The organism is Streptomyces sp. NPDC002680, assembly GCF_042889145.1.
GTDB classification, from domain to species: Bacteria; Actinomycetota; Actinomycetes; order Streptomycetales; family Streptomycetaceae; genus Streptomyces; species Streptomyces adonidis.
The window spans coordinates 1-55,355 of record NZ_JBIAQP010000035.1 but is presented as its reverse complement, the minus strand read 5'-3'; the positions used below and the strand labels follow the sequence as shown (position 1 = coordinate 55,355).

The following is a 55,355-nucleotide window of genomic DNA, read 5'->3' as shown; positions in this document are numbered from 1 at the left end:
GGACGGCGTCGAGGACCTCTGGGGAGCCGACTACGCGGACCTGGTGGCCCTCGCCTGACGGGCACGGTCATGTGATCGAATCGCTGATCCACTCCATCTGGATCATTCGGCCGATCCGTGATCCATCATCTGTGTGAGATCTCCTCATACCGAGGTGTGTCCTACATCCATTTCACGGCCGGGCCCTTCATCGACAAGGGCCCGGCCGTCGCACGTTCCTGACCAGGCAATTCGCGAAACAACTCGTTCGGCCGTACGGACAACCCACTCCGGAATTACTAATTCCGCTTGTGGGGATGCGCTCCTGTCGTCAAAACCATGTCTCACGGACCTTGCCGAATGGGTGGCCATGAGGCGCTTGAGGGGTGATCATGAGAGGACCAGAGCGCACTTCCCATGAGGAGGCACGGGTGGCCGAGACTCTGAAGAAGGGCAGCCGGGTAACCGGCGCCGCGCGCGACAAGCTCGCGGCAGACCTGAAGAAGAAGTACGACTCCGGTGCGAGCATTCGAGCGCTGGCCGAAGAAACCGGTCGCTCGTATGGCTTCGTCCACCGGATGCTCAGCGAGTCGGGCGTCACGCTCCGTGGGCGGGGCGGGGCGACCAGGGGCAAGAAGGCCGCTTCGGCCTGACCCCGACGACTCGTCGGCTTCGATGGTGGCCACCCGGTCGGTCGGCTGACCGGCCGGGTGGTTACTGTGCAGTCACTTGGCTCTACTCGGCTCTGCTGACCGCACACATCGGAGGCGCCCCCATGGCTTCGCCCGAAAAGGACCCCCTCGGTCCCGTACTCGACAAGGACGGCGTCCGGCTCACCGTCGACGACTCGATCGCCACGGTGACGCTGACCAACCCGGCCAAGCGCAACGCCCAAAGTCCTGCTCTGTGGCGGGCGTTGGCGGAGGCCGGGCGGTCACTGCCGGGCACCGTGCGCGTCGTCGTGCTGCGTGCCGAGGGCAAGTCGTTCTCGGCCGGACTGGACCGACAGGCGTTCACGCCCGAGGGGTTCGACGGCGAGCCGTCGTTCATCGACCTCGCGCGCAGTGACGACGCCACGCTCGACGGCACCATCGCCGAGTACCAGGAGGGCTTCACCTGGTGGCGACGGAGCGACCTCGTGTCCATCGCCGTCGTCCAGGGGCATGCCGTCGGCGCGGGCTTCCAGCTCGCGCTCGCCTGTGACCTGCGCGTTGTCGCCGACGACGTGCAGTTCGCCATGCGCGAGACCAGCCTGGGCCTGGTCCCCGACCTGACGGGCACCCATCCGCTCGTCGGCCTGGTCGGCTACGCCCGCGCGCTGGAGATCTGCGCGACCGGCCGCTTCGTCGCGGCCGAGGAGGCCGTGAACACGGGCCTCGCCAACATCGCCGTACCGGCCGAGCGGCTCGACGACGCCGTACGCGATCTGTCGACCGCGCTGCTCGCCGCGCCCCGCGACGCCCTCATCGAGACGAAGGCGCTGCTGCGCGGCGTCCAGGGCCGGACGTACGACGAACAGCGCACCGCCGAGCGCGCCGCACAGGCCCGCCGGCTGCGGGACCTGGCGGGCGTCGGCGACTGATCCTCCGGCACGCGCGGGTGAGGGCTGGTCCTGGACGTGCAGGCGGGCACGGACACCGGGGGCCTCCGGCACGCGCGCGGGTGAGGTTGGGACATGCCGGCGGTGCCGAGGACGGCGACGAACCTCCGGCCCGCGCGCGGGTGAGGGTTGGGACATGCCGGCGGTGCCGAGGACGGTGACCGAACCCCCGGCACGCGCGCGGGAGAGGGGTTCGACCGGCGTCTGCCCGGGACACCGGCCGGTGTCCTCCCCTCACCCGCGCGCGGGTGAGGGGAGGCTCGGCGTATAGGCCCCCAGAATCAGGGTCGGCTGTCCACCCGCGCGCGGGTGAGGCGAGGGGTTCTGCCCGTCGGTAGTGGCCCTTCACCCGCGTGTCCGCGGCAGCGGGGTGTCGTCCGCGCTCACCGTGCTCCGGCCGGGGAAGCGGCCCGCGAGGTGGGTGTGCCGCACTACCGTCGGCACGGTGACCGTCGCCCAGAACCCCGCCCTGCGCTCCCTCGTCTGCCTCCGCTGCGGTGCCCGCCACCCCGTGGCGGACCTCCCGCGTGGCTGCCCGACCTGCCTTGCCAACGGGACTCCCGCCAACGTGGCCTGCGTGTACGAACCTGCCAAGGGCGCGTCCGGCGTACAACTGCCGTACACCGTGCCCTTCACCCTCGGTGAGGGTCGGACCCCGCTGTTGCGCGCCGACAACGACCTGGACGTCGATCTGCGGCTCAAGTGGGAGGGCGCCAACCCGACCGGCTCGCACAAGGACCGTTTCAGCGCGCTCGCCGTCGCCCGCGCCCTGCACGCCGGCTACCGGGCCGTCGCGGCGGCCTCCTCCGGCAACGCGGGCGTGTCCCTCGCCGCCTACTGCGGACGCGCCGGTCTCGGCTGCGAGATCGCCGTCACGGACGACATCCCCGTACGCGTCTCCACCCTGATGCGCGACCTCGGCGCCCATGTCGTCTCCTTCCCCCGGGCGGCGGCGCGGTGGCGGCATCTCGCCGCGCATGTGGGCTCGCCGACCGTGCTGCCGGTCACCAACTTCCAGCTGCCGCCGGTCGGCAGCAGCGCGTTCGGCATCGAGGGCTACAAGACGCTCGCCGTCGAGATCCTCACCGATCTGGCGGGCGCCTGGCCGGACTGGGTGGTCGTCCCGACCTCGCGCGGTGATCTGGCCTGGGGCATGTATCTGGGCTTCCGCGAGGTGTGCGGGGAGCGCCCGGTGCCCCGGCTGTGCCTGGTCGAGCCGTATCCGAGGGTGTCGGCCGTCCTCGACGGCGCCGATCCGCACGGCGACTTCCCGGGCGCGACCGCCGTGATGCCGTCCCTCGGGGGCAACTCCGTGGCGCTCCAGGCGGTGGAGGCCGTACGGCGTTCCGGCGGGCGGGCGCAGGTGGTGGACGACGACACGGTGACCGCCGAGACCCACCGGCTGTGGCGCACAGGACTGCCACTCGAACCGAGCAGCGCTGCGGCCCTGGTGGCGGTCGCCGACGCGCGTGTCTCCGGGGCGATCGAGCCCGGCTCACTGGTGGTGGCGGTGGCGACGGCCCACGGCCTGAAGGGAATGTGACCGACACCGGGCCACTGTCCGGACGCGCCCCCGCGCTTCGCCTGCCTGCCACATCCCCGGCGCGCGTCCGTCGGACCCCGCCTACTGTGGATTGTGGAGGACGACCGAAAGGGATGTACGGCGATGACCGACACGACCCCACGGAAACGGCCGGAGCAGCCCGAGAGCGAGGGCGGAGGCCCGACGCCCACCCAGCTCCGGAAGACGAACGTCACCAAGCGCGGCGGCGGCGACCCGGCAGAACGGGGACGCACCACGATCGCCGACGGAGTCGTCGAGAAGATCGCCGGGCTCGCCGCCCGCGATGTCCTCGGCGTGCACGCCATGGGCAGCGGCTTCTCCCGGACCTTCGGCGCGGTCCGCGACCGGGTGCCCGGCGGCGCCTCGAAGTCCGCCACCCGCGGCGTGAAGGCCGAGGTCGGCGAGGTGCAGACCGCCCTCGACCTGGAGATCGTCGTCGAGTACGGCGTCTCGATCGCCGATGTCGCCCGGGCCGTACGCGAGAACGTCATCGCGGCCGTCGAGCGCATGACCGGCCTCGAAGTCGTCGAGGTCAACATCGCGGTGACGGACGTGAAGCTGCCCGAAGAAGAGGAAGAAGAACTCGAACCCCGTCTGCAATGACGGATTCGGGGCATCGGCAAAGGGACTGGGAAGGAACCGGGAAGGCAGGCAGCATGAGCTTCGCCGTCATCGGCATGATCGCCGGAATGGCGCTGGGATTCGCCGGATACTTCGGCGGCTTCGGCGCGTTTCTGCTGGTGGCCGCCCTGGGCGCCCTCGGCTTCGTCGTCGGCCGGTTCCTGGAGGGCGACCTCGACCTGGGCGACTTCTTCCGCACCCGCGACGACAAACGGCGGTGAGGTCCTGTGACCGAGGAGCAGCCCGGGCAGACACGTACGCCCGGTACGGCCACGATGGCGGTGCCGCCGGGCGAACGCGGCGCCACCCGGATCGCCGACCGCGTCGTCGCGAAGATCGCCACGCAGGCGGCCCGCGAGGCGCTGGCCGGACTGCCCCCGGACGCGGTACCCCCGCACGCCACGGTCGTCGTCCACCACGACAGGGCCCGCGTCCGCGTGAGCCTCGAACTCCCGTACCCCTCCGACATCGGTGACCAGTGCGCGACGGTGCGTCGTCGGGTCGCTTCGCGGGTAGAGGCATTGGCGGGAATGGAGGTGCCGGAGGTCGCCGTCGAGATCGAGCGGCTGCACCTGGCACAGACGCACGGCGTGACACCGGGGAAGGCACGGGGGAGGACGCGATGAGCGAGCCCCAGGGCTCCGACGGCTCGGACAGCACCCAGCGACTGCCGGTACTGGAGAAGACGAGCGACACGGCGGCCGACACCACCGGACTGGGACAGTCCTCGTCAGCCGCCGCCTACGACCCCCTGCCCACCCTCGCCGCCGGGGAGGACAGGAACGGCCGCTTCTGGTCGGCGCGCAGAGTCCCCGCGACAGTCCTCGCACTGCTCCTGCTCGTCGGCGCGGGCGCGTTCCTCTACGACATCACCGCGGTACGGGCCGACCGCCCGGCCATGAGCTGGCGGAAATCGCTGGCCAGGCAGCTCGCGGAACGCCCGCTCGACGACACCTGGGTCCTGGTCGGCGCCGGGATCGCCGTCGCCCTCGGCGCCTGGCTGCTGATCCTCGCGGCCACGCCGGGCCTGCGCGGTGTCCTGCCGATGCGGCGCACCCACGTGGACGTCCGGGCGGGCCTGCACCGGGCCGCCGCCGCGATGGTGCTGCGCGACCGGGCCGTGGAGGTGTCCGGCGTGCAGTCGGTCCAGGTCAGGATGACCCGCACCAGGGCCGACGTCCGCGCGGTCTCCCACTTCCGCGAACTCGACGACGTACGGGCCGACCTGGACGACGTGCTCGCCGACGCGATCAGGGGCCTCGGCCTGTCCCGTCCGCCAGCCCTGTCGGTGCATGTCGGCCGCCCCGGCCGGAAGAAGGGGTGAGGACGGATGCAGCGCATCGTCAACCGCGTACTGCTGGGACTGGCAGGCCTGGCCCTGATGGTGACCGGCGGTTCGGTCCTCGCGATCGGCCTGGGCGGCAGCTGGCCGACCTGGTGGATCCACGACGACAAGAAGGACGTCCTGCTGAGCAACGCGGAACGCACCCACTACCGGGACGCCGGCTGGTGGTGGCCGACGGTACTCGCGATCCTGGCCGTCCTGGTCCTGCTGTCCCTGTGGTGGCTGGCCGCGGTCCTGCGCCGACGCCGCCTGACCGAGGTCCTGGTCGACACGGGCGACGGCGAGGGCGCCCTCCTGCGAGGCCGGGCCATGGAGAGCGCGGTCGCGGGAGAAGCGGCCCGCCTGGAGGGCGTGGCGCGGGCCCAGGTAACCCTGACGGGCCGCCGCACGGCCCCCGAGGCCCGAGTCCAACTCCTCCTCCAGCCCCACGCGGCCCCGGGCGACGCGGTGGTCCGCCTCACAGCAGAGGCCCTGACAAACGCCCGCGACTCGGCAGGCCTCAAGTCACTCCCGACAGAGGTAGACCTGAGGGCGGTAAAACACCGCGCGGAGAGGGTCAACTAGCAATCAGGGGCGAGGGAATTTGCCTAGGGGCGCGGGGAACTGCGCGACCAGCCCCCACGCACCCGCAGTCAAAAACGGCGCTCAAAACCCGTGCCGCATCCCCCCGTCAACAGGCACCATGACCCCGGTCAAATAGCTCGCCGCAGGCGAAAGCAAAAACGCGGCGGTACGCCCGAACTCCTCCGGCCTCCCATACCGCCGCAACGGAATCCGCGACTCATTGGCGACCCGAGTCGCCTCAGGGTCAGCCGACAACCCGTCCAGCTCGCGCACGCGATCCGTATCGATCCGCGCAGGCAACAACCCCACCACCCGAATCCCCCGAGGCCCCACCTCGTCCGCGAGCGACTTCGCAAACCCCGCAAGCCCGGGCCGCAGCCCATTGGAGATGGTCAGCCCAGGAATCGGCTCGTGCACCGACCCCGACAGCACGAACCCGACGACCCCACCCGCCTCCAACTCCGCCACCGCCGCGCGAGCGAGCCGCACCGCCCCCAGGAACACGGACTCGAACGCGGCCGTCCACTGCTCGTCCGTGCTGTCGGCGACGAACCCGGGCGGAGGCCCGCCCACGCTGACGAGGATGCCGTCGAAGCGCCCGAAGTGCTCACGGGCCGTCGCGACGAGCCGCTCCGCGGCCTCCGGGTCGGAGTTGTCCGCGGCGACACCCACCACCCCCGGGCCCAGGGCGGCGGCGGCCTCCGCGACCGTCTTCCCGTCCCGCCCGGTGATGACCACCTTCGCGCCGTCGGCGACGAGTTCGCGCGCGGCGGCGTTGCCCAGCCCACGGGTGGCTCCGGTGACGACGTACACCCGGTCCTTCAGTCCAAGATCCATGGTCCCTATCCTGCCTGGCCCCCGCCGTACAGGGCGAGGGCCGTGTTGACGAGCCCGATGTGGCTGAACGCCTGCGGGAAGTTGCCGAGCTGCCGGCCGGCGACCGGGTCGTACTCCTCGGCCAGCAGCCCCACGTCATTGGTGACACCGACCAGCCGTTCGAACAACTCGCGCGCCTCCTCCGTACGGCCGATCATGTGCAGCGCGTCCGCCAGCCAGAACGAGCAGGCCAGGAAGACACCCTCGTCACCGGGCAGCCCGTCGACCACGGGACCGTCCGTGCTGTAGCGGCGGACGAATCCGCTGTGCCCCAGCTCGTCGCGGACGGCGTCGACGGTCCCGACGATCCTCGGGTCGTCCGGCGGCAGGAAGCCGACGCGGGGCAGGAGGAGTACGGCGGCGTCGAGTTCGCGGGAGCCGTAGAACTGGGTGAACGTGTTGCGCTCCGGGTCGAACCCGCGTTCGCACACCTCCTGGTGCACCTCGTCGCGCATGGCCCGCCAGCCGTCGATGTCGCCGTCGCTGAGCTTCGGGTTGAGTTCGAGCTGACGCACCGCGCGGTCGGCGGCCACCCAGGCCATCACCTTCGAGTGCACGAAGTGCCGGCGTGGTCCGCGCACCTCCCACAGCCCCTCGTCGGGCTGCCGCCAGGTCTTCCGCAGGAACTCCATGAGCGCGACCTGCACCCGCCACATGTGCGGCTTGGACGGCAGTCCCGAACGCCGGGCCAGCGCCAGCGAGTCGATGACCTCGCCGTACACGTCGAGCTGGAGCTGCCGTACGGCCGCGTTGCCGATCCGTACCGGGGCCGAGCCGCCGAACCCGGGCAGCCAGTCCAGCTCGAACTCCGGCAGTCGGCGCTCACCGCCGAGCCCGTACATGATCTGGAGGTCCGCCGGGTCGCCCGCGACCGCGCGCAGCAGCCAGTCACGCCAGCACTCGGCCTCCTCGTGATAGCCCACCGACAGCAGCGCGTTCAGGGTGAGCGTGGAGTCGCGCAGCCAGCAGTAGCGGTAGTCCCAGTTGCGTACGCCGCCCAGCTCCTCGGGGAGCGAGGTGGTGGGGGCGGCCACGATGCCGCCGGTCGGCGCGTACGTCAGCGCCTTCAGGGTGATCAGCGAGCGCACCACGGCGTCCCGGTGCGGCCCGTCGTACGTACACCGTGCCGACCAGGCCTCCCAGTCGGCGACGGCAGTGTCCAGCGCCTCGTACGGGTCGACGAACGGCGGATGCTCCTCGTGCGAGGGATGCCAGGTCAGCACGAACGCGACCCGCTCGCCCTCCGCGACCGTGAATTCCGAGTACGTGGTGAAGTCCCGCCCCCAGGTGCGCACTCCTTCCTCGGTGCGCAGCCACACCGCGTCCGGCCCGGCGACGGCCACCCGGTGTCCGTCCTTCCGGCGCATCCACGGCACGATCGACCCGTAGTCGAAGCGCAGCCGCAGTGTGGAGCGGACGGTCACCTCGCCGCGTACGCCCTCGACGATCCGTACGAGATCGGGGGCCCGGTGGCGCTGCGGCATCAGGTCGGTGACGCGTACCGCGCCCTCGTCGGTCTCCCACTCGGTGTCGAGGACGAGGGTGCCGGGCCGGTAGGCGCGCCGGACGCATCGGTCGGCGCCCTCGGGGGCGATCCGCCAGTGCCCGTTGCGTTCGTCGCCGAGCAGCGCGGCGAAACAGGCGGCCGAGTCGAAGCGGGGCAGACAGAGCCAGTCGACGCTGCCGTCCATGCCGACGAGCGCGGCGGTCTGGTGGTCGCCGACGAGGGCGTAGTCCTCGATACGAGGGATGTGGGGATCGCGGTGGTTCCGGTGAGGGTGCACGTCGGGCGGGTTCCCTGCACACGGCATGCGCATTCGGGCGCGAACGTCCCGTCCCTCGCCGAGAGGTCTCGATTACGTCACACGGCGGCGGGCTCGCCGTCCGGCGACTCCTGTGACTCACGCTCCGCCGACTCGGCCGCGGCCTCCGCCAGGTCCCGGCGTTCCCGGCGCACCAGGATCACCCAGCCCAGGGGGACGGCGGCGGAGAACAGCCACCATTGGATGGCGTAGGCGTAGTTCAGTGCGGCGTTCTCGTTGCCGGGCCTGCCGAGCAGTTCGGGCGTGTCGCCCTTCGGCTCGGGTGTCGTCAGCACGATGTAGCCGCCGAGCACCTCGGCGCCCAGCCGCCGGGCCTCCTGCTCGCTGTTGATCAGCATGATCTGGCGGTCAGGCAGGCCCTTGAGGTCCTTGATGCCGCTCGCCGCGGTCGTCTCGGCGGGCATCAGCCGCCCGGTGACGGTGATCTCGCCCTTGGGGGGCGCCGGGATGCTGGGGAACGCGGTCTGGCTCGGGCCGTCCGCGGGGATCCAGCCCCGGTTGACCAGCAGGACCTTGCCGTCGTCGAGGACGAAGGGGGTCAGGACGTGGTAGCCGACCTCGTCGTCGGAGTTGGTGCGGCGCCGGACGACGACCTCGTCGTCGGTGTCGAACCGACCTTTCGCGCTCACCGTGTGGTATCGCTCGCCGGTGGTGACGGTGTGTCCGGGGGAGGTCAGCTTCTCCACGGGCACCGGCTCGGCGGACAGCGCGTCGGCGACCAGCTGGTTGCGGGCGGTGCGCTCTTCGTAGCGGTGCATCTGCCAGATGCCCAGCCTGATCATCGTGGGGATGAGGAGGAGGGCGACCAGCGTGAGGATCACCCACTGCCGGGACAAGAGGAAGCGGTACACCCCACTGACGGTACAACTCGCCCGTGGGGTGCATTCAGGGGGGTACGGACTCGGCTCAGACCTTGTCGATGATCCCGACCCTCCCCTCCGCGCGGGCGCAGTGCGCCCCGCAGTACCAGTGGCCGTCCGCCTCCACGCCCTGGCCGATGATCTGGACACGGCAGTGCTCGCAGATGGGTGCCATGCGGTGGATCGCGCAGGAGAAGCAGTCGAAGACATGCACCGCGCCCTGCGCGTGCACCTCGAACGTCATGCCGTAACTGTTGCCGCAGACTTCACAGGTCGCCATGCGCCACAGGGTGGGCCGTCGGTGGCGCCCGAGCGAGACCGTGCCGGGCGAGTCGGGCGGCAATCACCCGTCCGTACGGTCATCCCTCCGCCGCCGGTTCCACGTCCCGCAGCAGCTGACCGAAGGCCGCCTCGTCGACCACCGGTGTGCCGTACTGCCGGGCCTTGACCACCTTCGAGGTCATCGAGTCGGGGTCGTTGGTGACGAGCAGGCTGGTCAGCCGGGACAGGCTCGTCGCGACATGCAGCCCCGCCTCGACGGCCCGGTCCTCCAGCAGGTCGCGCTCGACCGAGGTGTCCCCGGAGAACGCCACCCGCATGCCCTGCTTCAGCGGCCTGCCGTCCTCGTACCGCCCCGGATTGGGGTACGGACACGCGGGCCGCTTGCGGGACGGCCGCCAACTGGTCGGCTGGTAGCCGCCGTAGCCCCCGGAGGCCTGCCGTCCGATCTGGGGCCGCGCGGAGCCGCTCACGGACCCCGACCACTCCGTCAGGGGCCGGCACTCCAGCAGTGGCAGCCGTACGCCGCCCCGGGCAGCTGCGTGCAGACTGGGCCGGAACGCCTCGGCGAGCACGCGCGCGTCGTCCAGGGCGTGGTGGGCGCGCTGCTGGACGACCCCGTAGTGCGCGGCGAGCGTCTCCAGCTTGTGGTTGGGCAGCGGCAGCCCCAGCTCCTTGGAGAGCGCGATGGTGCACAGCCGCTGCCGCACCGGCGCCTCGCGCTCCGCGCGCGCGTACTCCCGGGCGATCATCGACCAGTCGAAGACCGCGTTGTGCGCGACGAGCACACGGTCGGCGAGCCGGGACGCGAACTCCTCGGCGATCTCGACGAAGAGGGGCGCTCCCTCCAGGACGTCACTCGTCAACCCGTGGATCCACACCGGCCCGGGGTCCCGCTCCGGATTGACGGTCGTGTACCAGTGGTCCTCGACCTCACCGCGCGCGTCGAGCCGGTAGACGGCTGCGGAGATTATCCGGTCGTCCCGGGACAGACCGGTGGTCTCGACGTCAACGACCGCGTATCCCTGGGGATATGCGGTCGGCCACGGTACGGGGGACGGCGTCGGCGTCAGGTCTTCGAGCATGGTCCCAGAGAATACGGGCCGCGACTGACACTCCGTCGGCCACCCGGTTGGTGGAGACCACCAACAAGCAAGCGCGTACTGCCCTGAATACTTGTCAGTAACAACGTCTATGCGCCACCCGTGAGCCGTCCTAACGTGCAGCCATGCCCAACCTCCCCGATGTCGTGGCCTGGTCCATACCCGCCTTCGTACTCCTCACCGTCATCGAGATGATCAGTGTCCGAATCCACCCTGCCGCCGAGGGGGCCGCCGCCGGGTACGAGGCGAAGGACGCCGCGACCAGCGTCGGCATGGGCCTGGGGAGCCTGGCCTTCGACTTCCTCTGGAAGATCCCGATCGTCGCCGTCTACACGGCGATTCATGAACTCACCCCGCTCCGCGTCCCGGTGCTGTGGTGGACCGTCCCGCTGATGCTGCTCGGCCAGGACTTCTTCTACTACTGGTCGCACCGCGGGCACCACGTCGTCCGCATCCTGTGGGCCTGTCACGTGGTCCACCACTCCAGCCGGAGGTTCAACCTCACGACCGCGCTGCGCCAGCCCTGGACCACGCTCACCGTCTGGCCGTTCTACGTCCCCCTCGTCGCCCTCGGTGTGCACCCGGCCGCGCTCGCCTTCTGCTCCTCCGCGAACCTCGTGTACCAGTTCTGGATCCACACCGAGCGGATCGACCGCATGCCCCGCTGGTTCGAGTACGTCTTCAACACGCCCTCCCACCACCGCGTCCACCACGCCTCCCAAGGCGGCTATCTGGACCGCAACTTCGGCGGGATCCTCATCGTCTGGGACCGGCTCTTCGGCTCGTTCGTCGCGGAGACCGAACGGCCTGTCTACGGGTTGACGAAGAACATCAACACGTTCAACCCGGTCAAGGTCGCCACTCATGAGTACGTGGCGATCGTCAAGGACATCAAGGCGGCGGGCAGTTGGCGCGAGCGCGCCGGGCGGGTGTTCCGGGGACCGGGCTGGCAGCCCGCGTCAGTGAGGCAGGAGCAGCCCGCCGAAGAGACCGTCGTCGCGTGAGACCCACCCGCGTTCTCCTGGCCGCCTTCGCCCTCGCCGCAGCCGCCGACCTGGTATCCCTCACCGCAGGCTCCGACACCGGCCACGCCCTCGCCAAGCCCCTCCTGATGCCACTCCTCGCCGCCCACGCCCATCTGCGCGGCGCTCCCCGACTTCTCACCGTCGCCCTTCTCCTCGGCTGGGCGGGCGACGTCCTGCTGCTCTCCGACGCCGACCCGGCGTTCCTGGCGGGCATGGCCTCCTTCGCGGCCGGCCACGTGTGCTACCTCGTCCTCTTCAGGAGGTACGGCAACACGTTCCGCATGGCGGGCGGCGCCCCACGCGCGCGTGCAGCCCGCCACGGCCTCGCGGGCGCCTATGCCCTGGCCCTGGCCGTCACCCTCGCCGTCCTCGGGCCCGGCCTCCCCGCCGAACTCCGCGTCCCCGTCGCCGGTTACAGCCTCCTGCTGACCGCGATGGCCTACCGAGCCACCGCACTCGGTCTTCTCGTCGGCGCGGGCGGCGCGCTCTTCCTGCTCTCCGACACGCTCATCGCGACGGGCGTCGCGGACCTGCCCCAACTCCCGAACCCCGACTTCTGGATCATGCTCACGTACCTCGCGGCCCAATGGCTCCTGACCGTCGGAGTACTCGCGGCGGCGAGAACCGCGGCGCGGTCACCCCTCACGTCCAGCGGATCGGCACCGGCAGCGCGGTGAGCAGCCCCGACACCGCGACCACCAGCCCCAGCGCGACGACCTCCGCGCGCGCGGGGGAGCAGGCCGTCAGCGGATCGGTCGCCCGGCTCAGCCGCAGCCGCGCCCACAGGGCGAGCGCGGCGACGGCGGCCACGACGATCACCTTGGCGAGCAGCGTGCGGCCGTACGCCGTCGACGTCAGCTGCTCCAGGACCGTGTTCGCCGGCATCCGGCGCAGCGTGCTCCAGATGCCCGTCGCGGTGATCAGGGCGAGCAGAACGGCCGCCACGCGCGCGTAGAGGCCCAGCAACGCAACGCGCGCCTCACTCGCGGCGTCCCATAGGGGCAACGTCCGCAGGACGTACAGCAGTCCGCCCACCCACAGCGCCGCGCACGTGAGGTGCACGAAGGTCAGCGCCGAGCCGGTCAGCGGATCCAGCTCCGGCGCCGGATGGGCCCGCAGCGCCTCCGCCACGGCCACGGCGGCCAACGGCCAGACCTGCATCACCGGGCGGGCCGAGAGGGCGCACAGTCCCGCCGCCGCGAACCCGTTGACCTCCAGCAGCGCGAGCTTGCCGTCCCGGGACTCGTACAGTCCGCCCACATCGATCGCGGCCAGGCTGTGCGGCACGAGGTTGCCGGTCGACACCACCGAGGCGAGCCCCAGCGCGGCGACGAAACCGACACCGGTCGCGTACGGCGCCCAACTCCGCGCCCGCTCCGGCGGCGCCCCCGGCAGTCTGCCGGCCAGCTGCCGCACGAACAGCTCGCCCACCGGGACGCACAGCGCGGCGAACAGCACCGTTCGCAGCAGCGCGATCCCGGGGACGCCGGGCGCGGAGGCCTCCCCGGTGCCGTCCAGCGCGGCGGACGGGCCGAGCAGCGGTATCAGCGCGGCCAGCGCCACCAGCACGAGCACGGCGACGGCCCGCCCCGTACCGGGTCGTCCGCTGCCAGGTTGCCCGGCACCGGGTGTTCTCGCGGGCCCGCCCTCGTCGGACGCCCCGTCAGTCGGTCGTATCAAGCCCACCCCAAGATCCTCACCAGCCGTAGGTACGTCTCCGGTCGCCCGGCGACTCACCCCGGCGCCCCTCCCCAAGGGCCTACGCTGTGTCTATCTCAATACCCCCACTGAGGTCTGTCTTTCCCCCAAACCCCGGGAGGCCGCGCCCAGTCGACCGGCCCGCCCGCGAAGGAGACCGGCGACAGCGCGTACCGCAGCCGCCCCAGCGCGCTGTCCCGCTCGGCGAGCCATGCCTCCGGCCCGTCGTACGCGTCGTGGTACGCGGAGCCGCTCACAGGCGTCTGCTGCCCCTGAGCCGCCCCGCTCATCAGCCACCCCGCCGTCCGGGCCAGTGCCAGCCGTACGAACCGGCTGCCGCCCTCCCGTACCTGGTCGCTCAGCGCCCGCAGCACCCCGGCCGCCAGGAGATATCCCGTGCCGTGGTCGAGCGCCTGCGCGGGCAGCGCACCGGGCTCCGCCGTCGTCCCCTCGATCGCCGCGATGCCGGTGGCGACCTGCACCAGACTGTCGAAGCCCCGCCGCTCACCCCAGGGCCCGTACGCGCCCCACGCCGACAACTGCGCCACGACCACCCCGGGCCTGCGTTCGGCCAGCGACTCCGGCGACAGCCCGAACCGGTCCAGGGCACCGGGCCGGTACCCGGTCACGACGACGTCAGCACTGGCGAGGAGCTCCTCGAAGGCCCGCCGGTCGGCCGCCAGATCCAGCACCGCCGACCGCTTCCCGAAGCCCGTGTCGGCGTGCTGGTCCGGGAGTTCGGGCAGCTGGGGCGCGTCCAGGCGCAGGACGTCCGCGCCGAGCAGGGCGAGGGTGCGGGTGGCGACGGGGCCCGCGATGACCCGGGTCAGGTCGAGGACGCGGATTCCGGCGGCGGGCAGCAGGGGGTCGGTGTCGATGGGCGCGAGCACACGCGTGGGTGCCGAGTCCAGCCGCCCGCGCTCGACCAGGGGGCGCGCGGCCACCGCCGTGCCCTGCTCGTGCACGGCCCACTCGTTCGCCGTACGCAGCGCGACGGCGAGGCCGCCGGCCGCGTACACGGTCTCCTCGGCCTCCGCCGAGGTGCGTTCGGCGAAGGCGGCGGCGACGGACGCCGGGTCCTCGGACGTGCCCAGGGCCGCGAGCAGACGTGCCCGGTGGTGCGGGTAGTTGGCGTGTGTGCGCACCCAGCCGTCCGTCGTCCGCCAGAAGCGCGACAGTGGCGCGAAGGAGACCGGTGCGCGTCCGTCGACCAGCAGATGCCGCTCGCTGACGAGGGCGGTGGCGACGGCGCCGTCGTCCACGCGGACCCCGGGCAGCTCCGGCAGCCCGGCCCGGAGGGCGCCCAGTTCCGCGGCGGCCAGCGCGCAGCAGCCGACGCAGGCCCGCGCCAACTCCCGTACCGGCAGCCGTGATGCGAGCACTCCGGTGCGTGCGACGGTCGAGACCCGGGCGGGGGCGGCGGGATCGCCGCCCAGCGCGGCCCAGGTGTACTCCGTGCTCAACACAGTCATACGGTCACTATGCCGCGTGTACTGGATCAACATATGTACGGGATCAACACGGTGGGCCGGACAGCTCAACGCTGTCCGGCCCACCGCAGAGGATCAATACCGAGGACCTACTTCGTCACCGCGTCCAGTGCGTCCGCGACGCCGTGGCCGTAGAAGCCGTTGTAGTTCTTCGGGCCCTCGCACACCGCGTCGACCTTGCCGTCACCGTTGATGTCGTACGGGTCCGTGCACGTCGTGGCGTCCGCCTCGGCGTACAGGAGCGCCTTCACCAGGCGGGCGGAGGCGTGCGGGTGCGTCGACTTGATCAGGGCGGCCACGCCCGCGACATGCGGGGACGCCATCGACGTACCGGCCATGTAGCCCCAGGTGCCGCCGGGCAGCGGGCCGAGGATCAGGCCGCTGGTGGCCGGCGGGGCCGGGGTCTGGTAGCGGGTCGAGTCGCCGCCCGGGGCGGCTATGTCGATGACGCCCAGTCCGTGGTTGGAGAACGACGACTTGATGCCCTTGGCGCCCGTCGAGGCGACGGTCACGACGCCAGGGAGCTGGGTCGGGATGTCGTAGCACTCGGAGGGGTCGATGACCCGGTCCGAGGGCGTCGCGTCGTTGGGGGAGACCGGGTCGGTGATCTCGTCGGCCGCGAGGTCGTAGTTCTCGTTGCCGGCCGCCGCGACATTGACGACGCCCTTGTGCTCCGCGTACTGCGTGGCCCGCGTGATGGCGTCGACCAGGGCCTTCTGGTCCGGGTCGTTCTTGCAGTTGAAGTACCAGGGGTCCGTGTAATAGCTGTTGTTGGTGACGTCCACGCCGTGCTCGGCCGCCCACACGAAGCCGCAGACGACGGCCTCCGTGTAGAAGTAGCCGGCCGTGGTCGACACCTTGATGCCGGACACCTTGACGCCCGGCGCGACGCCCGTGACGCCGACGCCGTTCTTCGCGGCGGCGATCTCACCGGCGACGTGCGTGCCGTGCGGGCTCTCGCCCGTGGTCGGCCGCCAGGCCCCGTCGGTGGTGTCGGGCTTGCCCGTCACACAGTTGACGGAGGCCTTGCGGTCGAAGTTCGGCGCGATGTCGGGGTGGGTGTCGTCGACACCGGTGTCGATCACGGCGACGGTCACCTTGGAGCTGCCGAGCGACTTCTCGTGCGCCTTGTCCGCCTTGATGGCGGGCAGGTCCCACTGCAACGGCTCCAGCGGGTCCTGGGCGGCGGTGGCGTCGGCGGTGGCGCTCGCGACCTCCGCCGCGGAGAGCACCTTCGGGGCGCCCATGTCGGTGGTCGACTGCGCGGGCAGCGGCGCGTTGCGCGTGTTGCCGGCCGACTGCACACCGGGCACCTTGCGGACGGTCTTGGCGAAGTCGGGGTTCGCCGAGTGGACGACGATCACCCCGATCCGGTCGTACGACGTGACGATCGTGCCGCCGGCCTCGGCGATGGCCTTCTTCAGGTACCGGGCCTGGCCGAGGCCGGGGAACACGTTGACGACATAGCTGAGCGATGTCGCGTCGGCGGCGGTGGCCGCCACGGGCGTGGCGTCGGCCGCGACGGCGTCGATGTTCGGCAGAAAGGCGAACGCCGTCGCCATGACCATCCCGACCGGGATCGCCACGGCGCGACGGGAGCGCGGGTGGGGGGCTGTCATAGGGGTCTCCAGTTCCTTCGTTCGAGGGACGTGCGGACCGTGCGGGAAGACTCGGAGGACCGTGCCGGTTACTGGACCGCGCGCAGCGCGTTGACGATCCCGGCCCCGAAGAATCCGTTGACCCGTGCGCCGCCCTCGCACACCGCGTCCTGCGTGCCGTCACCGTCCTGGTCGTACGACTCGGGGCAGCCCGGGTTGTCCGCCTGGGCCTTGAGCAGCCTCTGGAGCTGGGCCGGGGTCGCCCACGGGTGCTTCGACTTCAGCAGCGCGGCGACGCCCGCGGCGTGCGGCGAGGCCATCGAGGTGCCCTGAAGGAAGGCGTACTCGCCGTTGGGCATGGTGGACAGGATGCGGCCGTTCTGCGACGGCGTGTCAGGTATCTGGTACTTGCGGTCGCCGCCGGGGGCCGCGACGTCGATGACGCCGTTTCCGTACGTGGAGTAGTACGACTTGACGTTGTCGACGCCCGTGGCGCTCACCGTGACGACACCCGGGAGCTGGGTCGGTACGTCGAAGCACTCGTGCGGGTCGATCGTGCGCGTGACCGGCGTCGAGTCGTCGGGGCTGCTGTCGTCGACGATCGCGTCGGAGTCCAGGTCGTGGGCGGAGTTGCCTGCCGACGCCAGGTTGAGGATGCCCTTGTTCTGCGCGTACAGCTGCGCCCTGTTGACCGCGTCAACAATGGCCCGCTGATCGGGGTCGTCCATGCAGTTGTACAGCCATGGATCAACGTAGTAGCTGTTGTTGGTGATCTCGACGCCGTGGTCGGCGGCGAACACGAAGGCGCAGACGACGCTCTCCGGGTAGAAGAGCCCGTTGTCCGGGTCGCTCACCTTGATGCCGGCGACCTTCACACCGGGCGCGACACCGGCCACACCGATGCCGTTGCGGGCGGCGGCGATCTCACCGGCCACGTGGGTGCCGTGGTAGTCCTCGGCGGTGTACGGGCGCCACGCACCCGCGCTGGTGTCCGCGACGCCGCCGACGCAGTTCGCCGACTGGGCCGCGGAGAAGTTCGGGGCGAGGTCGGGGTGGGTGTCGTCGACGCCGGTGTCGATCACGGCGACGGTGACCTTGCGGCTGCCCGGGTTGATCTTCGCGGCCTTGTCGGCGCCGATCGACCGCAGGTCCCACTGGTCGGCTTCGAGGGGCTCGCTCTCGGGGACCGTGGCCGACGCGGCCTCGACCTTGGCTGCCTCGGCGGCCGTCAGATAGTCCGCCGCACCCTCGTCGGTCGTCCCGGCGGCCACCAGCGGCGTGGTCCGCGTGGCACCCGCGGACTTCACCCCGCGCACCGCGCGGATCTCCGCCCCGAAGGAGGGGTTGGTGGAGTGGACGACGATCACACCGATCTTCTTGAACGTGACCACGACGGTCCCGCCGGCCGCGGATATCGCCTTCGTCACCGCCCCGATCGTGTGACGGTCGGTGCTCTTCGTGTTGACGACATACGCGAGGTTCGGGCCGTCCGCGGCAGTGGCGGCGGAGGCGGCCGGCTCGGCGGCCGACGCGGCCACGGGCATGAAGCCGAGGAAGCTGAAGGAAGCGGTCAGGGACAGCACGACCGGCACCGCGAGAGCGAGCCGACGTCTGGAGCGCAGATGAGCCATGGGATCTCCACATCATCCGGAAACGAGGCCGGCCCGGACAAGGATGGTTGCCGGGCAGGCGCGTAGCAGGGACGGTCAACAAAGTGAGTACGCGCGAAAAAGCGGGCACGGGCGCATGGCCCGCACCGCCGATATTGCAGGTACATGACGGGTGGTACAGGCCGAAGCTATCCCGCGTCGTCGCTGGCCAGCAATGACTTCCGGAGACCAGTTCGGAAAGAAGCGCGGGGAGTTGAACCTGCCCTCGCGTGGCGCCGTGACCTTGGACAGGGAGCACGAGCACCATCGAGCCCCCTGTCGGATCACGCGTGTGGGCCCTACCATCGCGAGCCGACCCCGTGATCCAGATCACCGCGAGGTCAGAAAAGAGCCATGTCCGTACCCAGCCCGACCCCGTCCCCGAACGACCACTCACCCCCGTCCGCTGTCGTCACCGCACCCGCAACGCGAGGAGACTCCGTGGCTACCGACGCACCGCCCCCCCCGAAGACAGAGCCCCATTCCCCGTCCACGGCGGAGTTCGTCGAGGTGCAGGAGAGCGCCGAGTTCGGTGAACTGCGCCGCGCCCACCGCTCCTTCGCCTTCCCGCTGACCGTCGGCTTCATCAGCTGGTACCTGCTGTACGTCCTGCTGTCGAACTACGCGGGCGGCTTCATGGGCACCAAGCTCTTCGGCCACATCAACGTCGCCTTCGTCTTCGGCATCGCCCAGTTCGTCACCACGTTCCTCATCGCCTGGTGGTACGCGCGGTACTCCTCCGCGAACCTCGACCCCAAGGGTGAGGCGATCAAGTCCCGGATGGAGGGCGGCGCATGAGCCCCGTACAGCAGAGTGTTCTCGCCGCCGGTGAGGCCAGTGAGCACCGGCCGCTGATCATCTCCCTGTTCGCGGTGTTCGTCGTCGCGACCCTCGTCATCACCGTCTGGGCGGGCCGCCAGACCAAGAGCGCTGCCGACTTCTACGCCGGCGGGCGCCAGTTCAGCGCCTTCCAGAACGGCCTCGCGGTCTCCGGCGACTACATGTCCGCCGCGTCCTTCCTCGGCATCGCGGGCGCGATCGCCCTCTTCGGGTACGACGGCTTCCTGTACTCCATCGGCTTCCTCGTCGCCTGGCTGGTCGCCCTGCTCCTGGTGGCCGAACCGCTGCGCAACTCCGGCCGCTACACCATGGGTGACGTCCTCGCGTACCGCATGCGCCAGCGCCCGGTCCGCACGGCCGCCGGTACGTCGACGATCGTCGTCTCGATCTTCTACCTGCTGGCCCAGATGGCCGGCGCGGGCGTCCTCGTCTCGCTCCTCCTCGGCATCACCTCGGACGCGGGCAAGGTCGCCATCGTCGCCCTCGTCGGCGTCCTGATGATCGTGTACGTCTCCATCGGCGGTATGAAGGGCACCACCTGGGTCCAGATGGTCAAGGCCGTGCTGCTCATCAGCGGCACGATCCTCATTACGTTCCTGGTGCTGCTGAAGTTCAACTTCAACATCTCCGATCTGCTCGGCACCGCCGCCGAACGCAGCGGCAAGGGCGACGCGTTCCTGGAGCCCGGCCTCCAGTACGGCGCCACCGGCACCTCCAAGCTGGACTTCATCTCCCTGGGCATCGCCCTGGTCCTCGGCACCGCCGGTCTGCCGCACATCCTGATCCGCTTCTACACGGTGCCCACGGCGCAGGCCGCCCGGAAGTCCGTGATCTGGGCGATCGGCATCATCGGCGGCTTCTACCTGATGACGATCGCGCTCGGCTTCGGCGCCGCCGCGCTGATCGACCAGAAAGAGATCACCGACTCCAACCCATCAGGGAACACGGCCGCGCCGCTGCTCGCCCTGCACATCGGCGGCGTCGACTCGGCCTGGGGCGCGGTACTGCTCGCGACGATCTCGGCGGTCGCCTTCGCGACGATCCTCGCCGTCGTCGCCGGCCTCACGCTGGCGTCGTCGTCGTCCTTCGCGCACGACATCTACGCCAACGTCATCCGCAAGGGGCAGGCCACCGAGAAGGAGGAGATGAAGGCGGTCCGCTGGGCCACCGTCCTCATCGGCATCGTCTCCATCGCCCTGGGCGCCCTCGCCCGCGACCTCAACGTGGCCGGCCTGGTCGCGCTGGCGTTCGCGGTAGCCGCGTCCGCGAACCTGCCCACGATCCTCTACAGCCTGTTCTGGAAGCGGTTCACCACCCAGGGCGCCCTGTGGTCGATCTACGGCGGCCTGATCGTGGCGGTCGGCCTGGTGCTGTTCTCGCCGGTCGTCTCCGGCGACCCGAAGGCGATGTTCCCGGACGTCGACTTCCACTGGTTCCCGCTGAAGAACCCCGGCATCATCTCCATCCCGTTCGGCTTCCTCATGGGCTGGCTCGGCACGGTCCTCTCCAAGGAGGAGCCCGACACCGGCAAGTACGCGGAGCTGGAGGTCCGGTCCCTCACGGGAACCGGGGCCCACTAGGCGTTCCGACGCGCATACGGAGCGGGGCCGTCGTAGGGACCTACGGCGGCCCCGCTCCACGTCTTGTGGCATCGGGGCGGTCTCGATGTCAGTGGGGTCACGTAGGCTCGCAGGTGTCGGAGAAACTGTGCTCCGCCACGCGATCCGCACGGGATCCGCTACGAGGGAGGGGGCCCACGTGCTCATCGACACCTACAACCGAGTGGCCACCGACCTGCGCGTCTCACTGACCGACCGCTGCAACCTGCGCTGTACGTACTGCATGCCCGAGGAGGGCCTGCAGTGGCTGGCCAAGCCGGACCTGCTCACGGACGACGAGATCGTCCGCCTCATAGACATAGCCGTCCGCCTGCTGGGCATCGAGGAGGTCCGCTTCACCGGCGGCGAACCCCTGCTGCGCCCGGGCCTGGTCGGCATCGTGGAGCGGGTCGCCACCCTGGCCCCCCGCCCCCAGATGTCCCTGACGACGAACGGCATCGGCCTGGTCCGTACGGCGACGGCGCTGAAGGCGGCGGGCCTGGACCGTGTCAACGTCTCCCTGGACACCCTGCGCCCGGACGTCTTCAAGACGCTCACCCGCCGCGACCGCCACAAGGACGTCATCGCGGGCCTGGAAGCGGCTCGCGAGGCGGGTCTGACCCCGGTCAAGGTCAACGCGGTCCTGATGCCGGGCCTGAACGCCGACGAGGCCCCGGACCTCCTCGCCTGGGCGGTCGAGCACGACTACGAGCTGCGTTTCATCGAGCAGATGCCGCTGGACGCCCAGCACGGCTGGAAGCGCGAGGGCATGGTGACGGCGGGCGACATCCTGCAGTCCCTGCGCACCCGCTTCGAGCTGACGGAGGAGGGCTCGGAGAAGCGGGGCTCGGCCCCGGCGGAGCGCTGGCTGGTGGACGGCGGCCCGCACGTCGTGGGTGTCATAGCCTCGGTCACCCGCCCGTTCTGCGCGGCCTGCGACCGCACCCGCCTCACGGCCGACGGCCAGATCCGCACCTGCCTCTTCGCCCGCGAGGAAACAGACCTCCGCGCGGCCCTCCGCTCGGCCGCCCCCGACGAGGAGATAGCCCGCATCTGGCGCGAGGCGATGTGGGGCAAGAAGGCGGGCGCAGGCCTGGACGACCCGGAGTTCGTCCAGCCGGACAGACCGATGTCAGCAATCGGCGGTTAGCTGTTCAGGGGCGCCCGTTCGGGGCGCCCCAAAGGGGCGCGGGGAACTGCGCGACCAGCCACAACGGACCCGCAGACGAAAACGGCTCACCCCTCCGGAGGAGACGCCCACTCCTCCAGCCGAACCACGTCCTTCAAAAACCCCCGCACCCCCAGAAACTGCGACAAGTGCTCGCGATGCTCCTCGCAAGCCAACCAAGTCTTCCGCCGCTCAGGCGTATGCAGCTTCGGGTTGTTCCACGCAAGCACCCACACGGCGTCCGCCCGGCATGCCTTGGCGGAACAGATGGGGGAGTCAGGGTCAGGACCGAACATCTGCTGACCCTAACCCGGCGGAAAACCCGGCCGGAACAGCGCTCAAAAGGCGACGCCGAGCAGCCACGGGGGGAGCTGCCCGGCGTCGGTCTGTCGCTCCGACGGGGGATGCGGAGCGCGTACGAAGTATGTCATGGGTAAGCGTCCGACCGGCACTGGAACAACATGATTGATCTGAGCTTTTCTTGAGCTTGGCGATGCCGTCGGCGTTGACTTTCGGTCAGGCCCGCTCGCGCGGATTGCCCCGCACGTCGGCCCCCTGATCGCCCCCGGAGCCTTCCGCTGAGGGTTCCGCGAACCCCTCCTCCGGACGCGGCGGCGCGATCATCGGCCGTACCGGAGCCGTCACGAACGTCGACGGCAGCCCCGGCGCGTTCTCCCGGCCGGCGTTGGCGATCACCACGGAGATATAGGGGAGAACCATGCCCAGCACCAACGCCACGAACGCGACGTGCCGTTCGACGTTCCAGAGCACCGCCGCGAGGACCACGGCCACTGTCCGCACGGACATGGAGATGACGTACCGGCGCTGTCTGGCGCGCACATCGTCCGCGAGCCCCTGCCGGGCCCCGGTGATCCGGAAGACCTGGGCGCCGCCACTGTTGCTCTGCTTCCGCATCACGTTCCACCGTCCACCCGAATCGGACACGCCCCGGCCCGTACCCGCGCCGAACCCGGTCGGGGAACCAGGATCCGGATGACTTCCACGTTACGCCGCGTCTGCGTCGCCTACGAGACCGGGGCACCTTCCGTCGGGGTGACCGCTCTGCGCCGTACCGCGTACCGAGGGCCCCGACATGCGCCGTAGCGCGAACGGACCGACACTGGGCGTAATGCTCACCAGAGCGGTACGAGGAGGCAGCCATGGGCTGGTTGTGGGCGATCATCGTGGGATTCGTGCTGGGTCTGCTGGCCAAGGCGATCATTCCGGGCAAGCAGCACAGCCCGCTCTGGCTGACGACCGTCTTCGGCATCATCGGCGCCGTCATCGGCAACGCGATGGCACGAGGCTTCGGCGTCGAGGAGACAGCGGGCATCGACTGGTGGCGCCACCTCTTCCAGCTGATCGCCGCGGTCGTGGTCGTGGCCCTGGGCGACAAGGCGTACATGGCGACGCTGGGCAAGCGCAAACAGCGGGCCTGACCGGACCCACGCAAAGAGGCGGCTCCCCTGGGGAAGCCGCCTCTGCCGTACGACCGGTCAGCCGGTGACCTCGACGGCCGCCAGATTCTTCTTGCCCCGGCGCAGCACCAGCCACCGCCCGTGGAGCAGATCTTCCTTGGCGGGGACGGCGTCCTCGGCGGCGACCTTCACGTTGTTCACGTACGCGCCGCCCTCCTTCACCGTGCGCCGCGCGGCCGACTTGCTGGCCACCAGGCCGACCTCGGCGAACAGGTCGACGACCGGACCCGCCTCGGTGACCCGGATGTGCGGCACCTCGGAGAGGGCCGCGGTCAGCGTCCGCTCGTCCAGCTCACCCAGCTCGCCCTGACCGAAGAGGGCCTTGGACGCGGCGATCACGGCGGCCGTCTGCTCGGCGCCGTGCACCAGCGTCGTCAGCTCCTCGGCGAGGGCGCGCTGAGCGGCCCGCGCCTGCGGACGCTCGGCGGTCTGCGCCTCCAGCGCCTCCAGCTCCTCCGGGGACTGGAAGGACAGGATGCGCATGTACGTCGAGATGTCCCGGTCGTCCACGTTCAGCCAGAACTGGTAGAACGCGTACGGGGTCGTCATCTCCGGGTCGAGCCAGATGGCGCCGCCCTCGGTCTTGCCGAACTTGGTGCCGTCCGCCTTGACCATCAGCGGCGTAGCCAGACAGTGCGCCTCGGCGTCGGGCTCCAGCCGGTGGATCAGGTCGAGGCCCGCCGTGAGATTGCCCCACTGGTCGCTGCCGCCCTGCTGGAGCGTGCAGCCGTACCTCCGGTACAGCTCCAGGAAGTCCATGCCCTGCAACAGCTGGTAGCTGAACTCCGTGTAGCTGATGCCCTCCTGGGACTCCAGTCGCCGGGCGACCGAGTCCTTCGTCAGCATCTTGTTGACGCGGAAGTGCTTGCCGATGTCCCGGAGGAACTCGATGGCCGACAGTCCGGCCGTCCAGTCCAGGTTGTTCACCATCACCGCGGCGTTCTCGCCCTCGAAGGACAGGAACGGCTCGATCTGCGCGCGCAGCCGGGTCACCCAGTTCGCGACCGTCTCCGGGTCGTTCAGCGTGCGCTCCGCCGTGGGACGAGGGTCACCGATCTGGCCGGTCGCCCCGCCCACCAGGGCCAGCGGACGCAGGCCCGCCTGCTGGAGGCGGCGCATGGTGAGCACCTGCACCAGGTGACCGACGTGCAGACTGGCCGCCGTCGGGTCGAAACCGCAATAGAACGTGACGGGACCGTCCGCGAGCGCCTTGCGCAAAGCGTCCTCGTCAGTGGACAGGGCCCAGAGGCCCCGCCACTTCAGCTCGTCGACGATGTCCGTCACGGTTCTCGTATCTCCTTGTGGATGGTCTTCGTACAGTCAGTTGTACGGCAGTCGAGCGACTACCGGCTACGAGGTTATACGCCCTGACTGACAGAGCTCATATTGAAGTCCGGCACCCGCAGCGCAGGCATCGCAGCCCTGGTGAACCAGTCGCTCCACTCCCGGGGCAGCGTCTTTTCCGTGCGCCCCGCCTCGACGGCCCGCCCCAGCAGATCCACCGGCGACTCGTTGAACCGGAAGTTGTTGACCTCCCCGCTGACCTCGCCGTTCTCAACCAGGTACACCCCGTCACGGGTCAGGCCGGTCAGCAGCAGGGTGGCCGGGTCGACCTCGCGGATGTACCAGAGGCAGGTCAGCAGCAGCCCGCGCTCGGTGTTCGCGACCATCTCCTCCAGGGACTTGTCCTCGCCCCCGTCCAGGACGATGTTCCCGATCGCCGGGGACACGGGCAGACCGGTCAGCCCGGCGGTGTGCCGGGAGGTGATCAGCCGGTTCAGCTCGCCCTCGCGGATCCATTCCGTGGCGCTCAGCGGCAGCCCGTTGTCGAACACCGACTGGTCGTCGCCGGAGGAGTGGGCGAGCAGGAAGGGGGAGGCCTCAAGCCCCGGCTCGTTCGGGTCGCTGCGCAGCGTCAGCGGCAGCTCGGTGAGCTTCTCGCCGATGCGTGTCCCGCCGCCCGGCTTGGAGAACACCGTGCGCCCCTCGGCGGCGTCCCGCGCGGACGCCGACCACAGCTGGTAGATCAGCAGGTCGGCGACGGCCGTCGGCGGCAGCAGCGTCTCGTACCGCCCGGCCGGCAACTCGATCCGCCGCTCCGCCCAGCCGAGGCGTACGGCGAGTTCCGCGTCGAGGGCGGCCGGGTCGACGTCCTTGAAGTCCCGCGTCGACCGCCCGGCCCACGCGGACCGCGTACGGTCCGGGGACTTGGCGTTCAGCTCCAGCGTCCCGTTGGGCTGGTCATGGCGCAGCCGCAGCCCCGTCGACGTACCCACATAGCTCGACACCAGCTCGTGGTTGGCGAAGCCGTACAGCTCCCGGCCGCCCGCACGCGCGCGTGCGAACGCCTCGCCGAGCGCCGGCGCGAAGTCGGCGAACACCGCGGACGAGGTCTCGGACGGCGCGTCCGTGAAGTCGGGGGACTCCGGCACACCCGCGACCAGCGGCTGGGCGTCCTCCGCGGGGCTCGCACCACGTGCGGCTGCCTCGGCGGCCCGTACGAGCGGTTCCAGCTCGTCGGAGGTGACGGCCGCGCGGGAGACGACCCCCGAGGCCGTGCCCTGCTTGCCGCCGACGGTCGCGACGACGGTGAGCGTGCGCCCGCGCGTGACCCCGTTGGTGGTGAGGGCGTTGCCCGCCCAGCGCAGGTTGGCGCTCGACTCCTCGTCGGCGATGACGACACACCCGTCGGCCCGGGACAGCTCGAGGGCCCGCTCGACAACCTCGTGCGGCTTGTTCATACGGGCGCTCATCGACCGGCCTCCTGCGTGGTGTTGAGGATGTTGACGCCCTTGAAGAGGGCCGACGGGCAGCCGTGGGACACGGCCGCGACCTGGCCCGGCTGGGCCTTGCCGCAGTTGAAGGCGCCGCCCAGGACGTACGTCTGGGGACCGCCGACGGCCGCCATGGAGCCCCAGAAGTCGGTGGTCGTCGCCTGGTAGGCCACGTCCCGCAGCTGCCCGGTGATCCGGCCGTTCTCGATCCTGAAGAACCGCTGTCCGGTGAACTGGAAGTTGTACCGCTGCATGTCGATGGACCAGGACCGGTCCCCGACGACATAGATCCCGCGGTCGACGCCGCCGATGAGATCCTCGGTCGCCAGCCCGGCCGGGTCCGGCTGCAACGACACATTGGCCATGCGCTGCACGGGCACATGCCCGGGCGAGTCGGCGTACGCACACCCGTTGGACCGGTCGAACCCGGTCAGCTTCGCGATCCGCCGGTCCAGCTGGTAGCCCACCAGCGTCCCGTCCTTCACCAGGTCCCACGACTGACCGGCGACGCCCTCGTCGTCGTACCCGATGGTCGCCAGGCCGTGTTCGGCGGTGCGGTCGCCCGTGACGTTCATCAGGTCGGAGCCGTACCTCAGCTTGCCGAGCTGGTCGAAGGTGGCGAAGGAGGTACCGGCGTACGCGGCCTCGTAACCCAGCGCGCGGTCCAGCTCGGTGGCGTGGCCGATGGACTCGTGGATGGTCAGCCACAGGTTCGACGGGTCGACGACCAGGTCGTACAGCCCCGCCTCGACGCTCGGCGCGCGCATCTTCTCCGCGAGCAGCTCGGGGATCTGCTCCAGCTCGGACTCCCAGTCCCAGCCCCGGCCCGTGAGGTACTCCCAGCCGCGTCCGACGGGCGGCGCGATGGTCCGCATCGAGTCGAACTCGCCGCTCGACTCGTCGACGGAGACGGCGGTGAACTGCGGGTGCAGCCGGACCCGTTGCTGCGTGGTGACGGTCCCCGCGGTGTCGGCGTAGAACTTGTTCTCGTGCACCGTGAGCAGCGAGGCGTCGACGTGGTTGACGCCGTTCGCCGCGAGCAGCCGCGCGCTCCACTCGGCCAGCAGCCCGGCCTTCTCCTCGTCCGGCACGGTGAACGGGTCGATCTCGTACGACGAGATCCAGGTCCGGTCCGCGTGCACGGGCTCGTCGGCCAGCTCCACGCGCTCGTCGGACCCCGCCGCCTTGATCACCTGCGCGGACAGCTTCGCCATGGCCACCGCCTGCGAGGCGACCTTCGCGGCGGCGTCCATGCTCAGATCCACGCCCGACGCGAACCCCCAGGTACCGCCGTGCACCACCCGCACCGCGTACCCCAGGTCCGTGGTGTCGGACGAGCCGGACGGCTTGGCGTCCCGCAGCCGCCAGGACGCGCTGCGCACCCGCTCGAACCGGAAGTCCGCGTGGTCGGCACCGAGCGCACGCGCGCGTGCGAGGGCGGCGTCGGCCAGGGCACGTAGGGGCAGTGCCAGGAATGACTGATCGACCTCATGGGCCATGAGCGGCCTCTCCTTGTCACGGTGAGTGTGATGCGTCTGTCTCGCAGTGAATCATGCACGCCGACTGTAGGGACCCGACAGCGGCAGGGGTGAGCCACTGTCGGTGCCCGAATGTCCGCGGGCGTCGGCCGACCGATAGGTTTTTGGAGAAGCAGCCTGTCAACCCTGCTGTTCGGACAGGTGTTGAACCGCTAACGAAAGGGTGATCCGTTGAGCCGCTCGGTTCTCGTCACCGGAGGCAACCGGGGCATCGGCCTCGCCATCGCCCGCGCGTTCGCCGATGCCGGCGACAAGGTCGCCATCACATACCGTTCCGGTGAGCCGCCGACAGGCTTCCTCGCCGTCAAGTGCGACATCACCGACACCGAGCAGGTGGAGCAGGCCTACAAGGAGATCGAGGCCGAGCACGGCCCGGTCGAGGTCCTCGTCGCCAACGCCGGTGTCACCAAGGACCAGCTCCTGATGCGCATGTCCGAGGACGACTTCACGTCCGTCGTCGACACCAACCTCACCGGCGCCTTCCGCGTCGTCAAGCGTGCCAACCGCGGCATGCTGCGCGCCAAGAAGGGCCGCGTCGTCCTCATCTCCTCGGTCGTCGGTCTGTACGGCGGTCCCGGCCAGGCCAACTACGCCGCCTCCAAGGCCGGTCTGGTCGGCTTCGCGCGGTCCCTCGCCCGTGAGCTGGGCTCGCGCAACATCACCTTCAACGTCGTCGCGCCCGGCTTCGTCGACACCGACATGACCAAGGTCCTCACCGACGAGCAGCGCGAGACCATCGTGAAGCAGGTACCGCTCGGCCGGTACGCGCAGCCGGAGGAGATCGCCGCGACGGTGCGGTTCCTCGCCTCGGACGACGCCTCGTACATCACTGGAGCCGTCATCCCCGTTGACGGCGGACTGGGAATGGGTCACTGATCACCATGAGCGGAATTCTCGAGGGCAAGCGCGTCCTGATCACCGGTGTGCTGATGGAGTCCTCCATCGCCTTCCACACCGCCAAGCTGGCCCAGGAGCAGGGCGCGGAGATCATCCTGACCGCGTTCCCGCGGCCCACGCTGACCGAGCGCATCGCCAAGAAGCTCCCCAAGCCCACCAAGGTCCTGGAGCTGGACGTCACCAACGAGGAGCACCTGGCCCGCCTGGCCGACCTCGTCGGCGAGGAGCTCGGCGGCCTCGACGGCGTCGTCCACTCCATCGGCTTCGCCCCGCAGGATGCCCTCGGCGGCAACTTCCTCAACACCCCGTTCGAGTCCGTGGCCACCGCCATGCACGTCTCGGCGTTCTCCCTGAAGTCGCTCACCATGGCCTGCCTGCCGCTGATGCAGAACGGCGGCTCGGTCGTCGGCCTCACCTTCGACGCGAAGTTCGCGTGGCCGCAGTACGACTGGATGGGTCCGGCCAAGGCCGCCCTGGAGGCCACCAGCCGTTACGTCGCCCGCGACCTGGGCAAGCAGAACATCCGCTGCAACCTCGTCTCCGCCGGCCCGCTCGCCTCCATGGCCGCCAAGTCCATCCCGGGCTTCTCGGACCTGGCCTCCGTGTGGGACAACCGCTCGCCCCTGGAGTGGGACCTCAAGGACCCCGAGCCGGCCGGCCGCGGTGTCGTCGCCCTGCTCAGCGACTGGTTCCCGAAGACCACCGGCGAGATCATCCACGTGGACGGCGGGCTGCACGCGATCGGCGCGTGACCACTGCCGACGCCTCCTGAGGCTCGGCCGACACCCGAGGGCTCGCGTTCCGTTCCGGCGCGGGCCCTTGGCGCGTCACCCGTTCGGCTCATCCGGCCGAGCGGGGGAGAGGGCTAACTGGGCACTCTGGATTACGCGTTCACCTCGCGTTCCTCCCCAGCACGGCCGAGGAGGTCTCCCTTGTGCGCCTGTCTCGCAGCTTCGCCCCGCTGCTCGTCGCCGTAGCCCTCACCACCGCCCTTCCGTACGAGGCCGTCCCCCACGCGCGCGTGGAGGCACGGCAGCCGGAACGGCCCGAGCCTTTCGGCGCCACGTGCCACACCCGGGTCACCGGCTCCGAGGTGACCGCGTACTGCCACAACCCCTACGTGGCCACCGACCGCGTACGACTGCACATCGAGTGCGATCGCTGGTGGGACCTCGACAGCGACGGCGCCTCGGTCGAGGCCGGGCCCGCGCAGACCGTACGGCTCACCGGCCGCTGCTGGAAGGAGGTCCGCTCGGTGTGGGTCAGCCACCAGAAGCGGACGACCTGAGCCGGCACGAGAACGGATAGCCCGCCGCCTCCCTGGCGGCGGCCGCCGCGTCGCCCGCGCGGATCGCGTCGACGAGCGGCGCGTGCTCCACGTAGGACTGCTGGGCCAGCTCCTCGCCCACGTCGTCGCGCAGCCAGTCCCGCAGCACCTCGCCCAGGTCCGCGTACATCGCCGTCATCACGTCGTTGTGGGACGCGGCCACCACGGCCATGTGCAGGCTCGCGTCGGCCGTCACGAACGCCTCCGCGTCGCCGGACGCCCAGGCCTCGTCCCGGCGCACCAGGAGCGCGTCCAGCTGCTTGAGGTCGCGTTCGGTCCGGCGCAGAGCCGCCAGCTCGGCGGCGCCCGACTCCAGCGTGGACCGCAGCTCGGCGATGTGCCGGGGGTCCGCGTCGGCGAACCGGCGGTGCATCACACCGGCCAGCTCACTGGTCGCCACGACGTAGGTGCCCGAGCCCTGCCGGATGTCCAGCAGCCCGTTGTGCGCGAGGGCCCGGACCGCCTCGCGGATGGTGTTCCGGGCCACTCCGAGCTGCTCGACCAGCTCCGGCTCGGTCGGGATACGGGAGCCGACGGGCCATTCGCCCGAGGTGATCTGACTCCGCAGTGCGGCGATGACCTGCTCGGACAGGGCCGATCGACGGGGGTGGCTCAGCGGTGGCATGGCACATCTTCGCACGGGGGGCTGCAACCAATCATCCCATGATTCTATGATAGTCGGCATGGTGAGCGAGGAGACCCGGACGACGACGTCCATGCCCATGTCCACATCCATACGAAGTTCCGCCGGGCCCGAGAGCGAAGCCGGGGGAACGGCCCCGCGCGCGTGGCTCACGCGGCTGGTCGTCGTCGGCATCGTGCTGGCCGCCCTCAACCTCCGCCCCGCCATCTCCAGCTTCGGCGCCCTCCTCGAAGAGGTGCGCGACGGAATCGGCATGAGCGGCACCCTGGCCGGAGTGCTCACCTCCCTGCCCTCGTTCTGTTTCGCCCTCTTCGGGGTCATGGCACCGCGCCTGGCCCGCCGCTTCGGCGTCGGCGCGGTCGTGTGCGGGGGCATGGTCGCCATCGCCGCAGGACTGGCGATCCGGCCCTACACGGGCACCACCGCCGGCTTCCTGGCCGCCAGCGCGCTCGCCCTCATGGGCATCGCGGTCAGCAACGTCCTGATGCCGGTCGTCGTCAAGCGCTGGTTCCCGGACCGGGTCGGTTCCATGACGGGCCTGTACTCGATGGCCCTCTCCCTTGGGACCGGCGTCGCGGCGGCGGTCACCGTGCCCATGACCGAGGCGCTGGGCGGGAGTTGGCAGGCCGGACTGACCGTCTGGGCGGTTCTCGCGGCGGTGGCCGTGGTGCCCTGGATCCCGCTCGTACGGGAACGGGGCCCGGGCGGTGACCAGCGGGAGGCCCTCCACGCGCGCGGGACGTCCGCCACCGGCCGCCGGGCCGGCGCACTGCGCATCACCCGCAGCCGTACCGCCTGGGCGCTCGCCGTGTTCTTCGGGCTCCAGGCCACCGCCGCCTACGTCAGCATGGGCTGGCTGGCGCAGATCTTCCGGGACGCGGGCGTCCCGGCCGGCACCGCCGGACTGCTGCTCGCCGTGACCATGGCGATGGGCGTGCCGCTCGCCTTCGTCATCCCGCGCGTCGCCACCCGCCTGCCCCACCAGGGCCCGATCGTGATCGCCCTCGGCGTGTGCGGACTCCTCGGGTACGCGGGCCTGTGGCTCGCGCCGGTCGGTGGCGCCTGGGTCTGGGCGGTCCTGCTCGGCACCGCCAACTGCTCCTTCCCGCTGGCCCTCACGATGGTCGGGATGCGGGCCAGGACGGGCGCGGGCGTCGCCCAGCTGTCGGCCTTCGCGCAGAGCACCGGCTATCTGATCTCCATCCCCGGGCCGCTCCTCGTGGGCGTGCTCTACCAGCACAGCGGCGGCTGGGGGCTGCCGCTCGCACTGATGGCAGGCCTGATGCTGCCGCAGATCGTGGTGGGCGTACTGGCCGGACGCGATCGCACGGTCGAGGACGAGGCGGAGGCGGCCCGCTGACTCCACCCCAGGGGTGCGGGGCACCCCGGGCACCCCGGAGGCACGGGCCGGTGCGACGGGTGCGAGACTGGCCGTATGCCAGTGCTCGACCCGAACCCTCAGAACGGCCAGAAGAAGATGCTGCTCGTCTTCGGCTCCTTCTTCGCCATCTTCGTGATCATCGCCGTCATCGCGACGATCGCCTCGCCGTGAGGGCCGTTGGTGGGGGTATCCCCACCATCCCCTAGGGGGCGAGTCTCAGGGTCAAGTGGGTGGATCACCGGATGGGTTGAGGCCCGCCGGTTCCGTAACTTCGAGGTGTGGCCGCGAGACGCGGGCCACCGACGGCTCGAAGACCCACGGAGGCATCATGTCGGCCCGCACGCACTCCCGCCCCCTTCCGGCGACCACGCGTGGAGTCGACATACGGCTGCCATGGTGGGCCCTGGCCCTGCCGACGCTCGCGTTCGTCGTGCTGCTCGCGCTGATGCTGAACCCGACCGACGCACAGGCGGCGACGGGCGACCCGGTGATCGCCCACTTCCTTGAGCGCGCACGGGAGCTGGTGGTGCGTTGAGCGCCGTAAATGCCTCATTCCCACCTGCGGAGCCGCCCGTCAACTCCCTGCGCCCCATGGCGTATTTCATGCGAAGCTGGGTGCCATGAGCGTCGCAGAACCCCGCAGGATCGTCCTCTTCCGGCATGCGAAGGCCGACTGGCCCCAGGTGACCGATCACGAGCGCCCGCTCGCCGACCGGGGCCGTAAGGACGCCGCTGTCGCCGGACGCAAACTGGCCGACACCGGTACCCCCTTCGACCTGGCCCTGTGCTCCACCGCCACCCGGACCCGCGAGACATGGAAACTGGCGGTCCAGGAACTCCCGCAACGGCCGAAGACCGTCTACGAGGAGCGGATCTACGAGGCCTCACCCGGCCAGCTCATCGCCCTGCTCAACGAAACCCCGGACGACACCCGCAACGTGGTCCTGATCGGCCACAACCCCGGAGTGCAGGCCCTCACCGACATCCTGACCGGCGACTCCGAGAGCGACACCCGAACCAAGCTGACCAACCGGGGCTTCCCTGCAGCGGCCTTCGCGGTACTGACCTTCGAGGGCCCCTGGAAGGCCCTGGAACCGGGCACGGCGACGCTGTTGGACTACTGGGCACCGACGGAGTAAATCCCGGTTCGGTGGCGGCAGGCGGCAGGCGGCAGGCGGCAGGCGGCAGGCGGCACAGGCTGTGGGCAGGCGTTCCGCAGGGCGATGGGGTCCCCCCGCTCGAACGAAGTTGAGAGTGGGGGAGGGTGGGCACAGCCGAACCCGCACTCGGCGACGAAACAGAAGCCCCACCGAAGAGCAGCCGCCCCGCCAAGCTCCCAGAGGGCTACTCGTGGGTGTCTGCCGCCTCGACCTCTTCCCGAGTAACCCCCAGCAGATAAAGCACGGTATCCAGGAACGGGAAGTTCACCGCCGTGTGCGCAGCCTCCCGCACGACCGGCTTGGCGTTGAAGGCCACGCCGAGCCCCGCCGCGTTCAGCATGTCCAGATCGTTCGCCCCGTCACCGATCGCCACGGTCTGATCCAGCGGCACCCCCGCCTCCGCGGCGAACCGCCGCAGCAGCCGAGCCTTGCCCGCCCGATCCACGATCTCCCCGACGACCTTGCCCGTCAGCTTCCCGTCGACGATCTCCAGCGTGTTGGCCTGGGCGAAGTCCAGCCCGAGCCGCTCCTTCAGATCATCCGTGACCTGAGTGAACCCACCCGAGACGACCCCGACCTCGAAACCGAGCCGCTTCAGCGTCCGGATCAGCGTGCGCGCCCCCGGCGTGAGCCGGACCTCGCTGCGCACCTTGTCCACCACCGACGCGTCGAGCCCCTTGAGCAGCGCCACGCGCGCGTGCAGCGACTGCTCGAAGTCCAGCTCCCCGCGCATCGCGGCGGCGGTCACCTTGGCGACCTCGTCCTCGCAGCCCGCGTGCGCGGCGAAGAGCTCGATCACCTCGTCCTGGATGAGCGTGGAGTCCACATCCATGACGACCAGACGCTGCGCCCGCCGGTGCAGCCCCGCCGCGACGACCGCGACATCGACACCGAGTGCCGCCGCGTCGGTGACCAGGGCAGTACGCAGGGGCTCGGTCGCGACACCAGAGACGGCGAACTCGACCGCCGTCACGGGGTACTTGGCGAGCCGGAAGATACGGTCGATGTTGCCGCCGGTCCTGGTGATCCGCGCGGCGATGGCGGCGGTCGACTGGGCGGTCAGCGGATGTCCGAGCACGGTGACGACCGAACGCCCGTGCCCGCGCGGCCGGTTGTCACCGAGCCCGGAGATGATCTCCGCCTGCATCTTCATGGACTCCGCCCAGCTGTGGACGGTGGCCCGGAGATCACCTTCGAGCCCGGCAGGCGGCTGCGTCACGAGCGCGCACAGCACCATGCGACCACGCGTGACGACCTGCTCGATGTCGACCACGTCCACGGAGTAGGCGGCAAGCGTGTCGAACAGACCGGCGGTGATGCCCGGTCTGTCCTTGCCGAAGATTTTGACGAGAAGAGTGGGTACGTCAACGGTCTGCGCAGCGTTCATGGTGTTTCCACCGTATCCGGCACTCAGTGTCCACCGCGCACGTGGTCCGACTGACGGACGGGGAACAATACGTTTCGAGTGCGTGACGAGCGGCTTACGCGCAGGTCAGCGCCGTCCCTTGGGGGTGCGTGGCGGTGGGGGCGGAGGCGGGGGTGGCGGGGGAGGAGTCCGCTTCTCCGGCGCGGACTCCGGCGAGCCGCCCCTGCGCCACCCGGGCCGTCGCGGCGGCGGCGTCACCGGCTTGGCCATGGTGGGCAGGCCGTACAGGTTTTCGGGCGGCTGTTCGCCTTCACCTGGGTCGCGCCCCTCACCCGGGCCGCGTCCCTCGCCCGAACCGCTCCCGCTCCGCTCACCGGAACCGCCCCTCGGACCGGGATCATCGCCCGAACCGGCCCGCTCGGGCCCACTGCTCCTTTCGGGCGACCTCGCTCCCGTACCCGGGGCGTCGGGCGCCCAGCCGCCCTCGTACGACTGTCGGCCGTACGGGCCCCGACCGCTCTCGTACGGCTGGCCGGTTCCGGCCCTCGGCTGCTGCCCGCCCCCGTAGGGCCGCCCCGGCTCGGCCGGCCGGGCGTCCTCGGGTTCCAGGAGCCCGCCGGGCAGCCGTAGATACGGATTGGTGTCGCGGTTGGGCGGCCGGTACGGCGAACCGGGCGTGTAGGGGCCGGAAGGCGGTTCGGAAGGCGGCCCGGGATACGGGCCGGGCCCGCCGGCCTGCTCCGGGTAGCCGTCGTACCGCGCCTCCCCGGCCGCCGTACCCGTCACCGCAGTCGCCCCCACCGCCCCCAGCGTCCCGGTCGCCGCTCCCGCCCCGACCTGCCCCGCCCACGTGTCACCCAGTGCCAACGGCACCGCCCGCCACCCCGCCGCCCCGCTCACGTACGCCAGCAGCGCGCCGGCGGCTCCCGCGGCCGCGCCCCACAGCGCGCCCAGCAGCACGGCCGCGACCAGTTGTCCGTGCAGTTGGATTCCGGCGCCGAACGCGTCGAAGCCCAGGACCGAGATCGAGGCGTCCACGGACACCTCCGCCAGCCAGGCCAGCAGCGGCAGCGCCACCGCCGTCACCACCCCCAGCCGCAACGCGCAGCGACCGGCGAAACGCAGGGCACCCGGATCCCGTACAGCGAGAGGCACACGGCCGTTGACGTCGGCCGGGCCGACACCGCGGGCCAGTGGTGTCCGGGCCGCCGCGAGGATGCCCGCGAGCAGCATCATCAGGACCGCCGCGACGCCCAACAGCCACACCCGGCCGTCCAGTTCGGCCAGTTTGCCGAGGCTGACCGACTGATCGGTCTCCGAGCTGCTGAGGAGCCGGTCCAGGGGGTCCGGGAGGACGTTCACCAGGATTCCGGACGCGCTGCCGTCGAACGGGACGAACAGGCCGATCGGGACGCCCAGCCAGACCCCGTTGGGGGCGCCGAGCAGGGCCGCGCCAGCGATGCGCTTGGGATGGTCGTCGCCGATCGCCGCGTACGCCGCCGCCGCGAACCCCGCCGCCACCGCCACCAGCAGCACCGTGACCAGGGCAGACGCAGCCGGACGTACGACACGGTGGACCGCTTCCCAGCCGGGCGGCAGGGGAGTGCGGCGGGAGGCCAGGAGGGCGACCGCCAGGACTCCGGCCGCCCAGACCAGCCCGCCGAGCAGAGTGGGCAGCGTGTCTACGGTGAAGCCGACCGCCGCCTTCGCGTCGACCAGATCGCCGACCCGGTCGGGCAGCAGACCGCTGATGTCACCGAGCCCGGGGATGTCGAGGCCCCCGCCACCGCCTCCGCCGCCCGTGCCCGGCAGGTCGTCGAGGCCCAGCGCGCCGCCGTCGATCGTGATGACGTCGTGCCCCGCCCAGGCCAGCCCGCCCAGGGTGGCGACGAAGAGGGCGATCACCGCACCCGCGCGCGTGAGGAGTTCGGACGGGGAGATCACAACTCCCGCCCCGCGCAGGGACCGTAGGAAGAACCAGGACAAAAGCACCGCGCCCACCAGGCCGACGCCCAGTGGCGTGATCTCGATGGCGGTCGCCGCCTCCGCTCCTTTCAGGCCGAAGGCCGACACATCACCGGACGGCGTGACCGAACCACCCGCCCCAAGCGCCACAACCGCCGCGGTCATCGGCCCGAGCGAGGCCGTGGAGTCCGCCTCCAGCAGATGCAGTCCGAGCGCGGCCGTGCCCGCCATTCCGATCAACGCCCAGCTCACAGCGGCGATCGCGGAGAGCAGCACGTCTCCCCACGGCAGCCTCCTGTTGTGCTCGGCGGTCTCGATGCTCATCGTCAGCCCCCGATCCGCGCGGCGGCGGTCCACCCCGCGTGTCCCCCTCGCGTGGGATTACCACTCTCCGGGCCGGTTTCCACCCCGTCAACGGCGCGTGGCCGCCCGCTTGCACGCTCTGTCCGCAAGGCCCGACTTTCGGTCAGGGGCTGAGCCTGAAATAGTTCCCCACGATGTTCGACATCCCTAGACTCCCCGTGTTGGGGCAAATTCGGGGGACAACTCAGTGGGGCATGGAGTGCCTGAACTCGTACTGGAATTGAACGGACGGACCTGGACGCTCGATTCGTCCAGGCCCTACACCCTCGGACGTGATCCGCAGGGAGACATCGTGCTCGATGACGCCAGGGTCTCCTGGCGGCACGCCACGATCAGCTGGGGCGGCCGGAGTTGGGGGATCGAGGACCACGGCAGCACCAACGGCACCTTTGTGCAGGGGCAGCGCATCCATCAGATGGAGATCGGGCCCGGCTCGGCCGTCCATCTCGGCAACGCGACCGACGGCCCGCGGCTGAACCTCTCCAGCAGTGCCGCCTCGGTCGCGACACCGCAGGTGGCACAGCCTCAGCAGCAGCCGTTCGCGGCCCAGGGCGCGAGCCCCGGCTGGGCTCAGCAGCCGCCGCCGCAGCAGCAGACGCCGGAACAGAGCTGGCCGCGGTCCGAGCCGCAGCAGGCCGCCGCGATCCCGCAGCAGCAGGGCCCCGGCGCGGGCGCGGGGGCGCCGCCGGTGTACGGCGACCGCAGCCCGACCACCTTCCACCAGCTGCTCCTCGGCCGCGTCATGCGCATCGGCCGCGCGCTGGAGAACGACCTGGTCGTCTCCGACCTCCAGGTCTCCCGCAACCACGCCGAGTTCCACGCGGCGCCCGACGGCCGTTTCGAGATCCGTGACCTGGGCTCGCACAACGGCACGTACGTCAACGGCATGCCGATCGCCAAGGGCGGCACCGCGCTGCTCGGCCCGAACGACATCGTCGGCGTCGGCCACTCCACGTTCCGTCTGGTCGGCGACCGCCTTGAGGAGTTCGTCGACACCGGCGAGATCTCCTTCTCGGCCCGCCATCTGACGGTCACGGTGGACGGCGGCAAGGACATCCTCAAGGACGTCTCCTTCGGCGTACCGGAGAAGTCGCTGATCGCGGTCATCGGCCCGTCCGGCTCCGGCAAGTCGACGCTCCTGAAGGCGCTCACCGGCTACCGGCCGGCCAACAAGGGCGATGTCCTCTACGACAACCGGAACCTGTACAAGCAGTTCGCCGAGCTGCGCCAGCGCATCGGTCTGGTCCCGCAGGACGACATCCTGCACAAGGAACTCACCGTCAAGAAGGCCCTCAAGTACGCGGCCAAGCTGCGTTTCCCCGCCGACACCACGACGGAGGAGCGCGAGCACCGCATAGACGAGGTGCTGCGCGAGCTGAAGCTCGACATCCACAAGGAGAAGAAGGTCACCTCCCTCTCCGGCGGCCAGCGCAAGCGCGTCTCGGTGGCCCTGGAACTGCTCACCAAGCCGTCGCTGATCTTCCTGGACGAGCCGACCTCCGGCCTCGACCCGGGCATGGACCGCGACGTCATGCAGCTGCTGCGCGGCCTCGCCGACGACGGCCGTACGGTCCTCGTCGTCACGCACTCCGTGGCCGAACTGGCGCTGTGCGACAAGCTCCTGGTGATGGCGCCGGGCGGCGCGGTGGCGTACTTCGGTCCGCCCGAGGAGGCCCTGAACTTCTTCGGCTACGACACCTGGGCCGATGTCTTCTCCGCCTTCGAGAACTACCGCGACTACGACTGGGCGGGCCGCTGGAAGGGCTCGCAGCACTACCAGATGTACGCCGCGGACATCGACGCCGTCGCCCCGCAGTCCGTACACATGCCGCCCGCACAGGCCATGCGTCCGCCCAAGCCGCAGGGCTGGGGCTCCCAGCTGATGACCCTGATCCGGCGCTACACGGCGGTCATCGCCTCCGACAAGGGCTTCCTCGCGCTGACGGTGATCCTGCCCGCGGTGCTCGGCGCGGTGAGCCTGCTCATCGACCCGGACAAGACACTGCTGCCGGGCAAGGTGGCCAGGAACGGCATCAACATCCCGAACGGCACGGCCACCACCGTCCTCCTCATCCTCGCGGTGGGCGCCTGCTTCGCCGGGGCCGCGAACTCCGTCCGCGAGCTGATCAAGGAACGGGTCATCTACGAACGGGAGCGCGCGACCGGCCTGTCGCGCTCCGCGTATCTGATGTCCAAGGTGATCGTCCTCGGCTTCATCACGATCCTGCAGGGCCTCATGGTCGGCGCGATCGGCTTCGCCAGCCGCACGATCCCCGAAGAGGGCCTGATCTTCGGCAAGCTCGTGCTGCTCGAACTCTCCATCCCGATCATGGCGCTCGGCTTCACGTCGATGATGTTCGGCCTGGTCATCTCGTCCCTGGTGAAGACCTCCGAGAAGACCATGCCGCTGCTCGTCATGTTCGCGATCATCCAGGTCGTGTTCACCGGCTGTCTGTTCATCCTGCACGGCAACATCGGCGTCAACGAGTTCTCGTACCTGATGCCGTCCCGCTGGGCGGTCGCCGCCGCCGGTGCCACGCTCGACTTCAACAAGATCAGCCCGAACGTCGACGACCCCGGCAACACGGACCCCCTGTGGGACCACACGGCCACCGCCTGGGGCATCGACATGGTCGCCCTGATCGCCCTCGGCGTGATCTGCGGCTTCTTCGTGGCGCGCTTCCTGCGCCGCCACGAGCCCGAGGTCATGCGCAAGTGACCGTGCCCGTACGACGGTGAAGGGCGGCACCCCGGTGGGGGTGCCGCCCTTCGGCGTACGAGAGGTCCGCGCGGCCTCAGTACGCGCCGTTGACGTTGTCGATCGAGCCGTACTTGTCGGCCGCGTAGTTGGCGGCGGCCGTGATGTTGGCGACCGGGTCGTACTGGCTGTGGACGGTGCCTGAGACGTGGTACGCGTCGAAGGTCGGCTTGATGATCTGCAGCAGACCGATCGACGGGGTGCCGTTGATCGCGTTGATGTCCCAGTTGTTGATCGCGTTCGGGTTGCCCGAGGACTCCCGCATGATGTTGCGGTACAGACCGTTGTACGAACCCGGGATGCCCTTGGACTTCATGATGTCCAGGGACTCCTTGATCCAGCCGTCCAGGTTGTTGCTGTACGACTTCACGGCGGCCTTCTTGAGCGCGGCGCGCTTGGCGGCCCGGCTCGCGGCAGCCTTCGCCGCGCGCTCCTTCGCCGCCTTCGCAGCCGCCTTCTTGGCAGCCGCCTTCTTCGCGGCGGCCTTCTTGGCGGCGGCCTTCTTGGCGGCAGCGGCGTCGGCTGCCTTCTTCTTCGCGGCGGCGGCCTCCGCCTTCACGGTCGCGCCGGCCAGCTGGTCGGTGACGCTCGCCTTCACGTCCTTGATCTGGCTCTGGCTGAAGACCACGGGAGCGGTGACGGAGGCGACCTCGGAGGTGGTCTGCGCGTTGCCCGGCACCGCGGTGAACGCGAGGGCGGCGGCGCCGAGCGTGGCGACACCGGCGATCGAGAACTTGTGGACCCTGGTCAGCTTGCGACTATGACCGGAAGTGGCGGTGTTCTTGGGCATGGCGGTGGACCTCTTCGAATAGCGCGGAGGTCGCTCGGCGTCCGGTGGGGACAGTGGTGCTTCCGGCACGAACGCCGCGGGCGGAACCCGCGGCGCTGAGCGACGGCTGCCATTCTTAGCGGCCGCAAAATTGTGTGGCAAAGGTGTGACGTACTAGGAGAGGTAGTGGACCCGTGAAGGGCAAAATAGGACAGACCGGAGCGTCTTTCCCGCTCACCGTGTGAGCGTTTGTCTCCTATGACCCCTAGTAAGTGATGTGCGTCCTATGTGCGGGGTCACATGGGCCGCATACGCATCTCACCAGTAGTTGCGAGAGCAATGCTCAGCGTGAGGCTTCTGTTTCAGGCCTCCGCCGGAAGGAGGAGATGCACGTCCCCGAACTCGTGCCACAGGTACCGCTCGCGCAGCGCCTCCTCATACCCACGGTCGATCGCCGCCCGCCCGGCGACCGCCTCCAGCATCAGCAGATGCGACGCCTGAGGCTCGTGCAGCCCCGTCAGCAGCCCGTCGACGACCCGTACCCCGCGCTCGGGCGTCACCACCAGATCGGTCCACCCCTCGGCCGCCCGGACCACCCCGTCGGGCCCGGCAGCGGACTCCACGGCCCGTACGGCCGTCGTACCGACCGCCACGATCCGCCCGTCCCCGGCCCGTACGGCGTTGATCAGCCGCGCCGAGGTCTCCGGCACCGCGAACCGCTCCGGGTACGGCGGCTCGTGCGCCTCCGTCGACGCGACCCCGGTGTGCAGCCGGACGGGCGCGAACTGCACACCCCGGCTCACCAGCTCCGCCACAAGGCGTGCGGTGAAGGGCCGCGCGGCGCTCGGCATCTCCGCGCTGCCCGCCCCGTCGCGGGACGGCAGCGCGAACACCGTCTGATAGACGGACAACGGCTGGTCCCGTTCCGTATAGGAGTAACGAATGGGCCGCCCGTGCGCCCGCAGGACAGCCGGCACCTCCCCGTCCGCCCGCGCCCACCACAGCCGGTCACCGCACGCGCTGAGCGGCTCCTCCAGGACCAGCCGTACGCCCCCGGGCAGCCGTACGGCCGTTCCCTCGGGTCCGCCCGCACGCGCGCGCGTGGTGCCCGTTCCGTCGGGATCCCGCAGCTCGACGCCCCACCGCCCGTCGTCCCCGCACGTCGAGAAATGCACCACCACGCGCGCGTGCCCGATCCACCCGTCCACGGCGGCGGCCAGCGTCGGCGACGTGTTGACCACGAGCAGATCCCCGGCCCGCAGCTGCCGGGGCAGCTCGGCGAACGCGTGATGCGACACCGCGGTCCCCCGCGACACGAGCAGCCGTACGTCGTCCCGGTCGAGCCCCGGCCCCCGCTGCTCGGCCGGCACCCGCGCCGACAGTTCCTCCGGCACCCGCACGGTCAGCGTCATCGCACCTCCAGCAGAGACGGCGCCGAGTACCGCCCGCTGGCCGGCCGCTCGTCCAGCAGCCGCAGAAACGCGGGCACGACGCTGCCGGGCTCGGGACGCGGATCGTCGTCGTCCGGTACGGCCGCCGCGTACAGGTCCGTCCCCATGTCACCGGGATCCACCGCCCAGACCCGCACCCCGGGCTCCTCCTCCCCGAGCACCGCCGCCAGCTGGTCGAGGGCCGCCTTGGACGCCCCGTAGCCGCCCCACGTCTCGTACGCCTCGGCCGCCGCGTCCGAACTGACGGCGATCACCGTCCCGGCCGCCGACTCCCGCAGCAGCGGCAGCGCCTCCTGGACCAGACCCAGCGCGGCCACGACATTCACCTCAAGCGCCCGTCGCAACCCTTCCAGGGACAGTCCCTCCAGCCGTACGAGGGGCTCGGCGCCCAGCGCGCTCGCGTTGCTCACCAGGAGATCGACGCCGCCCAGGTTCCACGCCGCCGAGACCAGCCCGACCCGGTGACCGGCGTCCGTGACATCCCCGGGAAGGGCCTCCACCCGCCCTCCGTACTTCGAGAGCGCCTCGGCGGTGGCTTGCAGGGCCTCCGGGGTTCTGGCGTCCAGGACGAGGTCCCAGCCGCGTTGCGCGAGCGCCGAGGCCAGCGCCCGCCCCAGACCCTTGGAAGCCCCCGTGATGATCGCTACCGGCATGACGTGCGTCCCCTCGTCCCAGGCTGCCGTGATCGGCAGTGCACCCAACGTAGGAACGGGACCGTCCCGGCCGCCTCGTCCGGGGGCCGCAATACGGTGGGGCCCTTCGGCCTAGGCCCTCGGACCCAGGCCGGCCCGCCACAGGTCCGATACGCACTGTCACACCCCGCCGGTACCGTGAGGGCATGAGTCAAGGACCACGGTCCGGTCTGTCCGCGGTGAGCGCCGCGCTGCTGGCCATGAGCAGGCATCTGGAGGTGCGCGACGTCCTCAAGACGATCGTCGCCTCCGCCAGAGAGCTGCTCGACGCGCAGTACGCGGCACTGGGCGTCCCGGACGACCACGGCGGCTTCGCCCAGTTCGTGGTCGACGGCGTCAGCGACGCCCAGTGGAAGGCCATCGGCCCCCTCCCGCGCCGGCACGGCATCCTCGCAGCGATGCTGGACGAGGCCAGGCCCGAGCGCCTCGCCGACGTCCGCAAGGACCCGCGCTTCGAGGGCTGGCCCTCCGCCCACCCCGACATGTCCGACTTCCTGGGCCTGCCGATCCGGGACGGCGACGAGGTCATCGGCGCGCTCTTCCTCGCGAACAAGAACTGCCCGAAACCGGACGGCGGCTGCGGCTTCACCGAGGACGACCAGGAACTCCTGTCGATCCTCGCCCAGCACGCGGCGATCGCCCTGACCAACGCCCGCCTCTACGAACGCAGCCGCGAACTGACCATCGCCGAGGAACGCTCCCGCCTCGCCCACGAACTGCACGACGCGGTCAGCCAGAAGCTGTTCTCCCTGCGCCTGACGGCCCAGGCCGCCGCCACCCTGGTGGACCGCGACCCCGACCGCGCCAAGGGCGAGCTGCAACAGGTGGCCGCGCTCGCCGCGGAGGCGGCCGACGAACTGCGCGCGGCGGTCGTGGAACTGCGCCCCACAGCCCTGGACGAGGATGGCCTGATCGCCACGCTCCGCACCCACGCCCAGGTCCTCGACCGCGCGCACTCCGCGCGCGTGACCTTCGACAGCCGTGGGGTCCGCGCCCTGCCGGCGGCCCAGGAGGAGGCGCTGCTGCGGGTCGCCCAGGAGGCCCTGCACAACGCGCTGAGACACTCGGGGGCGGCCCTGGTGGAGGTGACGCTCACGAAGCGCGGTCAGGGCGCGGCCCTGCGCATCACCGACGACGGCGGAGGCTTCGACCCGACGGCGGTACGCAGCGCCGGACGCCACCTCGGCCTGGTCTCCATGCGGGACCGGGCGAGCGGGGTCGGCGGCCGGCTGGATGTGCAATCGGCGCCCGGAAAGGGCACCACCGTCGAGATGGAGGTCCCCGGTGGCTGACGCGATCAAGGTGCTGCTCGTCGACGACCACCAAGTGGTCCGCCGTGGCCTGCGCACGTTCCTCGAAGTGCAGGGCGACATCGAGGTCGTGGGCGAGGCGTCGGACGGAGCCGAGGGAGTCGACCGCGCGGAGGAGCTGAAACCCGACGTCGTCCTCATGGACGTCAAGATGCCGGGCATGGACGGCGTCGAGGCGCTGCGCAAGCTCCGCGAACTCGACAACCCCGCGCGCGTGCTGATCGTCACGAGCTTCACCGAACAGCGCACGGTGGTCCCGGCCCTGCGCGCGGGCGCCGCCGGGTACGTCTACAAGGACATCGACCCGGACGCCCTCGCGGGCGCGATCCGCTCGGTGCACGCCGGACACATCCTGCTCCAGCCGGAGGTCGCGGGCGTGCTCCTCAGCCAGGAGGAGACGCACTCGGGCCAGGGGAGGGGCGGTTCGCTGACCGAGCGGGAGCGGGAGGTACTGACCCTGATCGCGGACGGCCGCTCGAACCGCGAGATAGCCAGAGCCCTCGTCCTGTCCGAGAAGACGGTCAAGACACACGTCTCGAACATCCTGATGAAACTCGACCTGGCGGACCGCACCCAGGCGGCGTTGTGGGCGGTACGTCACGGTGTGACCGGATGACCGGCAATTCGGAACGTTCCCTTCCGGGCTGAGATTCATACCGTCGTGGGAATGTCCCCCGGATGGCGCATCCTTCGTGGATCTCCGGCGTTCTTCAGTGCGTGCCGCGGCGACCTGCCGCGGTGGACGCAATGGGAGGGAACAGAAGTGAAGAACCTGAAGAAGGCCGCCGCTGTCACGATGGTCGCGGGTGGCCTGGTCGCCGCCGGCGCCGGTTTCGCCTCCGCCACGGACGGTGCGCACGCGAACGGCCACGCGGTCGGCTCGCCGGGCGTCGCCTCGGGCAACCTCGTCCAGGCCCCGGTGCACATCCCGGTGAACGCGGTGGGCAACAGCGTCAACGTCATCGGCGTGCTGAACCCGGCCTTCGGCAACCTCGGCCTCAACCACTGAGGAAACGTGGGGAGGTCGGCCGGGTGCCACGGTTTGCACCGAACGGGCATTTCGCCGTAGGGGTCCGTATCGCCCGGCACCTCTCCCGCGTTGCGCAGCGTACGACCCGCGGCCGGGTCGCCCACGCAAGTGCAGGAGGACGTTTCTCATGAACATCGCCAAGAAGGCCGCCGTGGCCGTCACGATCGCCGGTGCCGCCGCGGGCGCCGGCGCCGGTGTCGCCGCCGCCGACTCGGACGCCCACGGCGTGACCGCGAAGTCCCCGGGCGTGGCTTCGGGCAACCTCGGCCAGGTCCCCGTGCACGTGCCGGTCAACGCGGTCGGCAACACGGCCAACCTCATCGGCCTGCTGAACCCGTCCTTCGGCAACACCGGCGTGAACGACTGACGCCGGACGACAACGCCGAGAGCCCCGCGAACAAGAACGGTTCGCGGGGCTCTCGGCGTTGTCATGTCAGGTTGTCCGGTGTCCGAGGGCGAGCCGCCCAGCGCCGGCCGGGGCATTTCAGCCCGTCCGGCGTTTGAGGACGAGGCCGTTCAGGCCGACAGCGGGGGCCTGGGGGCGGCAGCCCCCAGAGACGCCCACACCAACCAACCCGCACCCCCGAACAAACCTCACCGCACCCCCCGCTCCACCACGACGGAGTTGTACGCCGCGACCTGCGCCCGCCGAGCCGTCCGCTCCACCGGCCGCAACGCCTCCGCCCGCGCCGCGATCTCCGACGCGCTGACCGCCCCGCCGGGCCCGTTCTCGGACGCCACCGAGATCAGCAGCCCCACCCGCTGCGCCAGCTCCAGCACCCGTACCGCCCGCGGCGGATACCCCGGCGCCAACACCTCGCGCCCCACCTCCGCCCGCGCCCGGTACGCGTCGATCGCCGCCTCCGCGACCGGCCCCGACCCGGCGACGTCCAGCCGCGACAACACCGCCGTCGCGTCCCGCAACGCCTCCGCCAACTCCCGCTCGGCCTCCCCGAGGGACGGCACATCGGCGGGCGGCGCCTCCCGTACGGGCAGACAGTGCCAGACGACCTCGACGTGCACGTCCCCGGCCGGCCCGGCCTCGTACACCTCCGGCACCAGACCCAGCGCGGCGCCCTCGCAGATCACCGCCTCCTCCACGTCCAGCGCCCGCGCGTTGAACTCGGGGGGCCCGCTCAGCCCGAGCGGATGCCCGGGCGCGGGCAGCGCGATCCGCAGCCCGGACGCACCGAGCGTCCGCAGCCGCCCCAGCGCGAGCGTGAGACCGACGGGCGCCGATTCACCGGGCAGCCCCTCGACCCGGTGCACGGCGTCCTCCCCGACGATGGCCACTACCGCGTCGTCCGGCGAAACAAGTCCGGCCAACAGGGCATTTCCCCATGCGGCCAGTCGTCCTGAGCGTGGTTCCGAGAGCATGCCTCCACCCTAAGGACCGACCGAGGGGCGGGACCGGCCGACCGGTGGCGTAGATTTCGTGGGGGGCTGCGCCCACAGGCGCACACGAACGCGAGACTGGCCGATACTTCAATGGGAGACAACCCGCTCATGAGCGATGTTCTGGAGCTGGAGGACGTATCCGTGGTCCGCGAGGGCCGGGCTCTGGTGGACCAGGTCTCCTGGTCGGTCAAGGAGGGCGAACGTTGGGTCATCCTCGGCCCCAACGGCGCCGGTAAGACGACCCTCCTGAACCTCGCGTCCAGCTACCTCTACCCCAGCCAGGGCACCGCCACCATCCTCGGCGAGACCCTCGGCAAGGTCGACGTCTTCGAACTGCGCCCGCGCATCGGCATGGCCGGCATCGCCATGGTCGACAAGCTGCCCAAGCGCCAGACCGTGCTCCAGACGGTGCTGACCGCCGCGTACGGCATGACGGCCGGCTGGCAGGAGGAGTACGAGGACATCGACGAGCAGCGCGCCCGCGCCTTCCTCGACCGCCTCGGCATGAGCGACTTCCTCGACCGCCGCTTCGGCACCCTCTCCGAGGGCGAGCGCAAGCGCACCCTCATCGCCCGTGCCCTGATGACCGACCCCGAGCTGCTGCTCCTCGACGAGCCCGCCGCCGGCCTCGACCTCGGCGGCCGCGAGGACCTCGTACGCCGTCTCGGCCGGCTCGCCCGCGACCCGATCGCACCCTCCATGATCATGGTCACGCACCATGTCGAGGAGATCGCCCCGGGCTTCACCCATGTCCTGATGATCCGTCAGGGCAAGGTGCTCGCCGCCGGCCCCCTGGAACTCGAACTCACCTCCCGCAACCTGTCGATGTGCTTCGGCCTCCCCCTCCTCGTCGAGCAGCGCGGCGAACGCTGGACCGCGCAGGGCCTGCCGATGGCCTGACGGCGCACGGCACATGAGCCGCCTTGTAAAACAACTGGAAGAAGCCTGTGCCAAGTTGATCGGCGCCCTGTCGGTGACCAGGCTCGCGGACCTACCATGACGATGTGAACGACATCGACGCATGGGTGTGGTGGCTCGTCGGCGCCGTGGCGCTGGGTATCCCGCTCGTGGTGACCGCGATGCCGGAACTCGGCATGCTCGCCGTGGGCGCCCTGGCGGCCGCCGGCACGGCCGGACTCGGCGGCGGACTCGTCGTCCAGGTGCTGGTGTTCGCCGTCGTGTCGACCGCGCTCATCGCCGTCGTACGGCCCATCGCGACCCGGCATCGTGGAGATCGGCCCCAACTCCTGTCGGGAATCGACGCGTTGAAGGGCAAGCGAGCCGTCGTCCTGGAACGCGTCGACGGCTCCGACGGCCGGATCAAGCTCGCCGGAGAGATCTGGTCGGCCCGTTCCCTGGACGCCCAAGTCGCCTACGAGGTAGGCCAAGAGGTGGACGTCGTCGAGATCGAAGGGGCCACGGCGATCGTCATGTGACCTCGCACGACGCAAGTGAACGGAACGTGCACGAGGCAGCCGACGGTCTGTCACACTCGACCAGCAAGATCTTCAACAAGCAAGATCTTCAACAGGCATAAGATCTTTCCGTAAGCGCGCCGAGGCGGAGAAGGGTACGGGGAGCCACGATGGAACCCATCATCATCGTCCTGATCATCCTGGTGGTGTTGGTCTTCATCGCCCTGATCAAGACCATCCAGGTCATTCCACAGGCGAGCGCCGCGATCGTGGAACGGTTCGGCCGCTACACGCGGACACTCAACGCCGGCCTGAACATCGTCGTCCCATTCATAGACACCATCCGCAACCGCATCGACCTCCGCGAGCAGGTCGTGCCGTTCCCGCCGCAGCCGGTGATCACCCAGGACAACCTGGTCGTCAACATCGACACCGTCATCTACTACCAGGTGACCGACGCCAGGGCCGCGACCTACGAAGTCGCCAGCTACATCCAGGCGATCGAGCAGCTCACCGTCACCACGCTCCGCAACATCATCGGTGGCATGGACCTGGAGCGGACCCTGACCTCCCGCGAGGAGATCAACGCGGCCCTGCGCGGTGTCCTCGACGAGGCCACCGGCAAGTGGGGCATCCGCGTCAACCGTGTCGAGTTGAAGGCGATCGAGCCGCCGACCTCCATCCAGGACTCGATGGAGAAGCAGATGCGCGCCGACCGTGACAAGCGCGCCGCGATCCTCACCGCCGAAGGTATCCGCCAGTCCCAGATCCTCACGGCGGAAGGTGAGAAGCAGTCATCGATCCTACGAGCCGAGGGTGAGGCCAAGGCCGCAGCCCTGCGCGCCGAAGGTGAAGCCCAGGCCGTCCGTACGGTCTTCGAGGCCATCCACGCCGGTGACCCGGACCAGAAGCTCCTCTCCTACCAGTACCTCCAGATGCTCCCGAAGATCGCCCAGGGCGACGCCAACAAGCTCTGGATCGTCCCCAGCGAAATCGGCGACGCCCTCAAGGGCCTGTCCGGCGCCATGGGCAACTTCGGCAACCCAGGCGGCGGTTCGGGCGGCGGAGGCAACACGGACACCCCCACAGAACGCCGAGAAAAGCCGTCGATCACAGACTGACGGCTCATCAAAACTCCGGCACCTGTCCCCGCGCCCTGCTTTTAGGGGCGCGGGGAACTGCGCGACCAGCCACGAACGACCCGCGGCCAACGAACAAACCAGTGGACCCCAAACAAGGTCCCACCCGCACAAATTACGCCGCCGGCTGCCCCAACCACTCAGGCAGCGCATCGAAGTCATCCTGCCCAAGAGCCAACAGCATCGCATCAGCAGGCGTAGGCTCGAACGGCTGCCGCAACAGCGGCATCCCCGCCTGCTCCGGAGTCCGCGCCGCCTTACGGTGATTGTCCTCCGCGCAAGATGCCACCGTGTTCAACCACGAGTCCTGCCCACCCTGCGCCCGCGGCACCACATGGTCGACAGTGGTCGCCCGCCGCCCGCAGTACGCGCACCTGTGCCGGTCCCGGACCAGCACACCCCGCCTCGACCACGGAGCTTGTCTTCGGAACGGCACCCGGACATAGCGGCAGAGCCTGATCACCCGCGGCGCGGGTATGTCGACCGCCGCTCCGCGCATACGGATCTCGGGGTGGGCCTGCTCGACAACAGCCTTGTCCTGCAGCACCAGAACGACGGCCCGGTTCAACGTCACCGTCGACAGCGGCTCGAAGCTCGCGTTCAGTACCAGCGTGTCCCGCATCCAGCCCACCTCCTATGCTCACCGGCCCACCGCATGGCGGGCTTGGATCAACTCTGGCCGGGCACGCCGAGATGGACAACGCAATATCTGTGCTCACCGGGGGGCGACCCCCGGACCCCCGGCACAAAAAATGCCCGCCTCTGATCACTTCCAAGACCAGAGGCGGGCAAACGTTCAATGAACGTCAGTCTTCGGCGGGAACCTCGTACTCACCGACGAGTTGGGCACGCGCGATCGCGTGGAACCGCAGATTGAACCCTACGTACGCGGGAGACGCGTCCGCGTCAGGGCCCAGCTTCTCCTGGTCCACCGCGTACACCGTGAACACATACCGGTGCGGACCGTCCCCGGCCGGCGGCGCCGCACCGCCGAAGTCCTTCGTGCCGTAGTCGTTGCGCGCCTGGACCACGCCCTCGGGCAGCCCCTCGAACTTGCCGCTGCCCGCACCCGTCGTCAACTCGGTCACCGAGACCGGGATGTCGAAGGCTACCCAGTGCCAGAACCCGCTGCCCGTGGGCGCGTCCGGGTCGTAGCAGGTCACGGCGAAACTCTTGGTCTCCGGCGGGAACCCCTCCCACCGCAGGTGCGGCGAGGTGTTGCCGGACGCGTAGACCTGAGCGTCCTTGAGCGTTGCACCCGCCTCGACATCCTCACTCGTGACCGTGAACGACGGCACGGGCGGGTGGAAGTCGTGCGGCAGCGGCGGCCTCTTCAGCTCGGTCACGTGGATACCTCCTGATGGGATCGAATGGGGGGTGGATCGAGTGGGAAGGCCTCGGGCATCCCGCGTCACCGAGGTGTCAACCGCGTTGACTACGTTGGCCCGATGACCTGCTACGCACGCCGAAGAACCCTGATCACAGCCCTGATGGCCCTGGCAGCCAGCCTAGTTGCCATCCCGGCCGCGGAAGCGAGCGGCACCCGAATATCCACCGACCGGATCGTCGGCGACCAACAGGTCCTCTTCCGCTCCGGTACCGGCGGCTACGGCTGCTTCCGCATCCCCACCCTGATCCGCACCAAGGCCGGCACCCTGCTCGCCTTCGCCGAGGGCCGCTCCTCACCCTCCTGCGCCGACCGCGGCCCCATCGACATCGTGGTCCGCCGCTCCACCAACGACGGCCGCACCTGGGGCCCCGTCAGGGTCGCCCTGTCGGGCACCGCCACCGACCCGGACGCCCCGTACACCCGCGACAACGCCTCGCCCGTCGCCGACGAGGTCACCGGAGACGTCTTCCTGGTCTCCACCGGCGAACCGGCGAGCCGCGGCACGCGCATCCCGTACGTCCAGAAGAGCACCGACGACGGCCTCACCTTCGGCGCCCCGAGCGCCCTCACCCGCCTCAGTGGCAAGACCAGCGGCTGGTTCGCGACCGGCCCCGCCCACGGCATCCAGCTCAAGAACGGCCCGTACGCCGGCCGCCTCGTCGTCGGCGCGTACGAGAGCCCGAACTCCACGACCCAGCTCGCCGGCGTCCTCTACAGCGCCGACCACGGCGAGACCTGGCAGACGAGCGCCACCGAGAACTCGTACGTGGCAGGGGAGTTGAAGCCCACCGAGACCTCCGTGGCCGAACTCACCAACGGCGACGTCTACCTCGCCACCCGCAACGAACAGGACGACACCAAACCGCACCGCACCCATGTCATCAGCACCGACGGCGGCACCACGGTCGGTCTCCACACGGTCGCGGGCGTCACCACACCCCAGATCCAGGCTTCGGTCCTGGCCCTGACCCACACTTACCAATCCACCCCCGGCGACACCCTGATCCTCGCCGCCCCGCTCGGCCCCGGCCGCGCGAACCTCGGCATCCGCTACTCCACGAACCGCGGCGCCACCTGGACCGACGCCCCGAGCGGCCGGATCAACGCCGACCGCGCGGGCTACTCGGACCTCGCCGAACTCACCGGCGGCGAGATAGGCCTGGTCTACGAGGGAGGCCAGGACTTCTCCGCCGCCGGCATCTACTTCAACCGATTCGCCCCCACGACGATCGGGCTCCCCGGCACCTTCGACGGCACGGTCCTCCCGCAGCCGTCGCGGGAGGCCGGTCCCACCACCCCGGACACGACCCCGGACGCCAACGACGCCTACCTGAGCGGCGGTCCGGCCGGCGTGAGCGGCAGGTTCCGGCAGGCGCTCGCCTTCCCGAGCCCCGGCGGATACGCCGACATCCCGTACAGCCCGACCGTCGACCCGGGCTCGGGCGACGTCACGTACTCGCTCTTCTTCAAGCACACGGCGACCTCCACCACAGCCCAACGCGCCCTGCTCTGGGCGTACGGCTACAACGCGGCCAAACCGCAGCTGTGGATCCGCGCCGTGCCCAGCGCCAACCAGATCGTCGCCTGGGCCGAGGGCTCCGGCGGCAGGGTCAACGTCACCCTCCAGGCCCCCGAAGGCTCCGCGGCCTACGGCGACAACGCCTGGCACCATCTGACCCTGGTCCGCTCCGGCGACCGGGTCAGCCTCGCGGTGGACGGTACGACCGTCACCAAGACCGGCGTCACCGGCTCGCTCACCTCAGCCCGCGCCTCCGGCGTCGACGGCATCCGCCTCGGCGCGAAACCGGACGCCGGCGCGAGCGACGTCTTCACCGGCACCCTCGACGAGTTCCGGATGTACGACACCGCCCTCACCGAGGCCCAACTGACCGAACTTCGCACCCAGAACACGGCCACCGGCGCGGCCGACACCCTCGCAGCCCACCTCCCCTTCCAGACCGTCGACACCGCCACGGACCCCGACCCGCTCACCACGGTCGCCATTGAGGACGACATCTCCGGCAACTGCGCCGACGGCACCCTCCTGCTCGCCACGGACGCGACCCCGCGCGTGACGGACGAGTACCGCATGGGTGCCTCGGCCCTCCCGGTCGCCAAGGACCGCCCGGGCGTCGAGGTCCCGTACGTACCCGCCCTCGACCCGGGAACGGGCGACTTCACGTACGCCCTCTGGTTCCGCTACAGCGCCACGCCCACGACACCCGCAGCGGCCCTCCTCTGGGCGTACGGGACCGCCTCGGGCCAACCCTCCCTGTGGATCCGCGCCCGCCCCGGCGACGACGGCCTCTACGCCTGGGCGGAGACGAACGAGGGCCGCGCCAACTTCGCGATCCCCGACCCCGACGACACCCGGACGGCGTTCGGCGACAACCAATGGCACCTGCTGACCGCCACGCGCGCGAGCAGCACGTTCACGGTCGAGGTCGACGGCACCCACACCACCCAGGCCACCGGACTCACCGGCTCCTTCACCGAGGGCCGCACCACCGTCCCGGGCCTGCGCATCGGCTCCCGCCCCGGCACCACCGAGATCCTCACGGGCACACTCGACGACCTCCGCCTCTACCACCGCGCCCTCACGGACACCGAGACCGCCAAGATCGCCGCGACCGGATCGGGCACGAGCGCATACCCCACCGACAGCAAGATCTGGTGGCCGATGGAGAACGGCACCACCCAGGCCCACGAGATCGCCCGCCCCACCACAGGCCCGGCCACCCCGGACACCACCACCCACTGCAACAACGCCTACGTACGCGGGACTCCAGCCCTCGTGAGCGGCGCCTTCGGCGGCGGCATCACGCTCGACGGCACCGACGACGCGGTCGAACTCCCGTACAGCGACTCGGAGTCCCTCGGCGCGGGCGACTTCACCCTCGCCACCTGGGTCCGCTACGACGCCACGACGGCCACCGGAACTCCGGTACTGGCATGGGCGTACGGCCAGGGCGCAACCGAACGCCAACTGTGGCTGCGCGCCGAACCGGCGAACGGCCGTCTGGCGGCCCTGATCCAGACAGAGACGGCGGCCACCACGGCGTACGCCCCCGACACCGCGTTCCGCTCCGCCACCGCCTGGCACCACGTGGTCCTGCAACGCAAGGGCACTCAACTCACCCTGTCCATCGACGGTGTGACCGGCACCACGGGCACGGTCCCGGCCGGCTCGCTCACCTACGGCGACGCGTTCACCGTGACCGGCGTTCACCTGGGCGGCCGCCCGGACGGCGCCTCCGCGTACCGCTTCAAGGGCTCCCTGGACGAGTTCCGCCTCGTCCGCCGCGCCCTCACGGACACCGAACTCACCACCCTGCGCGAACAGAACACCGACCCGACGGACCGCTCCACAACAGCCCGCCTCTCCTTCGAGAAGGTCACCACACAGGGCTACGCCCGCATGTGACGGAACAGGGGAACGCGGGAGGGGCAGGCAACACCGAACGGCGTCGCCTGCCCCTCCCGCGCTTGTTCCCCGCCTACTAGAACCAGTTGCGCTTGCTGCCGACCGCGGCCAGCCACTGGTTCAGGTACGCAGCCCAGTCGGTGTTCTGGTAGTCGTGCAGGCCCACCTGGAACGACCGGAAGGTGTCGCTGCCCTCGCTGAACAGCCCCGGCTTCTTGTCCATCTCCAGTACGACGTCCATCGCGTTCTCGTCGGCGACGAAGCTCAACTCGACCTGGCTCAGGCCCTGGTACTGGGACGGCGGGAAGAACTCGACCTCCTGGTAGAAGGGCAGCTTCTGCCGGGTACCGCGGATGTGACCGCGCTCCAGGTCGGCGTTCTTGAAACGGAAGCCCAGCTGCAGGAAGGCGTCCAGGATCGCCTTCTGCGCGGGCAACGGGTGCACGTTGATGGGGTCAAGGTCACCGGAGTCGATGGCACGCGCGATCGCCAGCTCGGTGGTCACCCCGATGTGCATCCCACGCAGCGCCTGACCGTCGATCATCGTGACCGGCGTCTCCCAGGGGATCTCCAGCCCGAACGGCACGGTGTGCACGGCACCGGCCTGAACCTCGAAGGCACCGCCCAGCCGCACCTTCGTGAACTCGACGTCCTGCTTGTACTCCTGGTCGCCGCCCTCGACCTCGACCTTGGCCTGGAGCCCGACGGACAGACCCTCGATCTGCTGGGGGACGGAACCGCCCTGGATCCGCACCTCACCCTGGACGACACCGCCCGGAACGACGTTGACCTCCGTCAACACCGTCTCGACCGAAGCCCCACCGGCACCCAGGCTCGCGAGCAGCTTCTTGAACGCCATGTCTCTCCTTCTCCAGCGATCCTTGCGATCCCTTGATCCTTAGAAACGCGATCCGGCCGTGGCCGGTTCCGTGCCTCACCCTGGCAAGGCGAACGCTTCCTGGCCACCCCGTTCACCGGGACACGCCTGCACTACGCTCGGACGGCATGATCGCGCCCGCTGACCGTACGCCCCTGCCCAGGGAGTTCTTCGACCGGCCGGTACTGGAGGTTGCCCCGGACCTCCTGGGCCGCGTCCTGGTCCGCACCACCCCGGACGGTCCGATCGAACTCCGCCTCACAGAGGTGGAGGCGTACGACGGCCCGAACGACCCCGGCTCCCACGCCTATCGCGGCCCCACACCCCGCAACAGCGTGATGTTCGGTCCGCCCGGCCATGTGTACGTCTACTTCACCTACGGCATGTGGCACTGCATGAACCTGGTGTGCGGCCCCGAGGGCACGGCGAGCGGGATCCTGCTCCGTGCCGGCGAGATCATCGAGGGCGCCGAACTCGCCCGCAAACGTCGAATTTCAGCCCGAAACGACAAGGAACTGGCCAAAGGCCCGGCCCGCCTGGCCACAGCCCTGGACGTGGACAGGGCCCTCGACGGTACGGACGCCTGCGCCCCCGGGGCCGCGCCGATCAGGGTCCTGACGGGCACCCCGGTCACCTCGGGCCAGGTGAGCAGTGGTCCGCGCACCGGCGTGGCCGGCGACGGGGGCGTCCACCCCTGGCGCTTCTGGATCACCAACGACCCTACGGTGAGCCCTTATCGGGCCCATGCGCCCCGTCGTCGCTCAACTTGACGAGCTCTTGGGGGGTCCGTAATGTAGCCCGAGCCGCTTGAACCGGGTACGGCGATCGCCTGCAGCCGGAAGTGGCCAACCCACTACCTACGACTCCCTCTCAGCGGGGGCGATTTCGGTGTGCCCGCACACCGAATTGCGAACGCGCGGAACTCGATTATGAGTCGCCGAGGGAATCGGCTAACGTAGTGAATGTCGAAAGGGCGACGGGCGAAAGCCGGAAGACCAAAGACAATCCCGCCGACAGGGAATCGGGTCAGAAAATGATCTGATAGAGTCGGAAACGCAAGACAGCAAGACCGAAGGGAAACTGCCCGGAGGAAAGCCCGAGAGGGTGAGTACGAAGGAAGCGTCCGTTCC

Annotated in this window: 56 protein-coding genes (1 of these 56 running past the window's edge); 32 read left to right on the top strand and 24 right to left on the bottom strand. The window is 70.3% G+C overall.

The genetic code is table 11. The features are described from left to right. From ACFYXF_RS50730 to amaP, 9 genes are all read left to right on the top strand, one after another. Positions 1-58, top strand: partial view of an ABC-F family ATP-binding cassette domain-containing protein gene (locus tag ACFYXF_RS50730; RefSeq protein WP_369033770.1) — the final stretch only. The gene continues 1,541 nt to the left of window position 1, outside the view; the window shows 58 of its 1,599 coding nt (coding positions 1,542-1,599); the start codon falls outside the window, past its left edge; its stop codon occupies positions 56-58. Positions 59-410: 352 nt separating this feature from the next. Then, the gene (locus ACFYXF_RS50725; protein ID WP_006123601.1) at positions 411-632 is read left to right on the top strand and encodes a helix-turn-helix domain-containing protein; all 222 of its coding nucleotides are present in this window, start codon (positions 411-413) and stop codon (positions 630-632) included. A 122-nt stretch (positions 633-754) separates the two neighbouring features. Then, positions 755-1,561, top strand: a complete 807-nt coding sequence (locus ACFYXF_RS50720; protein ID WP_369033769.1) for an enoyl-CoA hydratase/isomerase family protein — start codon at positions 755-757, stop codon at positions 1,559-1,561. 463 nt (positions 1,562-2,024) lie between these two features. Then, on the top strand, positions 2,025-3,122 hold the full coding sequence (locus ACFYXF_RS50715) for a pyridoxal-phosphate dependent enzyme (protein WP_389361019.1): 1,098 nt from the start codon (positions 2,025-2,027) through the stop codon (positions 3,120-3,122). Positions 3,123-3,245: 123 nt separating this feature from the next. Beyond that, on the top strand, positions 3,246-3,746 hold the full coding sequence (locus ACFYXF_RS50710; protein ID WP_389361017.1) for an Asp23/Gls24 family envelope stress response protein: 501 nt from the start codon (positions 3,246-3,248) through the stop codon (positions 3,744-3,746). A 53-nt stretch (positions 3,747-3,799) separates the two neighbouring features. Then, positions 3,800-3,985 carry a hypothetical protein gene (locus tag ACFYXF_RS50705; protein ID WP_389361015.1) on the top strand — a complete coding sequence of 62 codons (186 nt, stop codon included), beginning with the start codon at positions 3,800-3,802 and terminating at the stop codon, positions 3,983-3,985. A 54-nt stretch (positions 3,986-4,039) separates the two neighbouring features. Beyond that, positions 4,040-4,390 (top strand): Asp23/Gls24 family envelope stress response protein, encoded by a 351-nt coding sequence (locus ACFYXF_RS50700; protein WP_389361028.1) that lies wholly within the window; start codon positions 4,040-4,042, stop codon positions 4,388-4,390. Beyond that, a complete protein-coding gene (locus ACFYXF_RS50695; protein ID WP_389361013.1) occupies positions 4,387-5,088 on the top strand; it encodes a DUF6286 domain-containing protein in 702 nt (233 codons plus the stop codon). Before ACFYXF_RS50700 ends, ACFYXF_RS50695 begins: the two co-directional genes overlap by 4 nt. Before the next feature lie 6 nt (positions 5,089-5,094). Then, complete coding sequence (gene amaP / locus ACFYXF_RS50690; RefSeq protein WP_389361011.1) at positions 5,095-5,673, top strand: alkaline shock response membrane anchor protein AmaP; 579 nt, start codon at positions 5,095-5,097, stop codon at positions 5,671-5,673. Between the two features lie 81 nt (positions 5,674-5,754). Here the strand turns inward: amaP and ACFYXF_RS50685 are convergent, their stop codons facing one another. The 5 genes from ACFYXF_RS50685 to ACFYXF_RS50665 all read right to left on the bottom strand — a co-directional run bounded on the left by ACFYXF_RS50685 (position 5,755) and on the right by ACFYXF_RS50665 (position 10,596). After that, positions 5,755-6,510, bottom strand: a complete 756-nt coding sequence (locus ACFYXF_RS50685; RefSeq protein ID WP_389361009.1) for an SDR family oxidoreductase — start codon at positions 6,508-6,510, stop codon at positions 5,755-5,757. Positions 6,511-6,515: 5 nt separating this feature from the next. Then, the gene (locus ACFYXF_RS50680) at positions 6,516-8,366 is read right to left on the bottom strand and encodes a glycoside hydrolase family 15 protein (protein WP_389361007.1); all 1,851 of its coding nucleotides are present in this window, start codon (positions 8,364-8,366) and stop codon (positions 6,516-6,518) included. Between the two features lie 44 nt (positions 8,367-8,410). Beyond that, entirely contained in the window at positions 8,411-9,223 is an 813-nt protein-coding gene (locus ACFYXF_RS50675; RefSeq protein ID WP_389361005.1) for an SURF1 family protein, read from the bottom strand. Positions 9,224-9,278: 55 nt separating this feature from the next. Next, positions 9,279-9,512 carry a hypothetical protein gene (locus tag ACFYXF_RS50670; RefSeq protein WP_369033760.1) on the bottom strand — a complete coding sequence of 78 codons (234 nt, stop codon included), beginning with the start codon at positions 9,510-9,512 and terminating at the stop codon, positions 9,279-9,281. Positions 9,513-9,591: 79 nt separating this feature from the next. Next, positions 9,592-10,596: a DEDDh family exonuclease gene (locus ACFYXF_RS50665; protein WP_389361003.1), complete on the bottom strand. Its 1,005-nt coding sequence runs from the start codon at positions 10,594-10,596 to the stop codon at positions 9,592-9,594. Between the two features lie 143 nt (positions 10,597-10,739). Here ACFYXF_RS50665 and ACFYXF_RS50660 point away from each other — a divergent pair, with 143 nt between their 5' ends. Both ACFYXF_RS50660 and ACFYXF_RS50655 read left to right on the top strand, forming a co-directional pair. Further along, positions 10,740-11,618, top strand: a complete 879-nt coding sequence (locus tag ACFYXF_RS50660) for a sterol desaturase family protein (protein ID WP_389361001.1) — start codon at positions 10,740-10,742, stop codon at positions 11,616-11,618. Continuing rightward, positions 11,615-12,316 carry a lysoplasmalogenase gene (locus ACFYXF_RS50655; RefSeq protein ID WP_389360999.1) on the top strand — a complete coding sequence of 234 codons (702 nt, stop codon included), beginning with the start codon at positions 11,615-11,617 and terminating at the stop codon, positions 12,314-12,316. The genes ACFYXF_RS50660 and ACFYXF_RS50655 overlap by 4 nt, the downstream gene beginning before the upstream one ends. Here ACFYXF_RS50655 and ACFYXF_RS50650 read toward each other — a convergent pair. From ACFYXF_RS50650 to ACFYXF_RS50635, 4 genes are all read right to left on the bottom strand, one after another. Beyond that, positions 12,282-13,325, bottom strand: a complete 1,044-nt coding sequence (locus ACFYXF_RS50650; RefSeq protein WP_389360997.1) for a CopD family protein — start codon at positions 13,323-13,325, stop codon at positions 12,282-12,284. The genes ACFYXF_RS50655 and ACFYXF_RS50650 overlap by 35 nt on opposite strands. An 89-nt stretch (positions 13,326-13,414) precedes the next feature. Continuing rightward, entirely contained in the window at positions 13,415-14,809 is a 1,395-nt protein-coding gene (locus tag ACFYXF_RS50645; protein WP_389360995.1) for a CoA transferase, read from the bottom strand. Between the two features lie 107 nt (positions 14,810-14,916). Continuing rightward, positions 14,917-16,446, bottom strand: coding sequence for a S8 family serine peptidase (locus ACFYXF_RS50640; RefSeq protein ID WP_389360993.1), 1,530 nt, complete (start codon positions 16,444-16,446; stop codon positions 14,917-14,919). 68 nt (positions 16,447-16,514) lie between these two features. Then, complete coding sequence (locus ACFYXF_RS50635; protein WP_389360991.1) at positions 16,515-18,056, bottom strand: S8 family serine peptidase; 1,542 nt, start codon at positions 18,054-18,056, stop codon at positions 16,515-16,517. A gap of 459 nt (positions 18,057-18,515) precedes the next feature. Here ACFYXF_RS50635 and ACFYXF_RS50630 point away from each other — a divergent pair, with 459 nt between their 5' ends. The 3 genes from ACFYXF_RS50630 (at position 18,516) to moaA (ending at position 21,662) form a co-directional block, all read left to right on the top strand. Then, a complete protein-coding gene (locus ACFYXF_RS50630) occupies positions 18,516-18,872 on the top strand; it encodes a DUF485 domain-containing protein (RefSeq protein WP_389360989.1) in 357 nt (118 codons plus the stop codon). Then, positions 18,869-20,494, top strand: a complete 1,626-nt coding sequence (locus ACFYXF_RS50625) for a cation acetate symporter (protein WP_389360987.1) — start codon at positions 18,869-18,871, stop codon at positions 20,492-20,494. The genes ACFYXF_RS50630 and ACFYXF_RS50625 overlap by 4 nt, the downstream gene beginning before the upstream one ends. 178 nt (positions 20,495-20,672) lie before the next feature. Continuing rightward, a complete protein-coding gene (gene moaA, locus ACFYXF_RS50620; protein ID WP_389360985.1) occupies positions 20,673-21,662 on the top strand; it encodes a GTP 3',8-cyclase MoaA in 990 nt (329 codons plus the stop codon). An 86-nt stretch (positions 21,663-21,748) separates the two neighbouring features. On the opposite strand, the gene ACFYXF_RS50615 is transcribed toward moaA, so the two are convergent. Next, positions 21,749-21,976, bottom strand: a complete 228-nt coding sequence (locus ACFYXF_RS50615; RefSeq protein WP_389360983.1) for a hypothetical protein — start codon at positions 21,974-21,976, stop codon at positions 21,749-21,751. Positions 21,977-22,196: 220 nt separating this feature from the next. After that, on the bottom strand, positions 22,197-22,595 hold the full coding sequence (locus ACFYXF_RS50610; RefSeq protein WP_389360981.1) for a DUF3099 domain-containing protein: 399 nt from the start codon (positions 22,593-22,595) through the stop codon (positions 22,197-22,199). A gap of 245 nt (positions 22,596-22,840) precedes the next feature. Here ACFYXF_RS50610 and ACFYXF_RS50605 point away from each other — a divergent pair, with 245 nt between their 5' ends. Continuing rightward, complete coding sequence (locus ACFYXF_RS50605) at positions 22,841-23,119, top strand: GlsB/YeaQ/YmgE family stress response membrane protein (protein WP_389360979.1); 279 nt, start codon at positions 22,841-22,843, stop codon at positions 23,117-23,119. Positions 23,120-23,176: 57 nt separating this feature from the next. On the opposite strand, the gene tyrS is transcribed toward ACFYXF_RS50605, so the two are convergent. The 3 genes from tyrS to ACFYXF_RS50590 form a co-directional block, all read right to left on the bottom strand. Then, positions 23,177-24,442, bottom strand: a complete 1,266-nt coding sequence (tyrS, locus tag ACFYXF_RS50600) for a tyrosine--tRNA ligase (protein ID WP_389360977.1) — start codon at positions 24,440-24,442, stop codon at positions 23,177-23,179. 74 nt (positions 24,443-24,516) lie between these two features. Beyond that, on the bottom strand, positions 24,517-25,911 hold the full coding sequence (locus ACFYXF_RS50595; RefSeq protein WP_389360975.1) for a metallopeptidase TldD-related protein: 1,395 nt from the start codon (positions 25,909-25,911) through the stop codon (positions 24,517-24,519). Then, positions 25,908-27,431, bottom strand: a complete 1,524-nt coding sequence (locus ACFYXF_RS50590; protein ID WP_389360973.1) for a TldD/PmbA family protein — start codon at positions 27,429-27,431, stop codon at positions 25,908-25,910. Before ACFYXF_RS50590 ends, ACFYXF_RS50595 begins: the two co-directional genes overlap by 4 nt. A gap of 210 nt (positions 27,432-27,641) precedes the next feature. On the opposite strand from ACFYXF_RS50590, the gene fabG reads away from it, so the two are divergent. From fabG to ACFYXF_RS50575, 3 genes are all read left to right on the top strand, one after another. Beyond that, on the top strand, positions 27,642-28,346 hold the full coding sequence (gene fabG, locus ACFYXF_RS50585; protein ID WP_369033743.1) for a 3-oxoacyl-[acyl-carrier-protein] reductase: 705 nt from the start codon (positions 27,642-27,644) through the stop codon (positions 28,344-28,346). Positions 28,347-28,351: 5 nt separating this feature from the next. Next, positions 28,352-29,119 (top strand): enoyl-ACP reductase FabI, encoded by a 768-nt coding sequence (gene fabI / locus ACFYXF_RS50580; RefSeq protein WP_389360970.1) that lies wholly within the window; start codon positions 28,352-28,354, stop codon positions 29,117-29,119. 182 nt (positions 29,120-29,301) lie between these two features. Continuing rightward, positions 29,302-29,655: a hypothetical protein gene (locus tag ACFYXF_RS50575; RefSeq protein ID WP_389360968.1), complete on the top strand. Its 354-nt coding sequence runs from the start codon at positions 29,302-29,304 to the stop codon at positions 29,653-29,655. Here ACFYXF_RS50575 and ACFYXF_RS50570 read toward each other — a convergent pair. Then, on the bottom strand, positions 29,630-30,319 hold the full coding sequence (locus ACFYXF_RS50570; RefSeq protein WP_389360966.1) for a FadR/GntR family transcriptional regulator: 690 nt from the start codon (positions 30,317-30,319) through the stop codon (positions 29,630-29,632). The two genes, ACFYXF_RS50575 and ACFYXF_RS50570, sit on opposite strands and share 26 nt — an antisense overlap. Before the next feature lie 58 nt (positions 30,320-30,377). Between ACFYXF_RS50570 and ACFYXF_RS50565 the strand changes: the two genes are divergently transcribed. The 4 genes from ACFYXF_RS50565 to ACFYXF_RS50550 all read left to right on the top strand — a co-directional run bounded on the left by ACFYXF_RS50565 (position 30,378) and on the right by ACFYXF_RS50550 (position 32,857). Next, the gene (locus ACFYXF_RS50565; protein WP_389360964.1) at positions 30,378-31,697 is read left to right on the top strand and encodes a CynX/NimT family MFS transporter; all 1,320 of its coding nucleotides are present in this window, start codon (positions 30,378-30,380) and stop codon (positions 31,695-31,697) included. 75 nt (positions 31,698-31,772) lie between these two features. Beyond that, a complete protein-coding gene (locus ACFYXF_RS50560) occupies positions 31,773-31,889 on the top strand; it encodes an SGM_5486 family transporter-associated protein (RefSeq protein ID WP_105974872.1) in 117 nt (38 codons plus the stop codon). A gap of 157 nt (positions 31,890-32,046) precedes the next feature. Beyond that, on the top strand, positions 32,047-32,253 hold the full coding sequence (locus ACFYXF_RS50555) for a hypothetical protein (RefSeq protein WP_369033738.1): 207 nt from the start codon (positions 32,047-32,049) through the stop codon (positions 32,251-32,253). An 85-nt stretch (positions 32,254-32,338) separates the two neighbouring features. Then, complete coding sequence (locus tag ACFYXF_RS50550; RefSeq protein WP_389360961.1) at positions 32,339-32,857, top strand: SixA phosphatase family protein; 519 nt, start codon at positions 32,339-32,341, stop codon at positions 32,855-32,857. 205 nt (positions 32,858-33,062) lie between these two features. On the opposite strand, the gene serB is transcribed toward ACFYXF_RS50550, so the two are convergent. Together serB and ACFYXF_RS50540 are read right to left on the bottom strand one after the other, a co-directional pair. Then, entirely contained in the window at positions 33,063-34,265 is a 1,203-nt protein-coding gene (serB, locus tag ACFYXF_RS50545) for a phosphoserine phosphatase SerB (protein ID WP_389360958.1), read from the bottom strand. A gap of 105 nt (positions 34,266-34,370) precedes the next feature. After that, positions 34,371-36,533 carry a streptophobe family protein gene (locus tag ACFYXF_RS50540; protein WP_389360956.1) on the bottom strand — a complete coding sequence of 721 codons (2,163 nt, stop codon included), beginning with the start codon at positions 36,531-36,533 and terminating at the stop codon, positions 34,371-34,373. A 238-nt stretch (positions 36,534-36,771) separates the two neighbouring features. Between ACFYXF_RS50540 and ACFYXF_RS50535 the strand changes: the two genes are divergently transcribed. Next, on the top strand, positions 36,772-39,291 hold the full coding sequence (locus ACFYXF_RS50535) for an FHA domain-containing protein (protein ID WP_389360954.1): 2,520 nt from the start codon (positions 36,772-36,774) through the stop codon (positions 39,289-39,291). A gap of 76 nt (positions 39,292-39,367) precedes the next feature. Here the strand turns inward: ACFYXF_RS50535 and ACFYXF_RS50530 are convergent, their stop codons facing one another. The 3 genes from ACFYXF_RS50530 to ACFYXF_RS50520 all read right to left on the bottom strand — a co-directional run bounded on the left by ACFYXF_RS50530 (position 39,368) and on the right by ACFYXF_RS50520 (position 42,203). Further along, positions 39,368-40,120, bottom strand: coding sequence for a transglycosylase SLT domain-containing protein (locus ACFYXF_RS50530; protein WP_389360952.1), 753 nt, complete (start codon positions 40,118-40,120; stop codon positions 39,368-39,370). Positions 40,121-40,461: 341 nt separating this feature from the next. After that, positions 40,462-41,511: an S-adenosylmethionine:tRNA ribosyltransferase-isomerase gene (locus ACFYXF_RS50525; RefSeq protein WP_389360949.1), complete on the bottom strand. Its 1,050-nt coding sequence runs from the start codon at positions 41,509-41,511 to the stop codon at positions 40,462-40,464. Next, positions 41,508-42,203, bottom strand: a complete 696-nt coding sequence (locus ACFYXF_RS50520) for an SDR family NAD(P)-dependent oxidoreductase (protein ID WP_389360947.1) — start codon at positions 42,201-42,203, stop codon at positions 41,508-41,510. Before ACFYXF_RS50520 ends, ACFYXF_RS50525 begins: the two co-directional genes overlap by 4 nt. A gap of 185 nt (positions 42,204-42,388) precedes the next feature. Between ACFYXF_RS50520 and ACFYXF_RS50515 the strand changes: the two genes are divergently transcribed. From ACFYXF_RS50515 to ACFYXF_RS50500, 4 genes are all read left to right on the top strand, one after another. After that, positions 42,389-43,534: a GAF domain-containing sensor histidine kinase gene (locus ACFYXF_RS50515; RefSeq protein ID WP_389360945.1), complete on the top strand. Its 1,146-nt coding sequence runs from the start codon at positions 42,389-42,391 to the stop codon at positions 43,532-43,534. Continuing rightward, positions 43,527-44,168, top strand: coding sequence for a response regulator (locus tag ACFYXF_RS50510; RefSeq protein ID WP_389360943.1), 642 nt, complete (start codon positions 43,527-43,529; stop codon positions 44,166-44,168). The genes ACFYXF_RS50515 and ACFYXF_RS50510 overlap by 8 nt, the downstream gene beginning before the upstream one ends. Before the next feature lie 147 nt (positions 44,169-44,315). Next, entirely contained in the window at positions 44,316-44,561 is a 246-nt protein-coding gene (chpE, locus tag ACFYXF_RS50505) for a chaplin ChpE (RefSeq protein WP_389360941.1), read from the top strand. 148 nt (positions 44,562-44,709) lie between these two features. Then, entirely contained in the window at positions 44,710-44,949 is a 240-nt protein-coding gene (locus ACFYXF_RS50500) for a chaplin (RefSeq protein ID WP_389360939.1), read from the top strand. A 227-nt stretch (positions 44,950-45,176) separates the two neighbouring features. Here the strand turns inward: ACFYXF_RS50500 and ACFYXF_RS50495 are convergent, their stop codons facing one another. Beyond that, positions 45,177-45,959, bottom strand: coding sequence for a hypothetical protein (locus tag ACFYXF_RS50495; protein ID WP_389360937.1), 783 nt, complete (start codon positions 45,957-45,959; stop codon positions 45,177-45,179). A 129-nt stretch (positions 45,960-46,088) separates the two neighbouring features. On the opposite strand from ACFYXF_RS50495, the gene ACFYXF_RS50490 reads away from it, so the two are divergent. From ACFYXF_RS50490 to ACFYXF_RS50480, 3 genes are all read left to right on the top strand, one after another. Continuing rightward, positions 46,089-46,880, top strand: coding sequence for an ABC transporter ATP-binding protein (locus ACFYXF_RS50490; RefSeq protein WP_369033726.1), 792 nt, complete (start codon positions 46,089-46,091; stop codon positions 46,878-46,880). Between the two features lie 104 nt (positions 46,881-46,984). Next, positions 46,985-47,416 carry an NfeD family protein gene (locus ACFYXF_RS50485; RefSeq protein ID WP_369033725.1) on the top strand — a complete coding sequence of 144 codons (432 nt, stop codon included), beginning with the start codon at positions 46,985-46,987 and terminating at the stop codon, positions 47,414-47,416. Between the two features lie 149 nt (positions 47,417-47,565). After that, complete coding sequence (locus ACFYXF_RS50480) at positions 47,566-48,516, top strand: SPFH domain-containing protein (protein WP_389360934.1); 951 nt, start codon at positions 47,566-47,568, stop codon at positions 48,514-48,516. A gap of 133 nt (positions 48,517-48,649) precedes the next feature. Here ACFYXF_RS50480 and ACFYXF_RS50475 read toward each other — a convergent pair whose 3' ends face one another. Beyond that, positions 48,650-49,156, bottom strand: a complete 507-nt coding sequence (locus ACFYXF_RS50475; RefSeq protein WP_369033723.1) for an HNH endonuclease — start codon at positions 49,154-49,156, stop codon at positions 48,650-48,652. A 184-nt stretch (positions 49,157-49,340) separates the two neighbouring features. Next, entirely contained in the window at positions 49,341-49,880 is a 540-nt protein-coding gene (locus ACFYXF_RS50470; protein ID WP_389360931.1) for a YbhB/YbcL family Raf kinase inhibitor-like protein, read from the bottom strand. A 102-nt stretch (positions 49,881-49,982) separates the two neighbouring features. On the opposite strand from ACFYXF_RS50470, the gene ACFYXF_RS50465 reads away from it, so the two are divergent. Further along, entirely contained in the window at positions 49,983-53,348 is a 3,366-nt protein-coding gene (locus ACFYXF_RS50465; protein WP_389360929.1) for a LamG-like jellyroll fold domain-containing protein, read from the top strand. 76 nt (positions 53,349-53,424) lie between these two features. On the opposite strand, the gene ACFYXF_RS50460 is transcribed toward ACFYXF_RS50465, so the two are convergent. After that, entirely contained in the window at positions 53,425-54,207 is a 783-nt protein-coding gene (locus tag ACFYXF_RS50460) for a sporulation protein (RefSeq protein ID WP_389360927.1), read from the bottom strand. A 146-nt stretch (positions 54,208-54,353) separates the two neighbouring features. Here ACFYXF_RS50460 and ACFYXF_RS50455 point away from each other — a divergent pair, with 146 nt between their 5' ends. Further along, on the top strand, positions 54,354-54,995 hold the full coding sequence (locus ACFYXF_RS50455; RefSeq protein WP_389360925.1) for a DNA-3-methyladenine glycosylase: 642 nt from the start codon (positions 54,354-54,356) through the stop codon (positions 54,993-54,995). Positions 54,996-55,355: the final 360 nt, after the last annotated feature.

Bases quoted from the DNA above. Each gene is read 5' to 3' on its own strand.
- ACFYXF_RS50720 (WP_369033769.1), top strand. From the start codon at position 755: ATGGCTTCGCCCGAAAAGGACCCCCTCGGTCCCGTACTCGACAAGGAC.
- ACFYXF_RS50710 (WP_389361017.1), top strand. From the start codon at position 3,246: ATGACCGACACGACCCCACGGAAACGGCCGGAGCAGCCCGAGAGCGAG.
- ACFYXF_RS50705 (WP_389361015.1), top strand. From the start codon at position 3,800: ATGAGCTTCGCCGTCATCGGCATGATCGCCGGAATGGCGCTGGGATTC.
- ACFYXF_RS50700 (WP_389361028.1), top strand. From the start codon at position 4,040: ATGGCGGTGCCGCCGGGCGAACGCGGCGCCACCCGGATCGCCGACCGC.
- ACFYXF_RS50695 (WP_389361013.1), top strand. From the start codon at position 4,387: ATGAGCGAGCCCCAGGGCTCCGACGGCTCGGACAGCACCCAGCGACTG.
- amaP (WP_389361011.1), top strand. From the start codon at position 5,095: ATGCAGCGCATCGTCAACCGCGTACTGCTGGGACTGGCAGGCCTGGCC.
- ACFYXF_RS50685 (WP_389361009.1), bottom strand. From the start codon at position 6,510: ATGGATCTTGGACTGAAGGACCGGGTGTACGTCGTCACCGGAGCCACC.
- ACFYXF_RS50680 (WP_389361007.1), bottom strand. From the start codon at position 8,366: ATGCGCATGCCGTGTGCAGGGAACCCGCCCGACGTGCACCCTCACCGG.
- ACFYXF_RS50670 (WP_369033760.1), bottom strand. From the start codon at position 9,512: ATGGCGACCTGTGAAGTCTGCGGCAACAGTTACGGCATGACGTTCGAG.
- ACFYXF_RS50665 (WP_389361003.1), bottom strand. From the start codon at position 10,596: ATGCTCGAAGACCTGACGCCGACGCCGTCCCCCGTACCGTGGCCGACC.
- ACFYXF_RS50660 (WP_389361001.1), top strand. From the start codon at position 10,740: ATGCCCAACCTCCCCGATGTCGTGGCCTGGTCCATACCCGCCTTCGTA.
- ACFYXF_RS50645 (WP_389360995.1), bottom strand. From the start codon at position 14,809: ATGACTGTGTTGAGCACGGAGTACACCTGGGCCGCGCTGGGCGGCGAT.
- ACFYXF_RS50640 (WP_389360993.1), bottom strand. From the start codon at position 16,446: ATGACAGCCCCCCACCCGCGCTCCCGTCGCGCCGTGGCGATCCCGGTC.
- ACFYXF_RS50635 (WP_389360991.1), bottom strand. From the start codon at position 18,056: ATGGCTCATCTGCGCTCCAGACGTCGGCTCGCTCTCGCGGTGCCGGTC.
- ACFYXF_RS50625 (WP_389360987.1), top strand. From the start codon at position 18,869: ATGAGCCCCGTACAGCAGAGTGTTCTCGCCGCCGGTGAGGCCAGTGAG.
- ACFYXF_RS50615 (WP_389360983.1), bottom strand. From the start codon at position 21,976: ATGTTCGGTCCTGACCCTGACTCCCCCATCTGTTCCGCCAAGGCATGC.
- ACFYXF_RS50610 (WP_389360981.1), bottom strand. From the start codon at position 22,595: ATGCGGAAGCAGAGCAACAGTGGCGGCGCCCAGGTCTTCCGGATCACC.
- ACFYXF_RS50605 (WP_389360979.1), top strand. From the start codon at position 22,841: ATGGGCTGGTTGTGGGCGATCATCGTGGGATTCGTGCTGGGTCTGCTG.
- ACFYXF_RS50595 (WP_389360975.1), bottom strand. From the start codon at position 25,911: ATGAGCGCCCGTATGAACAAGCCGCACGAGGTTGTCGAGCGGGCCCTC.
- ACFYXF_RS50590 (WP_389360973.1), bottom strand. From the start codon at position 27,431: ATGGCCCATGAGGTCGATCAGTCATTCCTGGCACTGCCCCTACGTGCC.
- fabI (WP_389360970.1), top strand. From the start codon at position 28,352: ATGAGCGGAATTCTCGAGGGCAAGCGCGTCCTGATCACCGGTGTGCTG.
- ACFYXF_RS50570 (WP_389360966.1), bottom strand. From the start codon at position 30,319: ATGCCACCGCTGAGCCACCCCCGTCGATCGGCCCTGTCCGAGCAGGTC.
- ACFYXF_RS50565 (WP_389360964.1), top strand. From the start codon at position 30,378: ATGGTGAGCGAGGAGACCCGGACGACGACGTCCATGCCCATGTCCACA.
- ACFYXF_RS50560 (WP_105974872.1), top strand. From the start codon at position 31,773: ATGCCAGTGCTCGACCCGAACCCTCAGAACGGCCAGAAGAAGATGCTG.
- ACFYXF_RS50555 (WP_369033738.1), top strand. From the start codon at position 32,047: ATGTCGGCCCGCACGCACTCCCGCCCCCTTCCGGCGACCACGCGTGGA.
- ACFYXF_RS50550 (WP_389360961.1), top strand. From the start codon at position 32,339: ATGAGCGTCGCAGAACCCCGCAGGATCGTCCTCTTCCGGCATGCGAAG.
- serB (WP_389360958.1), bottom strand. From the start codon at position 34,265: ATGAACGCTGCGCAGACCGTTGACGTACCCACTCTTCTCGTCAAAATC.
- ACFYXF_RS50540 (WP_389360956.1), bottom strand. From the start codon at position 36,533: ATGAGCATCGAGACCGCCGAGCACAACAGGAGGCTGCCGTGGGGAGAC.
- ACFYXF_RS50530 (WP_389360952.1), bottom strand. From the start codon at position 40,120: ATGCCCAAGAACACCGCCACTTCCGGTCATAGTCGCAAGCTGACCAGG.
- ACFYXF_RS50525 (WP_389360949.1), bottom strand. From the start codon at position 41,511: ATGACGCTGACCGTGCGGGTGCCGGAGGAACTGTCGGCGCGGGTGCCG.
- ACFYXF_RS50520 (WP_389360947.1), bottom strand. From the start codon at position 42,203: ATGCCGGTAGCGATCATCACGGGGGCTTCCAAGGGTCTGGGGCGGGCG.
- ACFYXF_RS50515 (WP_389360945.1), top strand. From the start codon at position 42,389: ATGAGTCAAGGACCACGGTCCGGTCTGTCCGCGGTGAGCGCCGCGCTG.
- ACFYXF_RS50500 (WP_389360939.1), top strand. From the start codon at position 44,710: ATGAACATCGCCAAGAAGGCCGCCGTGGCCGTCACGATCGCCGGTGCC.
- ACFYXF_RS50495 (WP_389360937.1), bottom strand. From the start codon at position 45,959: ATGCTCTCGGAACCACGCTCAGGACGACTGGCCGCATGGGGAAATGCC.
- ACFYXF_RS50490 (WP_369033726.1), top strand. From the start codon at position 46,089: ATGAGCGATGTTCTGGAGCTGGAGGACGTATCCGTGGTCCGCGAGGGC.
- ACFYXF_RS50480 (WP_389360934.1), top strand. From the start codon at position 47,566: ATGGAACCCATCATCATCGTCCTGATCATCCTGGTGGTGTTGGTCTTC.
- ACFYXF_RS50475 (WP_369033723.1), bottom strand. From the start codon at position 49,156: ATGCGGGACACGCTGGTACTGAACGCGAGCTTCGAGCCGCTGTCGACG.
- ACFYXF_RS50465 (WP_389360929.1), top strand. From the start codon at position 49,983: ATGACCTGCTACGCACGCCGAAGAACCCTGATCACAGCCCTGATGGCC.
- ACFYXF_RS50460 (WP_389360927.1), bottom strand. From the start codon at position 54,207: ATGGCGTTCAAGAAGCTGCTCGCGAGCCTGGGTGCCGGTGGGGCTTCG.
- ACFYXF_RS50455 (WP_389360925.1), top strand. From the start codon at position 54,354: ATGATCGCGCCCGCTGACCGTACGCCCCTGCCCAGGGAGTTCTTCGAC.